Raw genomic sequence first — 57671 nt, forward strand, 5'->3', positions numbered from 1 at the left:
TATTTAACCTATGGATCTCAACCTCGAAATTTTCAGCCCCGTTCATCAAATCAAAAACCAACTTTTTGATGAAAAGGGCTTGGAGGTATCTCTAAAGCGCGATGATCTCATCCACCCTATCATTTCAGGTAATAAATGGCGTAAACTAAAGTACGTTTTACAGCGCGCACAGACCGAAAATAAAAATCACCTGGTAACATTTGGCGGCGCGTACTCCAACCACTTACTCGCAACTGCGGCGGCAGCTGCAAAGTTTGGTTTTAAGTCCACCGGGATTGTACGGGGCGAGGAAGTAACTAACGACACCCTTTTTCTTTGCCGCTTGCATGGAATGCAGTTAATTTTTGTTGATAGAGAAGCTTATCGTAATAAACCAGAGTTATTTGTGCAATATTTTGGTGCTGATCCTACCTCGTTTTTTATAGATGAAGGCGGCGCATCACGTGAGGGTGCAAAAGGATGCAGTGAATTGATCGATGAATTAACCGAAACCTACGATCACATTTTTTGTGCCTGCGGAACCGGGACAACCGCTGCGGGCATTATCAATGGTATTCAAAAAAATGAACTGCCAACTCAATTTAATGCGGTACCGGTGCTAAAAAACGGGGAGTTTTTAAAGGAAGAGATAAACCAGTTTTTATCCGGACCTGTCGATTATAATTTACATACGGCATATCACTTCGGCGGCTATGGGAAAACCGATGACCGGCTTATATCCTTTATCAAACAATTTGTGGCAGAAACAGGCATATTAATAGAACCTGTTTATACTGGCAAAATGCTTTATGCCATTTATGACCTTGCCGCTAAGGATTATTTTAAACCCGGAAGCCGCATCCTCGCCATTCATAGCGGCGGCATCTGGGGGTTATTGGGTATGAAGGATAAATTTCAACTATAGATCTTTAACCAGCGTTTATCAATCATAAGTTGACGTTTAAGTCTTTAGTTCAAAGACAAAATTTGACTCAAGGCTTGCGACTAAAGGCTATTGACTTGACATCAGCACTTTACCATCTTTTTCTTTTTGCCGAGAGTTCCCTTATCCACGGCTTTGTTGATATAGGCCCCGGCATCGGGTGTTTTGCAGGCGGTACCGTTCATATCAACAGTAACGGCACCAATCTTTTTTGCGGCGTCCAGCGCGTCCTGGTTTAATGCTGTAACGTATGAACCTACGCAAATAATGAAGTTATTCATTGTTACTTTAACCCTGTTAGGTGAAGAATGAATATTTTCAATGACCCTTTGCATAAGGTTTTTTAGCGCCGGAATATCAAGCTCACTGTCCGACTTAAGCGATACCCAATTGCCCAACGTGGACCAACCTGCCGCTGCAATGTAATCTACAGGTGAATCTATCCACTCCAAAGCCAATTCAAAACCATGTTTACCACCGGTAGCCACCCACGGCACCGTGTATTCGCTTATATTATTGGAGACAGCTTGTTTAGCCCAGGTTTGCAGGTCAGCTTTGCTCATTTGTTCATCGTCCGCAATAAGGCCGGCAAGGTACATGGCATCAGCATTACCCGTGGCGTAAAGATCCTTTGCCAATTGGTAATCCTTTTTAACCTGTTTTTGAATAGTTTTAAGATATTCCACTTTTACGCCAAAAAACGGCTCTTTGATACCGTGTTTTACTAATATCTTTTTGATGCTCTCGCTGCCATTGGCTTGCAGGTAGGTCATTATTTCAGGTACGGTCATAGCGATAATCTATATTTAAAGCGGTAAATAAAATTACAAAAAAGCGTTGGCTTTCAAATAAATTTATCATTTGCTGTCCAATTTGATAACTTTAAACCGTCACAACTTAATCACCTTATGAAAAAATATATCCTCGTTCCTTTCCTGTCATTGGCTATATCTGCTGTGTTTGCACAAGCTAAACCAGACAGCGTTTCCTTTTTCCTTCATAAATTTGAGCAAAACATCGGTAAGGAAATCTATCGCATTAGCAAAACAGCAACTGAAATTACCTACACGGTTAATTTTAAATTCACCGATCGTGGTTCACCTGTACCATTAAAGGCGGAATTAAAATTAACGCCCGCATTTGAACCCCTGGGATTGAAGATAAAAGGCAACACCGCGCGTTCAGCAACCATAAACGATACAATCTCGATCACGGGTAACCAGGCCCGGATAAAGGTCGACGATTCCATCTATCATAAGAAAATAACAGCCTTAACCTTCCCTGTCGCCAGCTATGCACCCGGAACTGTTCAGCAGGTACTGCTACAGTATTGGAAAAACCATAAACAACCTGCATCAATCACTACGCTTCCGTTCGGATCGGTACAAATCAAAAAGGATGGCGAGGATGCGATCAGTTTCAATGGCAAAACATTACAGCTTGAGCGCTTCACGGTTGGCGGCTTAATTTGGGGTCATGAAATTTTATGGGCTGATAAATCGGGCCAGCTGATCTGCCTGATCACAAATGACGCAGAGGCTGATAAACTGGAAATGATGCTGGAGACTTACGAATCGTTATTGCCAACGTTCATCGCAAAGGCTGCTACTTACGGCATGGAGATGTTCGCGAAATCTACCCCAAAAACTGCGGCTGTTGAGAAACTGATCGCCATAACCGGAGGAACTGTAATTGACGTTGTTAATTCAACGCCTATACCAAACGCAGTTGTGATAATAGAAAACGGTATTATAAAAAAGGTTGGCAAGGCCGGTGAGGTAACAATTCCTGCAGGCGCTAAAATTATTGATGCTAAAGGAAAAACCATATTACCGGGTCTTTGGGATATGCATGCTCACTTCGAACAGGTTGATTGGGGGCCGGCCTATTTAGCTGCGGGTGTTACCACCGTTCGCGATTGCGGTAACGAGTTTGGCTTTATTAACTCGGTCCAAAGTGCAATTGATGGTGGCAAGGGGATCGGACCGAAGATCTTAAAGGCTGGTATTATTGACGGCAAGGGACCAATGGCGCTAGGAATAATCCAGGCCGATACCAAAGAAGAAGCCATAAAAGCAGTTGACCGTTATAAGGCAAATGGTTTTGTACAGATTAAAATTTACAGCTCGGCAAAGCCTGCAATTGTTAAGGCCATTTGCGAAGAGGCACATAAGGTTGGGCTCACGGTTACCGGGCATATCCCTAACGGGATGACATTACAGGCTGGCGTTGATTCTGGAATGGATATGGTTAACCATGTTCAGTATGTTTATTCCGTTATGAAACGCAATAAGGATCGTTCCATAAATTTTGAGGACTCATTAAGTATAGCAGCTCTAAAATTCATCAAGCAACATAATGTTGTTATCGATCCTACGCTGGGCGTTTTCGAGATGGTTTTCCGGTCCACTAAAGATAATATTACAGTTATGGAGCCGGCTTTTTATACGCTTCCGCTTCCATTACAGGCCATCTTTAAAAACACGGGAATGGATTCGGCAACTTCTCTTAAATTAAAACCCATTTGGGACAGTTTTCAAAAAACGGTAAAAGTACTTTATGATAATGGCGTAACCATAGTTGCCGGTACCGACCAGGGCTTCCCCGGCTACAGCCTCGACCGTGAGTTAGAGTTATATGTTCAAGCAGGCCTTACCCCTATCCAGGCCATCCGCACAGCAACCATCACGCCTGCAGCAGTAATGAAAATGGATAAGGAAACAGGATCGATAGATATTGGTAAAAGTGCCGATATTGTTATTATTGATGGCGATCCGTTAACTACTATCAGGGATATTCGTAAAGTAACCATTGTAATAAAGGCGGGGCGAATTTATGATCCTGTAGCTTTGCATAAAATGGTGGAGTTTGGGAAGTAACTATTTGAACCATGATTAAAGGATTTACTGATTATCAGGATGCTTATCGCGTTCAAAAAAAATCAGGAAATCCTTTAATCAAATGAATCATGGTTCAAAAAAAGAACAAAATCACTGTTAATCAATCCATTTCAAGCTAATTCTCCCCCTAAATATTAATGCAATTTAATGACATTGTTAATTCCAAGTTTTAACATTTAAATTTTAACTTTGCCGCTCATTAGTAATCATGAGCGACTCGATTAAACATGAGTGCGGTGTGGCATTTATCCGCCTGTTAAAACCGCTTTCTTTTTATCAAAAAAAATACGGCACGGCCCTTTACGGCCTAAACAAACTTTACCTTTTAATGGAAAAACAACATAACCGCGGCCAGGATGGCGCGGGCGTTGCTACCATTAAACTCGACATTGAGCCCGGTAAACGCTACATAAGCCGACATCGATCAATGGCTTCGAATGCGGTTGCTGATATCTTCGAATATATCCAGAAGAAATTTGCCGACATTCAAAAGGAGATGCCTGAAAAAATGGCGGATGCAGAATGGCTCAAAGAGCACGTAAGCTTTACCGGCGAAGTGTTATTGGGCCATTTGCGTTATGGTACCCATGGCAAAAACAGCATCGAGAACTGTCACCCTTTTTTAAGGCAGAACAACTGGATGACGCGTAACCTGGTTATTGCAGGAAACTTCAACATGACGAATGTTGATGAACTACTACAGCAACTATACGACCTTGGCCAACATCCGAAGGAAAAAGCCGATACCATTACCGTTCTTGAAAAAATAGGCCACTTTATAGATACCGAAAACCAGGGCCTGTTTGACCAGTATAAACGCGAAGGATTGGACGACAATATCGAAATCAGCAAGCTGATAGCTAATGATATGGATGTTGCCAAGATCCTGCGTAAATCAGCAAAAAACTGGGATGGTGGTTATACGATAGCAGGTATTTTAGGTCATGGTGATGCATTTGTAATGCGTGATCCTGCGGGCATTCGTCCGGCTTATTATTACTATAATGATGAGATTGTTGTTGCAGCGTCTGAAAGACCCGCCCTCCAAACGGCCTTTAATATCCCGATGGAGGATATCAAGGAAATCCAGCCCGGTCATGCTTTGATCGTTAAAAAGAATGGTAAAATCACAGAGGACAGGATAAGTGAGCCGGCTGAGAAAAAAGCGTGTTCTTTTGAACGCATTTATTTCTCCCGCGGCAGCGATGCTTCTATTTACCGTGAACGTAAGCAATTGGGTCGTTTACTTTGTGAGCAGATCTTAAATTTTGTAGATCACGATGTAAAAAACACCGTATTCTCCTATATACCTAACACTGCCGAGGTTGCTTTTTACGGCATGGTAGAGGGTGTACATAAATATATTAAAAAATACCAGCGCGACAGGTTACTGAACCGCGAGGATAAGATAAGTGAAGAGGAATTAACCGAAGTGCTTTCGATGGCGCCAAGGGTCGAAAAGATAGCGATTAAGGACGTTAAGCTGCGCACCTTTATTACGCAGGATGCAGACCGCAGCGAAATGGTAGCTCACGTTTATGATACTACTTATGGCCTGATTAAAAAAGGTGCTGATACTTTGGTTGTTTTGGATGACTCGATCGTTCGCGGAACAACGCTTAAACAAAGTATCCTGAAGATCCTTGACAGGCTTGGCCCTAAAAAAATTGTAGTTGTTTCATCTGCACCGCAGATCCGTTTCCCGGATTGCTATGGCATCGATATGTCGCGCATGGGCGAGTTTGTTGCTTTTGAAGCAGCGATCAGTTTGCTTAAAGATGCAGGCAGAGACGATGTGATATTAAAAGTGTACCAACAATGTAAGGACAGTGCAAAACTTCCCAAGGAAGAGGTTGAAAATTACGTAAAAGCCATTTATGAGCCGTTTACCGACCAGGAGATCTCAGATCGCATTGCTAAAATCATCACCCCTAAAGAAATAAAAGCAGAAGTAAAGGTAATTTATCAAACGCTTGATAACCTGCATACAGCTTGTCCCGATCATTTGGGCGACTGGTATTTCTCAGGCAATTATCCAACCCCGGGTGGAAACAAGGTTGTTAACAGAGCGTTTGCCAACTGGATGGAAGGAAAGAATACAAGAGGGTATAATTAAGTCTTAAGTCGAGAGTCAGAAGTCTTAAGTCAATAATAAAAAAAGTCCGAACCATTAACTGGATTCGGACTTTTGCTTTTGTACTAAAATGACTCAAGACTTGGAACTCAAGACTAAGAACTCCTTTACCCTCTCAACCTTTTCAAATTAACAGCCACCAGGTAATTATAATTTTCAGCCAAAATTGCTTTAGCATCGGGTAGCATACCTTCATTGGTGTATGATTGCTTTAACGCCGATTTCGCCGAATTAAATACCTGCAACAAAATTTCAGGAAGTATTTTCACGGCAATAACCGGGTAATAATCCTTCTGCAATTTTGATCTTCCGCTTTCGGTGACCATGTTTAGTTCCCAGGTGTCGTCTGATTTAAAACCATGCTCTTTGGCAGCATTCATTAAATCATAAAGGTACATCCGGGTTTCTGTTTCTACTGTTTTGTCGCTCATGTTTATTTCTTAACGCCTGAATCTGATTTTGAGCCTTTTTCGTTTTGATATGACGACACTTTTTTATTTGCGTTTACAGTAGGTGCTTTTTTAACCTCTTTTACTGTTTTTCTGTCTTTGCTCATTGTATTGTTTATTGGGTTTGATGATAATTTAACGCAGATACCGGGGTATTATTAGCCAAAGGATAAATATTGTTTAAAGGAAATTAAACAATGCGTACGCGCAGGCCACTGCATTGGGATGGATTTTTCTAAAGATAAGATTTATATTGAGAATTAGAAGGGTTTTGAAAAACTTATATTACTTTGTAGTGAGCCGCCCCATCTACTCTTCAACAATCGCCATCCTACCAATGACTAATGCCCGATGACAACTGACTATTAACCCCCGGGAGCGGAGAATACAAAATGAGTAACAAGCTTGTCAAGCAACACAAACGACGCAATAATAAGGGCGATCCCGGCAACCTCATTAAGCCGGTGAACAAATTTAACCGAGATCCTGTCGCGAAGTTTATCGGCATAAAAAGCTTTTGTGGTGTCAAGGCCGAACTGAACAATAAGTATAGTCAAGAACATGATGGCTATTTTTACGGAGCGGTTGGGCACCCCTTCGTGGTAAACAGTACTCGCTGCACCTATAACTATTGTCCAATGAAAAAGTATGGTTGGATTGAATATACACATCACAAAGCCCTTTAAAAAATAGCCGGCGCGATGCAGTGTAGTAGGTATAGTATTTTTATAGTTGATCTCTGATTTTTTGAACATGTAGTAAATACCTATCGCAAATAAAATGGTGCTGCCAAATATGCCTGCGTAGGTTTTATCATGTGCCGTGATATCAAAATATTGAGATCCGAAGAGGATGGCGCCAACAAAAACCATATCGCTGCAGACTACTCCCAAAGCCAAAGCAACCCCGGCATGAAAGCCTTTTTCTATACTGGTTTTTATTAAAGCAAAGAAAACCGGGCCGGTCAAAAACGTCAACACTAATCCAAACCCTATACCCGAAATAATAGCTTCTATCATTAATTTAGGCTTATATGCCGCTCGATTTTAAAAAAGACAGCACGAATATGCAATTTTATATGTTAAACAACCAAACTTAAATTTGTGATTTTATTAATTAAAAATACAGCAGAATTCTAAAAAATACCTATGTTTAGTGTTTTAATTACACCCTTGGTACAAACCTAATTAAACAATGGAACAAAAAAATTCAAAAAATTACGGCACTGCGCTATACACCATTATTACTGTATTTTTCTTTTGGGGCTTTCTTGCTGCATCAAACGGGGTATTTATCCCATTTTGCAAAGTTCACTTTCATTTAACGCAGTTCGAGTCTCAGCTTATAGATTTTACATTTTATGGTGGATATTTTATTGGTTCACTTATCCTTTACTTCGCATCACAAGCCAGTAAGGTTGATATTATGAACAAATTAGGTTACAAAAACGGCATAATTTTAGGGTTGGTTATATCGGCAATAGGAGCACTGGGCATGATCCCGGCTGTTGCTTCAGGCTCATTCGGATTTATACTTGCAGTTTTCTTTATTATAGCTATTGGGTTTTCACTGCAACAAACCGCAGCAAATCCATTTGTGGTTGCTTTAGGTGCGCCTGAAACAGGTTCAAACCGTTTAAATTTTGCCGGTAGTATCAATAATATTGGGGGTTTATTAGGCCCTGTGGTTGTAGGCTTTATTTTGTTCGGATCAGCAACTGCTAAAATTGCTGCAAAAGATGTTCAGATCTCATCTGTAAACAACCTTTATTATATGCTCGCAGGCTTATTTATAGCAGTGGCTCTTTTCTTCTGGTTTTCAAACCTACCAAAGGTAACCAGCGATGAAAAGCTGGAAACAAGTAAGAAGGCAAATACGCCGCTTTTAATTATGTTTTTGGCGTTCCTGCTTATTTTGGCAGCCGACCCATTGAGTGCCTATCTTAATAAGCTGCTATCTTCAGATCACGTAAAAAGTCAGTATTTTGTTTACGCATCCTTGGCTATTATTGTATTAACACTGGTTGGTACCATATTGGCCGCAAAAAAAAGCAAAGAGGGATGGGGTGCAATGCAATACCCGCAGCTAATATTAGGCATGCTGGCCATATTTACTTACGTAGGTACAGAGGTTACCATTCAAAGTAATATGGGCTCATTATTAAAAACACCAGAGTTTGGTTCATTCCAGGAATCGGACATAGCACCTTATATCTCTTTATACTGGGGTAGCCTTATGATCGGTCGTTTTGCCGGTGCCATTGGCGCCTTCAATCTATCTAAAGTAACAAAATACATTTTATACATAATTATCCCTTTTGTTGCATTCGGTATTGTATTGCTTGTTAATGCTGTTACAGGGGTTAATGTAAGTAAGCTTTACGTTTATGCAATTTGTGTAGCCGTGCTTATTGTCGCGTTCTTTATCGGCAAGCAAAAACCAACTCGTACTTTATCAGTTTTAGGTATCCTTGGCGTTATTTTTATGCTGATCGGTTTATTTACAACCGGCCGGGTAGCTACTTTTTCATTCATAAGTGGTGGCCTGTGTTGTTCAATTATGTGGCCATCTATTTTCTCATTATCTATTACAGGCTTAGGGAAATACACAAGCCAGGGTTCGGCCTTTTTAATTATGATGATTTTAGGCGGATCGATTATCCCGCCATTACAGGGTAAGGTTGCCGATGGCAGTAATAACCTGATTGCAGGAATGAGTGGAATTCATTTCTCCTACATTGTTCCGGTCCTGGGTTTCGCATATCTAACCTATTTTGCGTGGAAGGTAAGCCGCGAATTGTTAAAACAAGGGTTTGACCTTGATCACGTTCAAGCCTCAGGCGGACATTAATTTTTAAGTTATTAGAGATCAGAGCCTGGAGATTAGTTAATTTCCTATCCTCTGGTCTCTAGTCTCTAATCACCAACAAATGACCAAATTATCCTTCGACCATATTTTCATGAACCTGGCAACCGATCTGTCTAAACGCTCGCATTGCGTTAAGGCTCATGTTGGTGCCGTTTTGGCTAAGGACACTCGTATTATATCCATAGGCTACAATGGCCCCCCGGCAGGCACTCACAACTGCGACGAGGAGTGGCCCGAAACCGGTTGTGCCCGTGATTCAAAGGGGAGTTGTTCCCTAGCCCTGCACGCCGAAGAAAATGCGATACTTTATGCTGTGAAAAATGGCGCTAACTTAGAAGGTGCAACTTTGTACACCACCCTGTCGCCATGCCTGCCATGTGCCCGCCTGATATTTTCGGCGGGGGTTAAAAAGGTATTTTACGATAAATCATATGCTGCCTATAAAGGCATAGGCAGTGATGAAGGGGTTGATTTCCTAAATCGTTTTGGGGTAAGTGCTGTTAAATTTGAAGAGTAACACAACTGCGTTCGTTGCTCCCTTAAGTCAAACAAATTGCCGTTTATAGAAATGGCTCTATTGCGCTTAACGCAAATAGCAATTGTTCGGCTGGAGTTAAGTCTGTATTATCCAGGATAATTGCGTCTTCAGCACGAACCAGCGGGCTTTCCTTCCGGGTGGTATCCTGGTAATCACGATGAGCCAGGTTTTCAAATACATCCTCTAAGGTAATATCAGGATTTTTAGGCAGTAATTCCTTGTATCGCCTTTCTGCACGAATTTTAGGATCAGCGGTCATAAAAAATTTAACCGGTGCATCAGGGAACACGGCTGTGCCAATGTCTCGGCCATCCATCACAATATTTTTAGATTTACCCATGCGCTGCTGCTGCTTCACCATTTCGTGTCTCACTTCGCGAATAGTAGCTACTGTACTCACCTTTTCAGAAACAGGCATTTGCCTTATCTCTTCCGATACCTCTTCATCATTAAGGGTAATGTGCGTTTCATAATCTCGCGAGTGGAAGTTTAGGTGGATATTTTTTAAAGCCTCCGCAATCTGTTTATGATTATCCAAATCAATATTATTCCTTAAAAAATATAGTGCAACTGCGCGGTACATGGCGCCGCTGTCAACATAAATAAAGTGAAGTCTTTTTGCTAATGCCTTTGCCAGGGTGCTTTTCCCGCACGATGAATAGCCATCAATGGCAACTACGATATTATTACTCATGGGTAGCTAAAATAGGAAAAAGTTGGCAGTTGGCAGTAAAGAGTTGGCAGTTTGTTATGAAAATAAGTTAACGATTGTTGTAATCTTTTGGCATCTAAGGCAATCCGTTAATTGCATGCTGCCAACTTTCTTTAAATTTGCGGTATGAACTTTACTAAAGCCGATCTACAAAAAGAGATCACTTACAAAACATCACGCAGCGGCGGAAAAGGCGGGCAAAACGTTAACAAAGTATCCAGCAAGGTTGAATTATTATTTTCTGTAGATAATTCTCTTTTGTTTACAGAAGAGGAAAAGGTGCTATTAAATGAGAAGATCCAGGCGCGTTTAAATAAAGATGGCCTGGTGCAAATAGTATGCGACGAAGAACGAAGCCAATACCTTAACAAGGAAAAAGCAGTAGAACGGCTAACAGTGCTTTTAATAAAGGCACTTCAAAAACCCAAGATACGTAAACCAACAAAAGTTAGTAAAGCTTCCAAAGCTGCCCGCCTCGATTCAAAAAAGATAAATTCAGTCAAAAAGGAAAATCGAAGGAAAAGTTTTAAAGATGGGGATTAGTAGTCACAAACTACCTTTTTCCTAATCTCTAATCTCCGGTCTCTAATCTCTCTATTTAAACCTGTACAAGGCAGTAACGCTTCCCCACTGATGCGACTGCACCATTTCCTTTACGTCCTTGGTATGAAAGATAGCGGCGGCATCAATCACAAAACGACTTGTGCTTATTGCAACACCAAGTTGGTTGCTAAAGATAAATGGCTCTTTATTCCGTGTAATTTCCAGGCTGTTGGGATCGTCATGTTTGTCAAATAAACCACCCTGGATAGTAGCGTCATACGCAACATAGTTAAACATGGGTTTATAATAGAAAAACAGTTCGTGCTCATGTAGTGGTGTCGCGGTTTGATTCTTTATTGCTGAACTTTGTGTACTCACTGAGTTAAAGAGTTGGTTAAACGAGCCTACACGCACCAAGGGGCCAACCCCCAGGCCGCTAAAACCATTTCCTAAATTGGCATAGCCGGAAAAGGTCAGATCAATCCATGATCCCCTTGTCAGTAGTTTATTATATTCTGCCGAAAGATTAAGTTCCGCCTCATTTTTTATTTGGTATTCCCATCCGCTTGGGTGATAAAAACCAAAATTATCGTGTACATAATCCTGCACCTCCTTGCCCAGCGCGGCAGGGCCCACAACGCCTATTTGCGCACCCAGCTTTAAATTGCTTTCGTCTTTATACAATAAATTTAATGTGGCCCCTGCATATAAATACCCGGCGAACGGCCTATCCACCAGATACTCCTGGTCAGCGCCCTTATAAAAAATGCTGCCGCTTTGAGGGTTAAATATTTTTTGGCCAAACTCGAAGCCCAGCACCTTATTGGCCAGGTTTGTTTCATTGTCCTTAACTTTTAAGGCGTGCCTGAAATAAATAAAAATACCGTCGGTATAATACCTGTCCGATCCCTGCAACAGGTAGGAATCATTATCTGTTTGGAGTCCAATTTCATTACTGTGTGATTGTGCAAAAACATTAGCGGCACAAAAAAAGCCGAGCAGCAAGGCCAATAGTTTAATTCTCATTAGGATCTTTAGGATTAACCGTCTAAAATAGTAAAAGCCCGGATAAATCCGGGCTTTTACTATTTATATTTTATTTGTGAATTTAAAAAGTGTAGCCTACACTTAATCCGCCCTCAGCTATTACGCCGTCGTCATATAGTATTGGTACAAAGGCAATCCTGAAATTTATACCGCCATTTTCCTGTTGGTAGCGATAACCTATAGTAGCGGTACCGATAAACCCGGTTATGTTGTCGAATTGAAAAGTGACACCATTAGTGGTACCGTGCGAACGTACAAACGTTGTTCCGGCGCCAAATTCGGCAAAACTGCTGCCGCCTTGTTTTGCCAATCCATATAAATAGTTTATTTGCAGGGGAACGGATGCCACCCAGTTTGCACCAGTATTGTAATACCCGGCACCAACCCTGTAACCCCATTTGTCACGGGCATCGGCAAAACGTGTATCGTAATTAAACGTAAGGGCAAGGCCGGGGCCGCCAAGTTCCAGGAAAACCGTTTTCGGTTTAATAAACGATTCAACAGTAGTGTCTCTTTTTACCGTGTTCTCTTCAAGGTTTTGGGCTTTCAAATAAAGGGATGATGTGATAAGCAGCAACAAAAAAACAGCTTTTAATGTAAAAGTTTTCTTCACTTTTTTAGATTTTGGATGTAATTAACTGTAACCATAATTACTTTATAATTATGATAGTGCGTATTACGCTGATATTCCAAAAAAGGTTGCAGTGTGATTAAGGCTGTTTTAGGGAAAAACATTTCCGGCCGAAAGCCAAAAACAGGCGATCAACCGGAAAAATCAATTAATATCTTATATTAAAGCGGGTTTTGCTTCTTCCTTCACCGTTAGATCAAGTGCATTGATTACGGTTTCATTTAGAAGTGCAAGGTCAATTACCTCGCGCATCTCGGTAACATAATTAAATTTAAGGTCCTTTATATAGTCTTCCTTAATTTCCATGATGTCCTTTTTATTCGAGGAGCACAAAATTATTTCCTTTATGTTGGCTCGTTTAGCGGCAAGGATCTTTTCCTTTATGCCGCCCACAGGAAGCACACGACCACGCAGGGTTATTTCCCCGGTCATGGCAAGGTGCGGTTTAATTTTACGTTGGGTAAATGCCGAAGTTAGGGCAGTCAGCATAGTAACACCGGCAGATGGACCGTCCTTAGGTGTTGCGCCTGCCGGAACGTGTACGTGGATGTCCCAAAGATCAAACAACCTCGGATCGATATTAAAGTACGAAGCGTGCGCACGTAAATATGCAAGCGCTATGGTTACCGACTCCTTCATCACATCACCCAGGCTACCGGTTAAAGTTAACCTGCCCTTACCGGGGCTTAAGCTTGCTTCAATAAACAATATGTCGCCGCCAACCGATGTCCAGGCAAGCCCGGTAACAACACCAGCAACGTCATTACCCTCGTAAAGATCTTTATCATATATCGGTGCGCCAAGTATCTTCTCAACGTCCTTTTTGCTTACGGTAGGATTGTATGGCTCCTCCATGGCAATATTCTTTGCCACGCCACGCACCAGCGAACCTATCTTTTTCTCCAAAGCACGCACACCCGACTCGCGGGTATAATCAACAATAAGCTTTTCTATAATTTCCGGCTTTATAACAACATCCTTGGTTTTTAAGCCGTGTGCCTCACGCTGTTTTGGAACCAAATGCTGTTTGGAAATCTCCACCTTTTCTTCTATAGTGTACCCATTCACTTCTATGATCTCCATACGATCAAGCAAAGCAGGCTGTATGGTGCTCAGTGAGTTTGCTGTCGCGATAAACATTACGTTCGACAGGTCGAAATCCATCTCCACGTAATGATCATAGAAAGTGCTGTTTTGTTCAGGATCCAATACTTCAAGCAATGCCGATGATGGATCGCCCCTGAAATCATTACCCACCTTATCTATCTCATCCAAAATAAACACAGGATTTGCCGCGCCGGCCTTTTTAACCGACTGAATAATGCGGCCCGGCATTGCGCCGATATACGTTTTACGGTGTCCTCTTATTTCAGCTTCGTCACGAATGCCCCCTAAAGCCATCCTGACATATTTACGTCCCAGCGCTTTGGCAATAGACTTACCTAACGATGTTTTACCAACCCCCGGAGGGCCAACCAAACAAAGGATAGGCGCCTTCATATCATGCTTTAATTTAAGCACAGCCAGGTACTCAATAATGCGTTGCTTTACTTTATCAAGACCGAAGTGATCTTTATCCAGTACCTTTTGGGCACGCTTTAAATCAAAGTTATCCTTGGTGAACTCATTCCATGGCAGATCGAGTAACAGCTCCAGGTAATTTATTTGTACTGAGTAATCAGCCGCGGCAGGATTGGTACGAACAAGTTTTTCAAGCTCTTTGTTAAAATGATCCTTAACATCCTTCCCCCATTTCTTTTTTGCGGCCCGAAGCTTTAGGCTGTCGATCTCCAGGTCGGGCGACGATCCGCCAAGCTCTTCCTGGATAGTTTTTAATTGCTGATTTAAAAAGTAATCGCGCTGCTGTTTGTCCAGGTCTACCCGTACTTTGCTCTGGATCTGGTTTTTCAGCTCCAGCATTTGCAAATCGAGTGTTAAATGCTCCAGTACCAGGTTCGCCCTGTTTCTAAGGTTTGGTTCCTCCAGCAACTGTTGTTTTGCCAGCATATCGGCATTCATGTTTGACGATATGAAATTTATCAAAAATGAAGTGCTTTCAATGTTGCGAATGGCTATTCCGGCCTCGCTTGGAATGTTTGGCGAAAGCTGGATAATATTCATGGCCATATCCTTGATGGATGAAACCATGGCCTTAAACTCTTTATCCTCCTTGTGCTTTACCTCCTTAAAGGCCTCAATCGTAGCTTTAATGTAAGGGATGCTTTGCACTTCATCCTTTAAAACAAAACGCTTTTTACCCTGTAAAATCACCGTGGTGTTACCGTCAGGCATTTGAAGCATTTTTACAATGAGGGCAATGGTTCCAATTTTGTTTAACTGTGAAAAAGAGGGGTCCTCTATCGCCACATCCTGTTGAGAAACCACCCCAATCATCCGGTTACCCTTATTGGCGTCGCGAATCAGTTTAATTGACTTATCCCGGCCAACGGTAATAGGAATTACCACCCCGGGGAACAAAACGGTGTTACGTAATGGCAGTATGGATAAAATATCTGGCAACAACTCATTATTCATTTCCTCCTCGTCCTCGGTTGACATGAGCGGAAAAAATTCAGAATCTTCGTTTATTACCGGTAAAGCACTTTTAAAATCAAATGGATCAAAATTCATCAACTACCTTTTATGTCTTATTAAAAAACGTCATATTGTCAGCCTATAAAGATACAGGCAATTTTGCAAAGGATAAATTGCATTATCCTAGCAGGTAATACTATGTTTCAAGAGATGTGCCAAGATAAGGTAATATTCTATCACAATTTAGTTTATGTCATAAACAATTGATTATTTGTTAATTACAAATAATCACCTTACTATCTGAAAAAATAAAAATCTTGATAAAGATGAAAAAAAGTCATATTATCGCATTTTGTTTGATAGATTATTGAAATATTCGGTACAAAAATGTTTTGCTGGCATAATATTTTCCTGCAATAACAGTTTATAATATACTGTTTGGGTAAACACTATTAATCCTCAATGAAGATCTCGGTAATAATATCTTTCCTGATCATTTCTTCTCTCGAAAATGCTTCTGCTCAAAATTCCTATATAAAATTGGGACAGCAGGCGTTGGTAGATGGGGATTTTAAAGTTGCTGTAGCTCAGCTTGAGAAGGCGTGCCTTATCGATTCAACTAATTCTACCGCTTTACTGATGCTTGGTTATTCCTATTACCACAGCGAGAACTATAAAAAATCAATTGCGGCATATACAAAGGAGATAGCTATTAACCCTACCGATGCAACTGCATATTATTACAGGGCCCGTGCAAAGGGGTATTTAGGCAAGGACAACCAGCTTTCCGCCGCTGATAAGGAAAAGTATTTATTAGGTGCAATATTTGACCTTACCAAGGCAATAGCAATTGACCCTGATATTGCAAACAACAAATATTACCAGGTAAGAGGCATTGCTTATCGCGAATATGGTGTATTTAAACTACAGGCTGCTGTTCATCCCGGAGATAAGGTGCGTGGTATTAATGCACTGAAAGCGTCTATTATCGACCTTGAAAAGGTTTTAGCCGATAATCCATCAAGAACCGATATTTCCGCATTGATTGATCTTTCAAAGCAGAAACTTGACGAAGCTATAACACACAGGTAGCCGGGTTAACCAAAATGCAAATTTCGTTTTGACTTTATAATCGGTTGCATGATTTATTCTATGCACATCCACTATGAAGTTAGCATATCGATAATCAAAAGAGCACCACAACGGAGCCATTCTATTTATTTATTTTCTCAACTACCCACACAAATCTATTCCAGGGTTCATTTTTTGATTTTATTTTAGTTTTAATTTTGAAATCAAAAAATGCTGCGTTATTTTTACTCTCCTAAGCCGGGTTGTGATGCCAAACTTTTTCTCCAAACTTCTTGAACAAAAAGCTAACAGACCCGAAACTAATATGATACCGGGAAATTGCTGCATGTTGAAATCCCGTGAACGACACTAAGAAAATGGAAATAGAAAGGTATGTCGCCTATCTAAGGCGGTTAAGTATCAGCGATGCATTTAACGCATGTCCATCACAGGTAATTGAATAAATGAATTAAGTGCTTCATTAAATTTAAACAGAAATGAAAAAGCCACAATTAAACGCGCTGCAACCCGAAACAAGGGTAGCACTCACAAGGGAGCAAATGAAAAACGTGCGGGGTGGGTATATCATGCCCCCTACCGGCGATGATGATGCTGCCCATTATAATATGTGTTGTTGGGACGATGAGCCATCGAGCTGTAGTTATTGTGCCGTAGGAACTGTGTGTCAGCCAAAGTCCCATTTAGTTGCATGTTCTAGTTATTAATTGTTTATACAACGTGAAAAAGCGGTTAATGATCCTGAAGAACTTATTTCAGCTTTAAACAAAGAAGCATTAAGGTAAGAAGTGTATATTTCCTACAACGCCCTTCGAAATTACTTCAAATAACCATTTCAGCGCTCAATTACCCCTTGGATTATATAATGATTATTGCCCATTAGCTTTATATGCTGATCCTTTTGAATTAAGTATAGCGAATCAGGAAAATAGCTGAGCCTTTCGGTGGTTTTATATAAAATATTCTGCGTGCGGGTAAATATCAGCATCCATTTTACCTTTTGCTTATCCAGCTTGATCATTACTTCACGCACCTTTAAGTCTTCATCCTTCGCTTTGTAAAGCAGCACGTTATCACTGTTAAATACGGTGTAGCTGTTCTTCCAGGCCGGTTTGTTAATATCGGCGCCAATAAACATATCCAGTTCCTGCCCCCAGTTGGCAATCTTAACCTTTTTAGTTTCGGTAACGCCATTATGCGTTACCGTTTTGGTAACCAGTTTATTTAGCTTTTTAAGTCTTAAAGTATCAGCGGTAAAATATCCTTTTATATCAAAATATTTGTTACCTGTATCCTTAACGTCAGGCCGGCAGGCTATGCCGCCCAACATTACCCCGCCGATAAAAGCAATAGTGGTAAACAGCCTTAGTTTACACCAATACATTACCGCTCATTTTTTCGGGGATCGCTACGCCTAAAATTTTCAAAATAGTTGGCGCTATATCACCAAGCTTACCATCCTTAACCTCCTTTACATCGTCATCAATAATTATACACGGCACAAGGTTGGTGGTGTGTGCTGTATTTGGCGAACCGTCATCATTTATCATATAATCGGCATTGCCATGATCAGCGATGATAATGAATGAATAACCATTAGCCAAACCTGCTTCAACAACATCCTTAGTACAGCTATCAGCCGTTTCGGCTGCCTTAACCACCGCGCTGAACACACCTGTGTGCCCAACCATATCTGTATTGGCAAAGTTTAAAATAACAACGTCGGGCCATCCGCTTTTCAATTCCGGGATGATAGCATCACGGATACCCGCGGCGCTCATCTCCGGCTGCAAGTCATAAGTCGCCACCTTGGGCGATTGTACCAATAAACGTTTCTCATTAGTAAACTCTTTTTCCCGTCCTCCCGAAAAAAAGAAGGTAACGTGTGGATACTTTTCAGTTTCAGCTATCCTTATCTGGTTCTTTCCCGCATTTTGCAAAACCTCCCCTAAAGTCTCGGTCAAATCATCCTTATTAAACACAACCTTTACATTTTTAAAGGTTTCGTCGTAAGGTGTCATGGTGATATAATGCAGACCCAGCGGGTGCATATTATATTCAGGGAATGCTCGCTGGGTTAAGGCTACCGTAATTTCACGCCCTCTATCGGTCCTGAAATTAAAGCAGATCACTACATCGCCCTCCTTAATAACTGCCACCGGCTGCCCGGCTTCGTTAACCTTTACAATAGGTTTAATAAATTCATCGGTAACATCTTGCAGGTATGATTCCTTTATCGACTGAACAATATCATTCGTATGCGTACCCGTTCCGTTAACCATCAGGTCATAAGCCAGTTTAACACGCTCCCAGCGATTGTCCCGGTCCATGGCATAATACCTGCCTATGGCCGAAGCTATTTGTACGCTGGTGCCGGCAATGTAATTTTCAAGATCAGTAATAAACCCTTCTCCTGATTTTGGATCAGTATCCCTCCCATCCAGAAAAGCATGGATGAATACCTTATCCAGATTATAAACTGCCGCCGCATCGCAAAGGCCCTTTACATGTTTTATATGTGAGTGCACGCCCCCATCAGACACAAGTCCGATAAAATGTACATCCTTATTATTTTGTTTGGCATATTCAAAGGCCTCCTTTAAAACCGGGTTTTCGGGAAGCTCGTTGTCTTCAACAGCTTTATGAATGCGGCCCAATTCCTGGTAAACAACCCTACCGGCGCCAAGGTTCATGTGCCCTACTTCTGAATTGCCCATTTGCCCTGCAGGGAGCCCAACGGCCATTCCCGAGGCTTCAAGCTTTGAATTCGGATACTTTGCCAGCATCGAATCAAAAAAGGGAGTTTTAGCTGCAACTATGGCGTTCGAAGCATCATTACGGCCGTAACCCCAGCCGTCAAGGATAATTAATGCGATTTTTTTTTGTTTTTCCACAATGCAAATATAAAGGCAACGTTGTTAGTTGTATAAGATAATTTTCAATTGTTGATTTGTTGGCTATATTTAAATACCCCGCTAAATATAGCCAGCCCGTCAAATTCCCGATATATGGGAATCAACCAAATAAACAAAAACTGTAACGTTCATTTTTAATATTCGTCTAATAGCTATCATGAAGTTGCTTTACCTCCCTTTGTTTATACTTTATATGGTTCCGGCAGTAGTCGTTGATCCAATTGACAATGTTGCGGCCCTTATACGCCAGGGAGACACTAACCAGCTTTCAAAAATATTTGCTGCAACTGTTGAAATAACTATTCTGGACGAGGAGAATGTTTATTCAAAGGTGCAGGCTAAGCTTATCCTGGATAAGTTTTTTAGTCAGAACAAGCCGTTATCCATAAAGATGCTGCATAAAGTAAATTCAAACACCAACTATCTTTTTGGCGTACTCACCCTTACTACTGCTGGCGGGCCTTATCGTATAGCTTATACTTTAAAGAAAGCCGAAGGTGGTCTTGCACTCATTGAACTCCGCATAGAGACTGAAAAGATAAAGTGAGTTTATTGATGGTTAAAGTTAAACCAGGTTTAACTCGTTATTTTAACCTGCAAACCTACTCCGCCACCCTTTTCCTTTTTCCTCTAACTGCGAACCCTCAACTATGAACTTTTTACTACTTTTGGGTTTCAAAAAAACAACCCGTTTTGGACAAATTACTTATTGATCAATTTATACTAAACGCCCTTAAAGAAGATGTGGGCGATGGCGACCATACCTCGCTGGCAACTATCCCTGCAGGTACACAAGGCAAGGCAAAGCTTTTAATAAAAGACGAAGGTATTTTAGCAGGCGTAGAGCTTGCCCTTGAGATCTTTCATGTTGTTGATGCCGGGCTTAAGGTAAACGTATTTTTAAACGACGGGGCAAAGGTAAAGTTTAAGGATGTGGCATTTGAAGTTGAGGGTGATGCCCAAAGTATATTAAAAGCAGAACGACTGGTACTTAACTGCATGCAGCGGATGAGCGGAATAGCCACAAAAACCCGCGAAATTGTAGACCTTTTGGAAGGAACCAATACCAAGGTTCTGGATACCCGTAAAACGACACCGGGATTACGGTACCTGGAAAAATGGGCGGTAAGAATTGGCGGCGGCGTTAATCACCGTTTTGGTTTGTATGATATGATTTTAATAAAGGATAATCACGTGGATTATTCCGGTGGTATTAGACAGGCTATTGAAAATACGCAACAATATCTCGTTAATCAAAACAAAAAGCTTGCAATTGAGATTGAAGTAAGAAACCTTGACGAATTGCAGCAAGTGTTGGAAACAGGCGGAGTAAATCGTATATTGCTTGATAACTTTAACTATAATGATCTGCGCGACGCAGTAAATATCATTAATGGAAGATTTATTACCGAGGCTTCCGGCGGTATAACTATCGACACCATAAGAGAGTATGCATCCTGCGGAGTTGACTATATTTCTGTTGGTGCTTTAACGCACTCGGTCAAAAGCCTGGATCTGAGCTTAAAAGCGGTAAATTAGTGATTAGTTGAATAGCCGGTAAACAACCGGAGGAACTAAGAAAACGATGCTAAAAACGAATAAAAGATTGTATACACTTCCGGACTTTCGGACTTTCCCGACTTTCGGACTTAATTTATTAATATTGCGGTGAAATGATAACTGTCTACTCTGTTTCAGCGCTTATTCTGGCTTATTTCTGCGGCTCTATCCCCACAGCAGTTTGGATAGGACAGGCGTTCTATGGCGTTGACGTTCGTGAGTATGGTAGCGGAAACGCAGGAGCCACCAACACCTTCAGGGTACTTGGGAAGAAGGCAGGAATTCCTGTTATGCTTATCGATATACTAAAGGGGTGGACGGCAACCAGCCTTGCCACTTTCATCGGGGTTTCAACCACAGGCGGGCCGCATTCTAATTTAGTAAGTTACCAGTTGGCTTTAGGCATTGCTGCTGTTATGGGCCATCTATTCCCGGTATTTGCTGGTTTTAGGGGCGGCAAAGGTATAGCAACCTTATTTGGAATGGTTTTGGCAGTTAACCTGGATGCCGCACTGCTTTGTGTATCCGTGTTTATTGTCGTGCTTTTCATTACCAGGTACGTATCGCTTAGCTCAATCACAGCCGGCTTTGCCTATTTAATAGGCGTAACATTTTTTTATAATAAGTACACAAATAATCTTGTTGTTATTTTTGGAATGCTGATTTGCCTTTTGATAATGGTTACACACCAAAAAAATATCGAACGGCTGCTTAAAGGAAAGGAATCAAAGGTAAACCTGTTTAAGAAAAAAACCAGCGTCCCCACCAGCACCGACTCCGAACCCGCTTAATTTAATCGCATTTTATGGGAAAACGAAAATTTCTGCAGGCACAATGGAATGACCTGTTAATGCTGAATTATGAAGTTGATCCTGAGATCTTAAAACCGTATTTGCCCCCGGCAACAGAGCTCGATCTTTGGCAAGGGAAGGCGCTGGTAAGCATGGTAGGATTTATGTTCCGCGAAACAAAAGTGCTTGGCGTTAAATGGCCTTTCCACGTTAACTTTGAAGAAGTTAACCTGCGCTTTTATGTAAGGCATTTTGATGGTAAGGAATGGAAGCGGGGTGCTGTGTTTATCAGCGAGATTGTACCAAAAAGTATCATTGCATTTATCGCAAACAATCTTTATAAAGAACATTACCGGGCCTTGCCCATGCGGCATTCACAAATCCCCGCATACGAAAATCAAACTGAATTTGCATACGAATGGAAGTTGAAGGGCCGCTGGAACAGGCTGGCAGCCAAGGTAAGTGATCATTTTGAAGATATTAAGCCCGGCAGCCCCGAAGAATTTATTTTTGAGCATTACTGGGGATACAACAAGCTTACCGATCTTAAAACCATGCAATACCAGGTAGAGCATATCTCATGGCAGGTAGCAAAAGTTAGCGAATGCATTTTTGATGCGGATGTAGCCGAATTGTATGGAGAAGAATTTATTCCATTTTTGAGTAAGAAACCATATTCCGCTTTTTTTGCGAATGGATCGGAAATTAGTGTGAGGATTGGAGAGAAGATAATTATTGACCCAACACCTCCAAAATAGCCTGCGCCTTAAGTAAACACTCCTCATACTCTTTTTCAGCATCAGCGTGATAGGTAATAGCGCTACCTGCATGGAATGACAAATAGTTGTTCTTGCTATTATAAAGCAATGTCCTGATCACTACATTAAAATCAAAATCACCATCAGGACTGAAATAACCCAACGCACCGGAATATACCCCTCTCCTGCTGCGCTCATATTTCTCCATAAGTTGCATGGCGCTTATTTTGGGTGCGCCTGTCATGCTGCCCATAGGAAAGGTATTTTTGATAGCCTGTACAGCGCTTATGTCGCCCCTAAGTTCACATACTACGGTTGAGATCATTTGATGCACGTGCTGAAAGCTGTAAACGCCAAAAAGCTCCTCCGTTTTAACAGTTCCCGGCTTTGCTGAATGAGTGAGATCGTTCCTGACCAGGTCGACTATCATTACGTTTTCCTGCAACTCCTTAGCGTGGTTTCTTAATTCACGGATGATCTCTTGATCTTCCTCCTCGGTTATGCCGCGTTTTGCCGTCCCCTTAATTGGTTGCGATATTAATTTATCACCACGCTTTGCCAGGAATCGCTCGGGCGTTGCGCACAGAACGTAGTTATCATTCAATTTAAAAAAAGAAGCAAAAGGATTTGGCGACACTTCATTCAACTTTGAAAACACGGCCTTTGGATCTATTACTGCATTTTCCGCGAAAAATTCCTGGCAAAAATTGGTAACGTAAATATCGCCACGGTTGATGTGTTCCTGTATTTTTTCGACTGCCGCTATATATTCCTGCCTGGTAAAACGGGTTTGAATATCTGCTACTGGAATTTGCTCATCCGCGTAAATTTCCTGTCGCTCAATATCTTCAAAATCACGCTGTGCGTCATCAGCTAATATTTCAACTTCACTGCCTTTTATGATGATTAAATACTCCGGAACAAAAAAATACAAGCCTGGAAAATTCAGGTGATCAGGATTTTCAGATGTTAAATTTTCAACTTCATTCTTTAAATCGTAGGTGAGAAATCCGGCCATCCATCCCGGATGCTGGTTCCGAAATTGTTCCAGTTGATCAAAAGCAGTGCCCGCTCCGGCTAGAATATCAGCCTTAACACCGGCTGCAATTAAAGTATCAAATTTAGAATATGGATCGGAGAAATTGTTTGAATCAAGATAACAGCAAACATCAAAGCCCGATGCCCATTGCAAGGCTTTCCTTTTAAATTCTTTCGGGTCGGCAACCTGTTTAATCACTGAACAAAAATAGATATAAAAATTAAAGGCTCCGTTTTGGGGAGCCTTCGTTATAAAAATGAATAATTTCCTCGCTTAGTGCAGCACCAACGTCTGCTTCCTATCTGGCCCTACTGATAAATATTTGATTGGCACTTCTAATTCCTTCTCCAAATAGTCAATATACGATTGAAGTTTAGCCGGTATTTCGGAAAGTTCAGTTATGCCAGTCAGATCCTCGTTCCAGCCGTCAATTTCCTTCAACACAGGAACAGCTTCAACACAGCAGATATCATATGGCATGTAATCTATCTTTTCGCCCAAATAGTTATAGTGTGTACAAGCGTAGATCTTATCAAAGCCGCTCAATACATCTGCCTTGGTCATTACCATCTGGGTAACGCCATTAAGCATTATGGCATATTTTAATGCAGGCAAATCTATCCAACCTGTACGGCGTGGCCTACCTGTAGTAGCGCCAAATTCGTGACCTATCCTGCGTAATTCTTCACCAGTTTCGTCGTTAAGTTCTGTTGGGAACGGACCGCCGCCTACACGTGTGCAGTAAGCTTTGAAGATTCCTATCACTTCTCCTATTTTGTTTGGAGCAATCCCAAGGCCGGTACAAGCACCCGCGGTAGTGGTGTTTGACGAAGTTACAAATGGATACGATCCAAAATCGATGTCAAGCATTGTGCCTTGAGCTCCTTCTGCCAAAACCCTTTTACCTTGCTTTAAGTAGCTATTCACCAAATGCTCCGAATCAACCAATTGGAATTTATTGATCAGTTCAACAGCTTCAAAAAATGCTTGCTCGCGTTCCGAGAAATCAGCAACCTCGCCGTATAATGATGTAAGCATTGATACATGCTTGTCAACCAACTTCTGGTAACGCTCCTTAAAATCGGGCAATGTGGTATCACCAACACGTAAACCATTTCTACCGGTTTTGTCCATATAGGTCGGACCAATGCCTTTTAGTGTCGATCCAATTTTACCCTCGCCCATCCTCTTTTCAGAAGCAGCATCAAGCAATTGATGAGTAGGCAATATCAGGTGAGCCTTTTTTGCTATCATTAAATTGCCTTTGGCCAACAGGTCATGACCGGCATCCTTCAATTTATCTATTTCCTTTTTCAGGGTAATAGGATCTATAACAACACCATTACCTATCAGGTTCATGGTATTCTCAAAAAATATACCCGATGGGATGGTATTCAGTACAAACTTTTTACCATCAAACTCAAGCGTATGGCCTGCATTCGGCCCGCCCTGGAAACGCGCGATCAGGTCGTAACCTGCGCTCAGTACATCAACAATTTTTCCTTTGCCTTCATCGCCCCACTGGAGGCCTAATAATACGTCAACAGCCATTAATTTCTTTATATCGTTTTAATAATCGTCAAATACTTAGTAAAATAATAATTTATTAAACACCACAAAGGTATCATCATAAGTATATTATCATTGTAAAATCAAAAAAGATTTTTTGTTATTGGGCTTTTCTATCGCAAAAACCTGCACGCAGTTTTTCGCAGTTACCATACAGGTTTAATGAGTGGTGTTTTATCTCAAACTTCAGCAATGTACCCATCATACTCTGAATCTGCTGAATGCGCGGATCGCAAAACTCAACTACCTTTCCGCAGTCGATGCAAATAATGTGGTCATGCTGTTTATAGCCGTATGATTTTTCGAACTGGGCCATGTTTTTGCCGAACTGGTGTTTGGTCACCAAATCGCACGATACCAGCAGCTCTAAAGTATTGTAAACCGTAGCCCGGCTAACACGGTATTTTTTATTTTTCATGTGGATGTATAATGATTCCACATCAAAGTGATCGCTCCGGGAGTATATTTCTTCAAGTATCGCAAAACGCTCAGGAGTTTTCCTAAGGTTTTTATTTTCAAGATAAGCCTCGAAAATCTTTTTAACCATCTCTATGGTTTCCTGTTGAGACATGTTTGTTTATTAAAGGGCAAAGTTAAGAATTTAGTTTGGAGTTGATTAAGTTTATTAGGTTGATTGAGTTGTAAAAAATCAAAACCTTTATAATTGATAATTTCGCCAGTGCTGTTCATTCCCAACCACTCACTTAATCAACATAATAAACTCAATCAACTATCTTCAGGACGCCTTCTCAATTAATGAATCAAACCGTGTAACGGCTGTTATGCCCTTTACCGTTTTTAGCTTCCTTACCAGGTTTTCCAAATGATCAGTATCGTTTACATATACCATTATTGATCCTTCAAAAATTCCATTGTCGCTATCAACTGTAATAGAGCGGATATTCACCTTAAAATCGTTGGATATTACGGTGGTTAATTGATTTATTAATCCGACCTCATCAATGCCGGTAATTCTTAGCCCGGTTAAAAATGCAAGTTCTTGTTGGTTTGTCCATTTTGCCTTTACTATCCGGTAACCGTAGTTGGCCATCAATTTAGCTGCGTTAGGGCAGTTTGTTCTATGAATTTTTATGCCATCGCTTACCGTAACAAAGCCAAAAACATCATCGCCAGGGATAGGATTACAGCAATTGGCCAGCTTGTAATCTATCTTTTGCATATCCTCACCTATCAGCAGCATATCGCTGTCTTTGGCTTTTATGCTCCGCATCAGGCTCTGCAGCTGTTCAGTTTCTATCTTATCCTGCGGCTTGTTTTCAATTACCTTTTCCGATGCCTGGTATTCCTTCAGGTCCTTCATATCAATAGTACCTTTGGCAATATTGTAGAATAAGTCCTGGGTAGAGGGTAGCTTAAAGAAATAGCTAAGTTTATGGATATTCTCCGAGTTGTAAGTGATCTTTAACGACTTCATCTTACGCTCCAATATCTCCTTGCCGTCTTCAGCTATCTTGCGTTTCTCTTCCTTTAAGGCTGATTTTATCTTCGCTTTAGCCTTGGCGGTAACAACAATATTCAGCCAGTCTTCTTTCGGCGTTTGCTTGCTTGATGTGATAACCTCTACCTGGTCGCCATTTTGCAGTTTGTGGCTTAAAGGAACCAACTTGTGGTTCACCTTAGCGCCAATACAGCTGGCACCCACATCGGTATGAATCTCAAACGCAAAATCAAGTGCGCTCGCGCCAAGCGGCAACTGGATCAAGGCGCCCTTTGGCGTAAAAATAAAGATCTCATCAGAGAACAGGTTCATTTTGAAATCATCCAAAAAGTCGAGCGCGTTGGAATCAGGGTTTTTAAGCATGTCCCTAACCTTTTGTACCCAAAGATCAAGTCCGCTATCGGTTGATGATTCTTTGTATTTCCAGTGTGCGGCAAAACCCTTTTCGGCAATTTCATTCATCCGCTTGGTTCTTATCTGCACCTCAACCCATTGTCCGCGCGGTCCCATTACTGTCGTATGCAATGATTCATAACCGTTAGCCTTGGGCGATGAGATCCAGTCGCGCAGCCTGTCAGGGTTAGGCCGATAAAGATCGGTAACTATGGAATATGCCTTCCAGCAATCCGCCTTTTCGTTTTCCGGCGTGCTGTCTAAAATTATCCTGATAGCAAAAAGATCATATACCTCTTCAAAGGGTATAGCCTTTTTCTTCATCTTGTTCCAGATGGAGTGAATTGATTTTGGCCGGCCAAACAAATCTCCGTGCAGGTCCTGTCCTTCCAAAACTTTTTTTACCGGCTCAATAAAATCCCTGATGAATTTTTCGCGCTCTGCCTTTTTTTCGTTCAGCTTATTTTTAATAAACTGGTAGGTTTCCCTTTCCATGTACTTCATAGAAAGATCTTCGAGTTCCGATTTTATAGCATATAAGCCCAGGCGGTGTGCAAGCGGAGCATACAGGTAAACAGTTTCTGAAGAAAGCTTAAGCTGTTTATCGCGCGGCATAAACTCCATGGTGCGCATATTGTGCAGGCGGTCGGCCAGCTTTATCAATATCACCCTTACATCGTCGGCAAGGGTAAGCAGCATTTTACGAAAGTTTTCAGCCTGAAGCGAACTATTGGTATCAAATACGCCCGAGATCTTTGTCAGACCATCAATGATCATAGCCACCTTCTTGCCAAATTCCCTTTCAATATCATCCAGGGTCATGTTGGTGTCCTCCACAACATCATGCAGCAAGGCACATACTATGGACGTTGTACCCAACCCAATTTCCTCGGCAGCTATTTGTGCAACAGCAATGGGATGATAGATATAAGGTTCGCCCGATTTTCGGCGCATATCCTTATGGCTTTCAAGCGCCATCTCAAATGCCTTACGAATCATGCGCTTATCGCCCTTTTGTAAGGTGGATTTTGACGCACGCAGCAAAGCACGATATCTTTTTAAGATCTCATTCTTTTCGGCTTCCAGGTCTATCACTATGTCCTTCATTCTATCATCCTATCCTTATCTTGTTAAAAATCATTACCTTGCAATAAAAATTATAATTGCAGGTTATAATAATTACCAAAATAAATTACGTTATTTTTGTACTACGTAAAATTATGAAATTTATTGGCTTATTGTTGCTGTTTTGTTGCTTATTGGGCTCCGTAAAGGCTCAAACAGACAAACCCGCACCATTAATTCTAGGCAAAAATGATACCATCCGTACTTACCTCACTGTTGACAGTGGAAAGTTACTGCCATGGATAGTAATGCATGAGGTCAGAATCAATGATACCCGCATCTTCAAAAGCCAGGCCGACTTAGACAATTACCGCCGCTTACGATATAATGTGATGAAGGTATTACCCTATGCGCGTTTTGCGGCACAAAGATATAACAAACTACAGCGCGACCTTGCTTTAACCGGCGACAGGCATCAGCAAAAAGCACTCATAAACAACTGCGAAACTGAGATAAAGGCTTTGTTCAATAAAGAGATCAAAGACCTGACAATAAGTCAGGGGGAGGTTTTAATTAAGTTGATCGACCGTGAAACCGGCAACACCAGTTACGCCATGGTGAAAGATTTAAAGGGCGGATTCAAGGCTTTCCTGCTACAATCGGCAGCCCGCATTTTCGGTCACGACTTGAAGGAAACCTATAATCCTGACGAGCAAAAAGATATCGAAGCCATCCTGAATCAAGCGGGATACGTTTCATCTAACAATTAATAATGGTTGATAAAAGCATTTACCAGTTTGACATACAGCAGTTAAACGGTGAGAAAATTAGCTTATCTGAATATAAAGATAAAGTCCTCCTGATAGTTAACACCGCCTCCCAATGCGGTTTTACGCCACAACTTAAGGAACTTGCACAATTAAAAAAGGATTTTCCCGGCGGTAATTTTGAAATCCTCGCCTTTCCATCAAATGATTTCGGGGGCCAGGAACCCCTGGAGGGAAAAGCTATTGAAGAATTTTGTGAGATCCAGGAAGTAAATTACCCTGTTTTTGAAAAGATTCGCGTAAGAGGCCCATATGCCGATCCGCTTTACCAGTTTTTTGCAGACAAAAAGCAGAATGGCAAGTTGGGTTCGGTACCCCGCTGGAACTTTCATAAATTTTTAATTAATAAATCGGGGCTGGTTACCGATTTCTTTTATCCCTTTACCAAGCCAACGTCTTCAAAAATAAGGAAGCAGATTGCACGCTTACTGGCGCCCGGTAAATAATCGATTTTTTTATGCTTAAATTAGATATTTTAGTTTTATCAGTTCATCCTGACGACGCCGAACTTGGCTGTGGGGGCACTATTTTAAAACATATAGCAAAAGGTAAAACCGTTGGTATTGTTGATCTTACCCGAGGTGAGCTTGGCACCCGGGGCTCGGCCGAAATTCGCGATAAGGAGGCTGCTGAGGCTGGCCGGATTCTTGGCCTTGCAGTAAGAGAGAATTTAGCCATCCCTGATGGTTTCTTTGAGAACACCCGGGAATATCAGCTTAAAGTAATTGCCGCTATCCGTAAATATCAACCCGAAATTATAATAACCAATGCCTACCACGACAGGCACCCTGACCATGGGCGCGCCAACAAGCTGGTTGAAGAATCTTCGTTTTTATCAGGGTTGAGAAAAATTGAAACCACTGACAGCGGCAAGATACAGGAAGCATGGCGACCCAAACAAGTTTTGCACTTTATACAGGATAATTATATCAAACCGGATATCCTGGTAGATGTAACGGATTATTGGAATACAAAGGTTGAAAGCATCATGGCTTACGGTTCACAGTTCTATAATCCTGAATGGGACGATGAACCACAGACCTATATATCGTCGCCGGAGTTTATCCGGGTAGTTGAAGCCCGCGCACGCGAGTTCGGCAAAAGCATTAACGTAAAATTTGCTGAAGGATTTACTTCGCGAAAGATTTTAGGTGTGGATAGTCTTTTTGATTTAAAGTAGTCCGAAAGTCCGGAAAGTCGGAAAAGTCCGAAAGATGCTAGTCTAGTCAATTAGCGTCTTTCGGACTTTTATTTTTTCTTCCGGACTTCCGGACTTTACCGACTTTCGGACTAAATATCAAACCCTCACGTACTCAAACCTATTATTCTCATTGCTCCGCTCTCTTCTCAACTTGCCCTCATTTGCGAGTTTTAAAAGTATGCCTGATAGTTCAGAAGTTTTAAAATCTGAGTCGAAGTTTTCTTTGCAGAAATCTGCGATGGAAGATATGGAATGACGGGTATCAAAAAAATTGGTCGATAACAGCTGATTCAACACTTTTGTTGCCCCAGGCTTTTTAGCGCCACGCGCAGGCGAATAACCTTCGCCATTTTCCCGTGGCCTATAAACTTTTTTGCTAAATATTTCTGCAGTCTCGCTGTCTCCCTTTTCAATCTCAATCATCACATCTAACAAACGATCAACTACTCTTACCTGCACGGCCTCTGACCGGAACGAATTAACAACTTCAGAAATTTCTACCAGTTGTTTTTTTAACTTTTCAATGTGCTTACTCATGTTACCAATACCCTGTTAAATATTAACTGTGCAACTATTAGTTCCCCATGGCATAATACTCGAAAAATAGCCGATATTGGTGAAAAAATAGCAAATGTTAGCCGGTTAATATTTAACTAACGTGGCTGGAACATTTTATTGCAGAAACAATGGAAATATGCTCAATTTCCATTAGAAATGGGTTTTTGTATCAATTGTTTTACATTGAGGTTACAGAGAAGCACATACTTTCTGAAGTATTTCCATTCCGCTGTCAATATGTTTTTGCTCAATAATAAGTGCCGGCCTGAAGCGGATACTTTGGTCGCCACAGCCCAAAAACATAACATTGTACTCCATGCCTTTTGCAATAAATTTATCGCGGATGGTTTTGTCAGGAAAATCAAATGCTGTGAGTAATCCTTTGCCCCTTACATTGCTTATGATATCATATTTTTCGGAGATACTCACCAGGCAATTTTGCAGGTAGTCACCCATAGTAGCTGCATTATCACAAAGGTTATCTTCCTCAATAATATCCATTATTTTTGATGAGCGTACCATATCTACCAAACTACCACCCCAGGTTGAGTTTATCCGCGATGAAACGTTAAAAACATTGGTTTCAATTTCATCGACCTTCCGGCCTGCAAGAATCCCGCATACCTGCATCTTTTTACCAAATGCCAGTATATCCGGGCGGGCATTTTCACCGAAATGCTCATGACTCCAAAATTTACCGGTAAGGCCTACACCGGTCTGCACTTCATCGTAAATTAACATGGCTTCATTTTCGTCAGCAAGCATACGCAGCTTTTCTAAAAACTCCCTGCGTACATGATTATCGCCGCCCTCTGATTGTATCGGCTCAATTATAATGGCACATACATCATCCTTATTCTCTTCAAAGGCCTTTTTTATCTGGGCGATAGACAATTCCTCGCGCCTTAGCAAGTCCTCGTGATTAGCATCACTATAAGGAAAATTCATTTTCGGAAGCGAAACACGCGGCCAATCGAATTTGGCAAACCACTTTGTTTTTACAGGCTGGGTGTTGGTCAGGCTCAGTGTATACCCTGAACGGCCATGAAACGCATTCTCAAAATGGATCACCTTAAAGCCAAGTTCCTTTGTATAGCCCTTTGCGAAATTCTTTTGCACCTTCCAGTCCATCGCTACCTTAAGCGCATTCTCGATAGCCAGTGATCCACCTGCTATGAAAAAAGCGTGGGGCAGGTATTCCGGAATGCCAACTCTTGCAAATGTCTCAACAAACTCGGCATATTGAGTGGTATATATATCTGAATTCGATGGGTTGGTTAAGGCCGCCAGCATCAGGTTCTTTTTAAATACTTCGTCGTTCACCATTTTAGGGTGATTATATCCTAATGGTACCGACGCAAAGCAGGTAAAAAAGTCAAGCAGGGTACGGTCATACTTAGCATCGTAAATATAAACACCCTTACTTTTTTCCATATCAAAAGTCAGGTCGAAGCCATCGGCTAATACATGCTTCTGTAACGAAGCCTGTACATTTTTCGGAGAAACAAGCAGGTTGTACATACAATTGGATTTGTACAAATTTACTCAAAAACCCCTCAGAAACAAAAATTAAGCGGTTTTTGAACCGATACGCCAAAAAGTAACTTTAAACAATTTAAAGTTACTTTTTGTACCGAAGTCTATTTTGGTCAGCTACAAATTATTTCGAAACCAGTATATTTAAACAATATTTTTCTTAAAAAAATGCGCAGAATGGCGCTTTTTTCTCCTCCAGGTCTATGAAAATAATAACATGGAATTGCAATATGGCATTCAGAAAAAAGGCCGGGTTGATAATGACTCATAAGCCTGATATTTTAATTATCCAGGAATGTGAAAGCCTTGAGAAGCTGAAATTAGGCGCTGATTTTCCTAAACCAACCAATGCGCTTTGGTTTGGAAATAATCAGCATAAGGGAATCGGGATATTTTCGTTTGGGAAGTTAAAGCTTAGGGTGCTTGATGAACATAATACCGCCTTACAGTTAATAATCCCGGTTGCTGTCACCAATGGCAAAGTTGATTTTAACCTGTTTGCAATATGGGCACATAATCCCTCGGACCCGGACGGACGGTATGTTGAGCAAATTTGGAAAGCTATTCATCATTATGAAGGTTTGCTATCACAAGGAAACAGTATTCTAATCGGAGATTTCAACAGCAATACCATTTGGGACAAAAAACGACGGGCAGGCAACCATTCAAACGTTGTTAAATTTCTTGAGGGAAAAGGAATCTTAAGTACCTATCATTCGTTTTTCAAACAAACACAGGGGAAGGAACTACATCCAACATTTTATCTATATAAGCACATTGACAAACCTTACCATCTTGATTACTGCTTTGCATCTGGTAGTCTTGCTTCGCGAGTAAAGACCGTCGAAATCGGAGAGCATAACTACTGGAGCAAATACAGTGACCATGTTCCGTTAATGGTGAAATTTAATCTACGCAAGGTGATTTAGCATTCTTACAGCCTTTCACCATGCTGACTAATATCAAGCCCAATCTCTTCCTCTTCGGCAGATACGCGCAGCGGAGAGATCATATCAGTGATCTTCAATAAAAGCAGTGAGCCAAAAAACGCGAATACGGATACTCCCACCAACGCTATTAACTGCACGAAAAATAAATGTGTGTGCCCAAAGAATAAACCATCGCCGGTTGTGTTTGCCGCGTTAACCTTTTGGCTGGCAAATACGCCGGTAAGCAGCATTCCAACCATGCCGCCTACGCCGTGGCAGGGAAATACGTCAAGTGTGTCGTCAATAGTTGTACGGGTACGCCATTCAACCACCAGGTTGCTGATCAATGCAGATATAATCCCTATCGCCAGTGAATGCGGAATACTCACATAGCCTGCCGCAGGTGTAATAGCTACAAGCCCAACCACTGCACCGATACAAGTTCCCATTGCCGATGGCTTTTTGCCGCGCAGCATATCGAAAAAGATCCAGGTTATCCCGCCTGCAGCTGATGCAGTTGTACTTGTTGCAAGGGCTATTACGGCTAAATGATTAGCGCCGAATGCTGAACCAGCGTTAAACCCAAACCACCCGAACCATAATAAGCCCGTACCTATCATTACGTAGGTAATTCGTGCTGGCGAATGGTTTGCTTCGTTCCTGCGCTTAAGGTACAGGGCCGACGCTAAAGCAGCCCAGCCCGCCGACATGTGCACTACAGTTCCGCCGGCGAAATCAAGCACGCCAAGTTTGTTAAGAATACCGTCAGGATGCCAGGTAACGTGGGCCAGCGGCGAGAAAATAAATATGGTAAACAACACCAAAAATATAATGTACGAGTTGAAACGGATCCGTTCGGCAAATGCCCCGGTGATGAGCGCAGGGGTAATGATGGCAAACTTAAGCTGGTACATGGCAAACAATAGCAAAGGGATAGTAGGCGCCGACTTCCATGTTGCATTACCCAGCATCCCCTTCATCATAAAAAAGGTGGAGGGATTGCCAATGATGCCGCCGATGCTATCGCCAAAGGCGAGGCTAAAGCCAAATATGCCCCACATTACCGTTATGATAACCATACATACAATACTTTGCAACATGGTAGAGATCACGTTCTTTTTGTTTACCATGCCGCCGTAAAAGAAGGCTAAGCCGGGTGTCATGATCAAAACCAGGGCTGTCGACATTAGCATCCAGGCAATATCGCCCGTGTTGAAATGCGGATCAGGCCCTTTTTTGAATTCTACAGAAGGAAATAAAAAGGTTAAAAGTAAAACGCCAAGAATAAGCGCGAATGGAAAATATCTTTTCATGCAATGATGTTATCGATAAAATAAGCTCGTTGAAAGCAGGTTTATAACAGCGGTAAAAATGACAAAAAAATCAAATACTCAATGAATCTATAAAAAAATTAACAAAATAAAATAATCAAAGAGCTTTATTTAACAAATCCATAATCAAATACTATTAAATCCAACCCATAATAGCAGAATGATAATTTTAATCACAAAATAAAGATGACACCTTTTATAATCTTCACGGATTGACGTCCTTTCTCAAGCTATCACAGTTTAAGCACGGGCTCTTAATAAAAAAGAGAGCCCGGTTATTGGAACCGGGCTCATCACAATATAGGTCTAGAAAGGATATTTTGCTTTTTTATTTTACAACTTCATCATTCCTGGTTCGAAACAGGCTCCAATGAAAAAGTTGCTGAAAGTAGGAATAATTTAAACAAAAACAAATAAAAAATGAGATTTTTATTCAATAAAGATTAATAAATGGACTTTTTAAAAGATTTTAAATAGTGTATCGGGCCATATACCCAGTAAAACTACTAAAACCGATATAATTATGCCAAAAACCACAATATTTTGAGATTTATTAAGTGTATTTTTAACAATTTCAGTTCTTTTCAGAAATAAATTTAGAGGAATCTTAATGTAGTAGAACAGGGAAACTACAGTTGTTAACGCCCCTGTTATCATCAGCAGCAACATCCAGATATTGTGATCATGCTGGTAAACGCCATAAACAGCGGAAAACACCAGGACCTTCCCGGTAAAGCCCGCTGTAACAGGTAAACCCGTTAACGAGATAAGTACGATCACAAAACAAATTGAAGCAGCAGGGTATTTTAAACCCAGGCCCTTGTAGCTCTTCATATCATCAGCCTCGAGCACATTGGCAAAATAAGTAGCCAATGCTAAAGCACCAATATTAGCGAGGGCATAAACAGCAAGATAAAATGTGAGCGCCGAAATACCGGAAGTGTTATAGGTAACAATTGCCATCAGGGCAAAACCGGTATGCCCTATGCTGGAATAGGCCAGCATTCTTTTAACGTTACGCTGCAGCACTGCGGCAAAATTTCCGGCAATCATGGTTATTATGCCAATTACGCTCAATACCAGCTTAAAATCAAATGCAGTCCATTTAACAAAATAGACAAAAGGCCTTAAGAAATTTATAAGCAATGCAAATGCGGCTATTTTAGGCAGCGTTGATAGCCATGCAGTAATGGGGGTTGATGCACCCTCGTACACATCAGGCACCCAAAAATGCACCGGAACAAATGACAGTTTAAACCCAATCCCTATCAATACCAATCCCAGCGCTAATGAAACGGCAACCGGATTCGCCTGCATTAGCCCCGGTAATAAATTACCGGAGAATAATCCGAGCGATCCTGTAAATCCATACAATAGCGAAATGCCATAAAGCATTATAGCCGATGCCGCCGCTCCAAACAGTACATATTTTAAACCTGCTTCGTTACTAAATGCATTTTCTGTGCGGTAGGCTACCATCAGGTAAGAGGCTATAGAAACCATTTCGACGGCTAGATAAATGGATAACAGGTTTACTGCCATGGTCATTAAATGCAAACCAAGTACCGAGCCGATAACAATGGTATACAGATCAGAAAGGCCCTTGCGATGCGCCTTCAAGCGGTTATCCCATTCAAAATAAAGCAGCAGTATAAATGCCAGCGCATCGATAATAAATTTAAAGTTGATGGCTACCCGATTAAGCAGCAACATTTCATTAAATAAAAACCTGCCATTAACCTGCCCACTTTCAAACAAAAGTTTGATTTGCTGGAAATCCCTTGGGATTACCAGCAAAATTCCGGCACAGGCAACTATCCTGCAAAGCTTTTCAGAGGTCCGGCCAAATAACAGATCGGTTACCAATACCAGCACGAACAATACCGTTAAATAAATCTCGGGCAAAAAAAAGGGAATGCTTTCTAAAACATGCGAAACATTGCCCGGAATAAATGGTATCAGATCGTGCATTATTGTTATTGAACTATTACTGACTGGCTTTTCGGATACTTAACCATATATCTTAATTGTACCTTTTTATCTTCCTGCGAATTTAGCAGGAAATTCCATGAAACCTTACCTGTTAATAAATCAGGTTTCACACCCGATGTTTCCTGCGCCTCTACCTCGATAGATGAATTTTGCGATACCGGCACCTGGTCCTCAACCAGCAGGTTTACCTTTTGATTTTTACGGTTCTTAACCTCTATCAACCAGCTTTTAGTTTCCTTTTTGTTTGAACCGAAAGTTTGCCTTTCACTCAGATCCTTTTGCAGGGTTCGGGTAACTACGATGTTCTTATCCGTTCCCAATGAAAGGTTCAGCGTGTCTGTCGCGTTGTGTGTATCAATTAACGATTTGCCAATGTAGGTTCCCTCAAAATAAAGGTTAGCCTCGCCCGATAAAAAGTTATATTTATTCCAGTCGGTAAGTTGGGCGGTTAAAAACACATCGGTATTTATTTTTGGTGCAACAAAATATTGATAACCTGCCTTTACCTCCACATCATTTATTGCTACCAAATATTGCTTGCCATCACTTGGGATGGAATACGGGTTATCAATAATAAATTCTACATTGGTTTGGTTCTCTACCTGGTTCACGCCAACCGGAATGGTGTTTACCTGCACACCAGCAACTTTTCCCGTCAATGTCCGGCTTACATTGTAACCATCGTCATCATCTTTATCACGAACCGAGCCATATCCTACAACCACCACTTCGTTCAATTGCCTTGCATCTGCATTAAGGCCAAAGCTCATAAAGCTGCCGCTAACGGGCATTTCCTGCGTTTGATAGCCTATAAATGAAACGGTCACCGTTTGCGGGCCCGGTGGCACCTGTAGCGAAAAGTTTCCATTCATGTCGGTAACAGCGCCTATTGTAGTTCCTTTTATCTTTACCGTTGCGCCCGGTACAGCCTGCCTGTCGCCGTTATCAAACACGCGCCCTGTAACACGGGTAATTGAGCCGGCTGGTGCGGTATAATACATTCCCAAACTGAGGTAGTAAGGTGTAAGATCGGGCTTGCTGCCGCTTACAGTTGGGTTTCCTGTTGATAATGTCAGCTTTATATTTTTCCACTCCTCCCCGCTTTGCTGAGCAACGTTCGCCTTATATGAGATACTTACCGGGCTGTTCACATTTTTCGCCCTGATATCATACGTTGGGTACCAGCTTGCGTTTTTAACCACGTAGCTTATAGTAAACAATGATTGCAGCGCCGCCTTTGAGGATACCGTCACCAGTATATTACTGGTCGCGGTACTTTTACCGCGGCTGATTTCGCCAATCTGCTTGTCGTACTTTGCAAGTTGCAAATTAAGGGCGGCTATTTGATTGGTGATGGATTGCTGCTTCTGCTTCAATTCAGTAAGCCGTTCGGTTTGAAAATCGAGCGCTTGTTTTAGCTTGAGCACATCCAGCGTTAAATTGTCGGCCTTTACCAGTTGGTTCTTTCCAAGCATCACTTCTTCCTGCTGGTAAATGGCAAGCAGGCTGTTCTGCAGATCAACCTTATCTCTTATTGCTTTTTGCTGCGCGATAAGGTCTTCCACTTGTTTGGCTTTTACCTCTTCGCCAAGGTAGTTCATTTCGTGCTTAACAGAAAGTATGGTGAACTCGCCATTGGCATGTACCTGGATACTCTGCACATCAATCCCCGGCGAAATTTCGCCGAAAACCAATTGTGTTGTACCTGCGCTTACATTTACCATTGCTGTGCGTGTTACCTGTGCTCCTTTTAAAAACACCACTACCTTTTCAACTTTTGATGCTATCTTCTGGCCATCTTCGGCCCTGGCTCCAATCGCAATAAAAAATGCGAACGCAGCAAATAATAATTTTTTAAACATGATTTTTTAGGTTAAATAAATACTTCCTGTTAATTCAATCCCATGTATTGGTTTTGTACTTACAGGATGCAGCTGCCCGAATGTTTCCACAAGGCAGATGCAAATATTTATTTGAAGCCTAAAAACTGTATGAATGTAACTACCGATTCATTGATCTTATCAAACACCAGCGATGGCATCACCCCTAAAATTAAAACGATAAGCGCCAGAGGCAGTAAAGTTAGCTTCTCGCGGAGATTAAGGTCTACCAGGGCTGTTTTCCATACCGAGCCACCCTTTAAATTCACCGTACCGAAGAACATGCGCTGCAATGTCCATAAAAAATAAGCGGCGCCTAATAGAATGCCAAGCGATGCACAGGCCGCCATCCAATATGGCAGTAAACCATTTGTTGAATGAGACTTAAACGCCCCGGTAAGCGAGAATGCCTCACCAATAAAGGCCGAAAAACCCGGCAGTCCCAGCGATGCAAAAAATGCAACAACAACAAAGGCGGTATATTTCGGCATAATGCTGGCAAGTCCGCGGAAATGATTAATGCCCCTGTCATGTACCCTGTTATAAACAACCCCGGCCAAAAAGAACAGCATGGTTGATAAAAACCCGTGACTAACCATCTGCATAACCGCGCCGCTTAAACCCTCGGTAGTTAAGGAAGCTATCCCCAGCAAAACAAAACCCATATGCGATACAGACGAGTATGCGATCATCCGTTTCAGATCCTGCTGCGCTAAAGCGTTTAATGCGCCATAAATAATGGAGATCACACCAAGTAAGCCAAGCCAGTAAGCATCGGCGTGCGCTATTTCCGGGAAAATACCCACGCAGATGCGGATAATGCCGTAGCCCCCAACTTTTAAAAGGATCCCCGCCAGGATAATTGACACCGGTGTAGGCGCCTCTACGTGTGCGTCAGGCAGCCAGGTATGCAGCGGCACCACAGGAACCTTTATGGCAAATGCGATAAATAATATTACAAAGCCAACAGCCCGCGCCGGCAGGCCTAATATGGTTTGATGGCTTAGTACCGAGAATACCGAACCTGCATCGTAATTGGCTGGGTTCATCATCTGGATAATATTGAACGTATGATTGCCCGTGGCCGGATCCTTAACCGACAAATAAAGCCCGATCATGATCAGCAACATAAACACCGATCCAAACAGCGTGTAGAGAAAGAATTTTATAGCTGCATACTCACGCCTTGCGCCACCCCACATTCCTATTAAAAAGTACAGCGGCAGCAACATCAGTTCGTAAAAAATATAGAACAGGAAGAAATCAAGCGAACAGAAAACGCCCATTACGGCCATGTCCAATATCAGGAATAATACAAAAAAACCTTTAAGGTTGCTCTTTATTTCCCACGATGCAAGTGCAGCAACAACCAGCACAAAGGATGTCATTACCAGCAATGCTATGGAAAGCCCGTCGATTCCCACAAAATAGTCTATTTGCATTTTACCCAGGCTGCCAAGGTCGAGGTTGATCCAGGGCAGCTTTTGCATAAACTGGAACTGATCCTCGTGGTTAACGCCGGCAAACGAAGCGCCGGTTTTAAAATCGCAATAGATCCAGATACTTAAGCCCAGTTGTACCAGCGTAGCCAGTAGTGTAATAAATTTAAAGCTGCTGCGCCATTCCGAAGGCAGCAGTGCAACAATAAATCCGAAAAGGACAGGGGTAAGTATGAGGAGTGTAAGGACGTTCATCGGGCAAAAGAATTAAGAGCCAGGAAGCAAGAATCAAGAGTCAAGACAGAAAAAACAACGCAATTAGCTTTCGCGTAATATGTTATCCCTTCACCTTTTACCTTTAACCTTTTACCTATTCTCATATCAATGTTTTCAAAATAAACAAAGCCAGTATAATTACCAGCATACTATATAAATAATATTGCACTTTACCCCCCTGGAACCTGCGCGCAAAGTTACCCACGGATTGCACCACATTTACCACTAAATGCAAAAAGCCATCTATTATGTGCTGGTCCGCCCAGGCGGTAAGTTTTGACAACGCCATGGCTGTTTTTGCCAGGGTATGGATGAAGCCATCTATAACTCTTCTATCCCACCAGAAAACCGACCGGCTCAGGACCATCACCGGTTTTACAATATACTTTTTATAAAAATGATCGAAATACCATTCGTTAAATGACAACCTCCACAAGGCGTTGGTTTGCGAAAAAGGACTTATCTTCCGCTTTGCATAAATCACATAAGCGCCGTATACCACCAACAAGCTAAAAATATTTACCGCTACCGGAACTAGTATATGATAAACCCCTTCGCCCGCTACATTGTGCCCTATTGTAACTCCTTTAAACAACCACGATTGCTCGTATGAAAAGGGATTGATCGAGAACAACGGAAATAAACTGCCGATGGCTAATATAAACAGCGGTAAAACATACCGCCAGCCGCCATCTGCGATATGCAGTTTGATGGATGGATATTTTTCCAACAATCTCAAATCGCCAAAAAACACTTTAACGATTAGCCTGATAACATAAAACGCGGTTAGCCATGTGGTAAGCACCGCAAATACCGGGATCAGTATGTAAATGAAACTTTTACCTTCCGACCATTGAAAGGCCTGGATGAGTATGCCATCCTTTGATAAGTAGCCCGACGTAAACGGCAAGCCGATAAGTGCAAGCGCCCCAATTAAAGCAGCGATGAAGGTAAGCGGCATCTTTTTTCGGAGGCCGCCCATATTTAAAATATTTTGCGGGTCTATCTCCAGCTTGTTATCATCCCTGATGTGCGACATTTGGTGGATCACTATGCCTGCCACTAAAAACAACAAACATTTAAAAAAGGCATGTGTAACCAAATGAAACAACGACGATGAATAAGCGCCGATTCCCATGGCCATGATCATATAACCCAACTGTGATATGGTGGAATAGGCAAGGATGCGTTTGAAGTCGTTTTGCGTTAGGGCGATGGTTGCCGCCATAAAAGCAGTAAAGCAACCGATAATGGCGAGGATGGTTAGTTCCGTTTCATTAAACACCGGGTAAACCCGGCCTAACAAAAACACACCGGCAGCAACCATAGTAGCCGCGTGGATGAGTGCCGACACCGATGTTGGGCCCTCCATAGCATCAGGCAGCCAGGTATGCAATGGGAACTGAGCAGATTTTGCGGCTACAGCCAGGAAGATCCCGGCGAAGGCAACATATTGCCATATAATAGGAAGTGGAACCGCTCCGCCTTTAACCCATATAGAACCAACTTGACTGGGCAAATCAGTATTGAATACCCAAAAATCGTGCACGCTGGCAAACTTTGCGATATCAATCGAGCCGAAAAGGAAATCAATATCAAAAGTATGGTACTGTGTAAACAGGATGATGATAGCCGTTAACAATCCTATGTCCCCTATCCGGTTCATGATGAAGGCCTTTTTATTAGCCTGTACTGCCTTATGCCGGGTAAACCAAAAACCGATAAGCAGGTATGATGAAAAGCCAACTAGCTCCCAGAAAATATAGAACAGCACCAGGTTATCCACCACCACCAAAGCCAGCATGCTGAAACAAAACAGGCTTAAAAAAGCGAAGTAACGGTTATAACCGTCGTCATTCTTCATGTAAGCAGTAGAGTAAATATGCACCGGCAGGGCTATCACATTTACCAGCACCAGCATTAGCACCGAAAGGTTATTCAACAAAACACCGGCGTAAACCTTAGTATCGCCAATGGTAAACCATAAAACCTGCTGGTGGACCAGGTGATCAGTGTTCCAAACTTTTGAAAATACAGATACCGATAACACGCAGCTAATTAATATTGCCCCGGTGGAGATCCAGCCAGCCACCTTATTATTTTTACCAGGGAGAGCCAGGTTAATTATAAAGGCAAGCAGGGGCAGCAACACTGCTGCGAGTGCAAATTTTATGGTAAGGGTGTCTATCGCTTGTAAAAAGTTATCCAATTTACTGTTTTGTTCTTATTTCAATCATTGTTGTATTTGGCACTGCCTGTAAACTAAAATACACGCTCTCTATCTTTTCTGCTGGTATGTTGTACAATTCGTCAATTATGTCTGCACGTCCACCTGATAGTGTCTTCGCATTTATCGTATAGAAAAAATTGCCATCCCTATGCTGATGCACTTCCAAATAATCCGCATACGCCTTCGAAAAAGCGCCAAACTTCTTTTGATAGGCCGCGATCTTTTCGGTAGCTGTGGTTAAATAAACTACGTTCCTGGTTTTTAACTTGGTTCCACTTAATACCGAGATCTTTGTGATTGCAAACGGATCGATGGCATTTACTACCCGCTTTGATACCGAATCGTTCAATACTTTTCCGTCGACCACATAAGTAGGATTATCATACTTTGCATTATACTTTTCCCATGTGCTGGTTTTTACAGCATTCCAGTTAGCAGGCGGCGGCGGTTGCGCAATTGCACCTGTAAAGAAACAAGTAAGTAAAGTAATGTATAGTAGCAGTTTCATGAGAGATATTCCGGTATTATTTCCTGGTTGTGATGTTTAAGTTCGTTATTTTATCCCTGGTGCTCAGCGTAATTTTCGCTATATTTTCTTTAGGCAACTTGTATAGTTTTTCAAGACTTGCATCGCCTTTGTTATAAATATCTCCGTCAACCACATAGTTCAATCCGGAATCATCATTATTATGGTTATCTAAGTACTTTTTATAAGGAGCCGACAAACTGCTTAATTTCGTTTGATAGCTTCTAACCGCCCCAGCCCTGGTTACCACTATTACCATATCATGCGATACGTCAGATTCCATCGACTCGGTTCCTTTATTTTTCTTCAGGATATCAATACTTAATATGCCCTTGGGATCAATCCCGTCTAATTTCTTATCTGATATTTCTCCGTCAATAACATACATGGCGCTATCAGGAAGTTCAGGATGATAGGCGCCGCTTGCTTTTTGATTATAAATATTCTGGTGACCTTTTGTGGTTACAAAGATTACTCCATTTTCGCCCCGTTTACCGTACATCTTTATAGCGGCCACATCTTTTACCACATTGATCTCCGAAATGCTATTCGGATCAAGTTTGTTCAGGTTACCTTTATACACGGTTCCATCAATTAAAATCAGCGGGTTATTATCAATTAGAGGGTGATCACCCGGCCCTCCAATACGTTTTGCAGTATCTTTATAAACAGTATCCCTGCTTTGAGCCAAAGCGCCAACAGACAAAACCAAAAAGACAATAAAAGCATATAATTTTCCCATCATTTCAATCTCTTAGTTTATTAATTTCACCCGGATCAATTGTTTTATATTGCTTGTATACATTTAAAATAATGGCAAGCGCCACGGCAGTTGTTGCAGCAGCCAGCACAATTGCAAACAAGGCAAACATCTGGCCGCCATTATTAAAACGATCATACTTGCTAAAGGCTACCAGGTTCAATATGGCAGCATTTAGCATCAGCTCAATTCCTATCAATACCTGTATGGCGTTTTGTTTGGATACGATCATGTACAAGCCTACGCAAAACAAAACTGCGCTTACTATCAAAAAGTCGGTTAACGAGATCATGCTCCCTTCCCCTTTCTTGATAAATGTGCCGACCCAATCAGCGCTATCATCAGCAAAACAGAAATAGCTTCAAAAGGCAGCAAATATTGGGTCATCAGGTTAATGCCGATACCCTCGGTCATCGATGAGTTGGGCAAGATCATGTTATTTCGAACGATTGATTTCTTCACCCATTCCAAATTGTTGGCATCCACTTTAAGGATCATATTCACCAGAACAATCAAAAACAAACCAGCCAGCAGCATTGCAGGCAGCTTATTTATATTGATGAACTTGCTTTTTTGCTCACCTATCGCATTCAGCGTTTCCTTGCCCGAGAGCATAAAGGCAAATAATATCAGTACCAAAATACCACCGACGTAGATCACTATTTGCGTGATTGCAACAAAATCAGCCAACGCGAGCACATACAAGCCTGCTAAAGCAAAAAGTGTGATAAAAAACATAAAGATTGAGCGCACCAGGTTTTTAGTCCCCGCCACAAATACAGCAGAACCAATAGCGATAAACGCCATCAGGTAAAACAAAATCTGTGCTAAGCTCATAAGCCGCCCTCCTCTTTCTTCTGCATAGCTGCTAATTTAGCGGCCTGTTTTTCGGCCTGTTGCTTATCAAACTCGGCACGCTTTTCAGCAGCCATTTCCGGCGACATGTCCGAAAACTGGTAGGTAAGGTCGCTCAGCTGGAAAACTGTTTTATCATATTGGTTAGTCATCACAATACACTCCGTAGGACAAACTATAGTACATAAGCCGCAATACATACACTTCGCCATATCAATATCAAACTTAGCGGCATAAAGTCTTTTCGTAGTGCCGTCAGAAGTTTGACCAATTGCCTCCGTTGCCTTTATCGACTCAATATCGATACAATTAACCGGGCACACCTTGGCGCAAAGGTCACACACAATACAATCATCCATCTCCACATCAAGTTGGTAACGCCCCACTTCCGGGATCGGCAGCTTTTGATGCGGATATTGTATGGTATTGGTACCCTCCAACTGCTTAAAGTAATTACTATCACTTGCAGGCAGCAGTTCCCGCTTCTTATGCGAAGCAAAAAGGTGCCTTAAGGTGATGGATAATCCCTTTAGTGTTGAAGTAATACCTTTTATTATTTGTGTCATTAGTTTATTAGTTCATTAGTTCATTGGTAATTGCCGGTTACTTAGCTAACTGGCATTGCAAACTTTGCACCAATGAACTAATGAACCAGTGAACCAATAAACTACATCAGCCACAGCCTCCATATCCCCGATATCAGCATACAGGCAAAAGCAAGCGGTGTAAGCACCTTCCAGCACAAGGTCATCAGCTGATCTACCCTAAAACGGGGCAGCGTCCACCTGATCCACATTTGTATGCCAACCAGGGTTAGCGTTTTAATTGTTACCCATACTATTCCCCATACTGCGTTTGTTGTCCAGTTTGCCAAATGGACCGGCCCTATGTTTGGTAACGGTGTGTTCCATGCGCCTAAAAACAGGATCACGGCTACCATCGATACCAGGAACATCATAGAGTACTCGGCTAAAAATACCAATGCGAACCTTAAGCCCGTGTACTCGGTATGAAAGCCTGCCACCAGCTCCGATTCAGCTTCCGGAATATCAAATGGAGCCCGGTTACTTTCTGCCAGTGAAGCTATAAAGTAAATCACAAAAACTATCAGTAAATGTGGCGCCCTGAATACGTTCCAGGCAAAAAAGCCGCCTATATGGGTTACATCCCAAAAACCGGAAAACTTAACTACTTCTGTTGATAGAATACCTTGTTGTGCGGATATGGTTTGCAGGTTTAATGTTTGCGCTATCATCACTACGGATATTATTGCAAACCCCGCAGGAATCTCATAGGATATGATTTGGGCGGCAGAACGCATAGCACCCAATATGGAATATTTATTATTTGAGCCCCAGCCGGCCATTAAAATGCCAAGAGTTTCAATAGAGATGATCGCGAAGATATAGTAGAGTCCCAAATTCAGGTTAGCAGGTACAAGTCCCGGGCCCCATGGCAGGGCAGCAAAACCCAGATAAACGGCTACGAAAATAATACCGGGAGCTAAAATGAATAGTATCTTATCTGCAGCTGCCGGTGTTATCAGTTCCTTTTGCAGCATTTTCAAAATGTCGGCAAAGGTTTGCAGCGAACCGTATTTACCTGTTTCTGTCGGACCAAGCCTGTCCTGGATAAAGGCGGATACCTTGCGCTCGGCGTATACACCAAAAAGCGCAAACAAAGCCGAAAAACCAAACAGTCCTATCGCAATAATAAAATATGTGATATAAAAATTCAACCTTTTTGCTTTAGCTGCAAACTTAGTAAATTTGGTTGATTAAGTTAGATTGTGTTGAATAGTTGATAAAGTTGGTAGAATTAGTTGGAGAAGCTAATTTCAAAATAAATTACCTGTCTTGTTCATTAGCAATTGTTAATATCTGCATAGGATGATTTTACGGCCGCCGAAAAGAACAATTCCGCATAATGGTCAAAATCTGCGGTATCATCGGTAGTAGTAAAAAATTGCTGCGTTTTGTTCCTGCTAATACTAGTCTCCATTTCTGGATGGCGCTGCAGGTAATCAGCCAGGCTCTTAGCCACAATATCGCCTTGCGACACAACTTGTATATTCTTTGGCAGATATTCCATTATCTTTTGCTGGATCAGGGGATAGTGGGTACAAGCCAGCAACAATGTATCGATGTTTGTAGATTGTGCCAGTACCTGATCTAAATACTGCTTCACAAAATAGTTGGCGCCGGGTTTATCATATTCGCCATTTTCAATTAAGGGTACCCAAAGCGGGCAGGCCTGCTGAAATACCTTCACGCCTGGAAAGAAATTCCCGATCTCTATTTTGTACGATTCTGATTGTACCGTACCTTTTGTACCAAGCACACCTATTTCCTGTGTTTGGGTATAGTTGCCAATTACCTGGGCAGTTGGCCTGATAACTCCCAGCACACGTTTTGCCGGGTCTTCATTTTTCAGGTCTATTTGTTGGATGTTCCTTAGAGCCTTTGCAGATGCTGTATTGCAGGCCAAAATTACCAATGGACAACCCTGCTTAAAAAGCCATTGCACACATTCCCAGGTATATTGATGAATGGTTTGAAATGACCTATTACCGTACGGCGCCCTTGCTGTATCGCCGATATACACGTAATCATAATCGGGAAGTTCCTTAAATATTGAACGAAAAACGGTAAGGCCGCCATAACCTGAATCAAAAATGCCAATCGGCTTATTATCTGCCATCAATACAAAAATAAAAAAAGCGCCCCGTATTCACGAGGCGCTTTATAAATGTTTACTAAGCCTTGATTATTTAATGCCTAATTTAGCTTTAACAGCTTCCATCATATCATCACCCGGAGGCGCAACAACCAATGCAGTTTGTCCAGAGTCTAAAACATAAGTGTAACCTTTTTCTTTAGCTACAGCTTCAACAGCTGTGTGTGCTTTGTCTGATAAAGGCTTAATCAGCTCATTTGATTTTTCATCAAATTTTTGCTGTGCAGTTGTGTTATAATCCTGCATGCGTTTTTGAATATCCTGCAATTCAGCTTGCTTAGCCGAACGTGTTGCCTCATTCATTGTAGCCTGTGTTTTCTGAAATTCAGTTCCTTTAGTCTGTAGTTCAGTTTGCATGGCAGCAAGCTGGTCTGTAAACTGCTTTGAGTAAATGTCAAGCTGAGATTTTACAGTTTTAGCTTCAGGCATAAGGCCAATCAGGGCATTTAAATTAATATAGCCAATTTTAGTTTGTGCTTTGGCAAAGTTGCCTACCGATAACAAGCATACCGCAACTAAAGCAACTTTAAATAGTTTTTTCATTTTGTTGTTCTGTGTTTAAAATTAATGGGATTAATATAATTGTAAATTTATTTTGCATTTGTTGTTGACTTCAAGCCGAGCTTTGTTAAAACATCCGCGCTTTTATCGTAACGCGGGTTGGCATATAACATTATTACCTCGCTGTTTTTGTCAAATATCATATCCAGGTTATCACTTTCGGCAACTGCTTGTATAGCTTTTGACATTTTATCCTGGATAGGTTTAATTATTGAATTACTTTTTTGAGCAAGATCACCATCAGGTCCAAATTTTTGACGCTGAAAGTCCTTTGCTGTTTTTTCCTTGTCGGCAATTTCTGCTTCACGCCGCTTTTTCATCTCCGCAGTCATCAACACCTGGTCGGCCTGGTAGGCTTTATATAAACGGTCAATTTCCTGGTACCGCTGATCAACCTCCTTTTGCCATTGTACAGACAATGCCTCAATCTGTTTTTGGGCCGACGCATATTCAGGCATATGTTTTAATATAAATTCCGAATCTACGTAAGCAAAGCGCTGGGCAAACGCACCAGTGAGCGTTACTAACGTAAAAACCAATACTAAAATTGCCCTCTTCATTACAATTGCTGCGCAAATTAATTAAATCCGCCGTTTAAGCTCTGGGAAATTGAAAAGTGGAACTGGCCCTTGTTAGCATCCGGTATTCCCGGAATTTTATCAAACCCATATCCATAATCCAACCCAAGCAGGCCAAAAATAGGTAAAAATATTCTTGCTCCAACACCTACCGAGCGTTTTACGTTAAAGGGGTCAAATTTATCAAAAGAATTCCAAACATTTCCACCTTCAGCAAAGGTTAATAAAAATATCGTTGCTGATTGTCCCTGTATAACAGGGTAGCGCACTTCCATGGTGTACTTGTTGTATATAGTGCTACCCGGGTTAGTATCTGCAGTGTAATTTGTACCCTGAGGAATTATCGAGAAGTTTTGATAACCCCTTAAACCGACAATTTCACTACCCTGTAAAAACTGGTAACTCTGCATACCGTCACCACCCAATTTAAACCTTTCGAACGGCGATGGACCAACTTCGCTGTTGTATTGACCAAGGAAGCCAAACCTCACTTGCGACATCAATACCAGCTTACCTGTTAACTTGGTAAACCATTGCGCATCGTATTTAAATTTGTAATACTCAACAAAGTGGTAACGTTGTTCAGGCGTTGCAATTTTGTAATTGATATTGTTGAACAACGAATATGGTGGCGTAGCCTGCACAGTAAACCTGATGTTTGAGCCTGAAGTAGGGTAAATAGGCTGATCAACCGAGTTGCGGCTTAATTCCTGGGTTAGCTTAATGTTAAAGGATGTTCCGTTTGAAAATAAGTAACCGGTGTAGTTATCAAGGTTATAGTGGTCAACGTTTAATGAGTAGTTTAACTGGAAGTAGTCATCCGGCCAGTGTAATTTTTTACCCAAAGTAACACCAATACCATTTATGCGTAATTTGTTATACAAAGGGTTTGATTTTGCATAGTAATCACCTGTTGAACTCAATTGTGTATAAGCAGACAATGCAAAATAAATTGGTTTCTTACCACCAAGCCAAGGCTCGGAGAAGGTGAACGAGAAGTTTTGATAAGTGTGACCGCTTGACTGGCCTCTTAAGCTTAACTTCTGCCCATCACCCTTCGGCAATGGCTTATAAGCCTTAAGATGGAAAATATTACGAAGCGAGAAGTTATTAAAGGTAAGCCCTAATGTACCCACCAACTGCCCGCCGCCGAAGCCGCCTGAAAGCTCTATCTGATCCGATGGTTTTTCAACCACGTTGTAAATAATATCTACTGTACCATCCTGCGGATTAACGTTGGTTGGCTTTGGTTCAGTTTTTTGTTCGTCGAAGTTACCCAACTGCCCGATTTCACGGGTACTGCGGATCAATAGATCCTTATTAAACTTCTGCCCCGGTTTGGTACGGATCTCGCGCATAACCACCTTATCGTTGGTTACATCATTACCCTTTAAAATAACGCGGCTAATGGTGTACTGTGGGCCTTCATAAACCCTAAGGTCCATGTCTACCGTATCATGATAGATCCTGGTTTGAACCGGATCAGCCTGGTAAGTTAAATAACCGTCGTTCAAATAAAACGATGAAACATCGTCATTTTCAGGATTTGGGCCAACTAGCCTTTTATTCAATTCCTCTTCACTGAAAACATCACCCTTTTTAATTTTCAGGATCTTGTTCAAAATTTCAGATGAATATTTTGCATTGCCCGACCATTTGATGTTACCGAAGTAATATTTATGCCCTTCGTATACTTTAATGTTTACGCCAACTGTGTTTGGCCCTGTTTTAAACACTGTATCCTTTACAATCTCTGCATCCCTGTAACCGCGGGCCTGCATCTTCGTTACCAGGTTTTCCTTATCCTCATCATATTTATCCTGCTTAAATTTCTTAGAACCAAAAATATTATAGAATTTACGCTTACGGGTCTTGCTCAGGTATTTTCTTAGTTTCTTTTCCGAGAAATCCTTGTTACCCTCAAACGTAACATCAGATATCATCACCTTTTTATGCTTATCAATTTTTACATCCAGGATAATACTATTAGCATCTCCCGGATCCTTCCTTTGCTTAACTGTTACAGTGGTATTTAAAAATCCTTTTTCACCGAAGTGCTTTTTAATTATCGCTGTTGAGGTTTTTATAAGGTTCTCATCAACTATTTTATATGCCTTATCTGCCAGTTTTTTCTGAACATCATCTATTTCACCCTTCCGAATTCCCGTTAGGTGTAAACGCGACAAACGTGGCAACTCGGTAACTGCGATTTCAAGATAGATGGTATCCAAAACTATTTTTGTGACATTTAGCTGTACATCCTCAAATAAATGCTGGTCGTACAAATTTTTAATCACATTAGCGTTAGCCTCACCAGGTAAGTTAATACGGTCACCCTTATTCAATTTTGATATAGTAAGCAATACATCCTTATCAAGTGATTTTGTACCGGTAATGGTAACACCACCAATAATGTAATCCTTAGGATCAAGGTAACTTAAACTATCAACCGGTAAAGATGATTTTGGCAGCGAATATTTAGGCTGACCCCCGATTTGAGCGAAGGCAGCAGTGCTTATTACAGTGAAAAGAATAGCAAAAAGAAATTTATTCATTCGAATATTTTAGTGGGCTAAAAATAATTTATACAGTTGTTAAAAAGTGTTAAAGTTAAAAATTTAGTTGACCTGCTCGCTTGTCATACCAAAACGGCGTTCGCGTTTCTGGTAATCAAGTATAGCTTCGTACAGATCTTCCTTCCGGAAATCGGGCCATAATTTGTTTGTGAAGTACAGTTCGGCATATGCAATTTGCCACAGCAGGTAATTACTTATGCGATGTTCGCCGCTGGTTCTGATCAGTAGTTCCGGATTCGGCATACCATTGGTATACAGGTTGTTTTCAAACGTTTCCTCGTTAATATCATCAACATCCATCTCTCCTTTTTGCACCTTAATCGCTATGTTCTTAGCAGCCTGCACAATTTCACGGCGGGAACTATAACTTAAAGCAAGTGTTAACACCAGGCCGGTATTACCGCTGGTTTGCTCCATAGCGTTAGTTAACTCGCGATACGCCCTTTCAGGGAGCATATTTAAATCGCCGATGGTAGCCAACCGGACATTTTTCTCCATAAAGTTTCTTATTTCCTTATGAATGGTACTTACCATTAGCTCCATAATGGCCATTACTTCAAGTTTTGGCCTGTTCCAATTTTCAGATGAGAATGTATAAAGCGTAAGATATTTTAAATTAAGCAGCGTAGCACCCTCAACCACATCCCTCACTGAAAGCACACCATTATGATGCCCGAAGATCCGAAGTTTGCCTTTTTCTTTTGCCCAGCGACCATTGCCATCCATAATAATGGCTATGTGCTCCGGCAATCTTAACAAATCAATCTGATCCTTATATCCCATTATATTTAGTTTATTAAAAGCCATAATATGGCCTTAAAAAAAGCATTTCTATAAAAAAACACTTTATAATGCCAGCTTCATGCTAACCTGTTACTATCAAATTAGCTTGTTTTAGCCCCACTTTTAACAACTTATGCTGTTTTTTTCAGGGGACAAAGGTAAAAACTTAATTGTAGTTTTTTTATTATGAGGCTGGAAAAGAAAAGTTATTAGTCCGAAAGTCAGAAAAGTCCGGAAGTCCGGAAGAGAATTCAGTATAATCACAAATAAAAAAGCCCCAAAGCAGTTATAGCTTTCGGACTTGGGTAATATTCTCCATCTTTCGGACTTCCGGACTTTTCCGACTTCCGGACTCCTAATAAACTCCCTTTTCTTTTAAAAAGGCTATGTCACTGGCGGTAATTTTGCCAATAGAGTATGAGGTAACTTTATTGAGATTTGCTTCATCCAATACATTAACCAAATTTTCGTAGACAGAATGTTCAGCCGGTTTAATTATCAGCGCCATCGCCTTTCCTGTTTTTTTAAACACCTGGTTAGTCATGTCAACTATTGCAGTGCGAATATCTTTGCCATCACTAATAAGCTTCGGTTGGGTTAATGGTTTTTCCGGCATACCCAGGTAATAGACCAGTTTGTTTTTGGCACCAATGCAGATACTCATCGTCGTGTTCTCAGCATACGGCTGCGGTGGTGCGTCTGCAGGCATATTAACTTCCATTTTTCGCGGTTTTTGCAACGACGTGGTCAGCATAAAAAAGGTGATCAGCAAAAATGCAAGATCAACCATTGCGGTAAGGTCAACGCGAACGGGCATTCGCTTCAAGTTTCTGCCTCCTGATTTTCCGGTGGATTGATTCAACTCGGCCATGATGTTAAAGATTAAGGTTAAATAATTGGTTAGCAACAACAAACAGATGCTGTTGATTTATCATTTAACGATGCCGGTTAAATATTATTGCAACAATGATGCATTTAAAACTAAGATTTTTAAGATGGATGGATTTTAAGATAAAAGACTTGCAAGAAGGAAATTATGTAGCGACGGGCGCTAAAGATAAAACGATGTATTTTTATCCTTAAATCATTTAACTCCTATAAATCTTAGTCCTTATTGGAAGTAACACTTTTGCGTAACAAAAGTATAGGATAGGGTAATCTGGGTAAAGAAATAAGTATCGTGTGGCCTAAGGTCACCCCTTTGTGTACCCGGAGTACCTATGTATATACCTGTTTTTTCGCCGGAACGATCGGCTAATGCCTTTGAAACTGTTGGAGCATTTCCTTTATCTACATAGTTTCCGCTAACGTCATCAAGGTAATCTGTATTGGTATTACGGTAACCCATTTCAGCACCAAGCGTAAACTTACCCGCTATATTATATTTAACGCCCGCCCCATATATAGGTGAGATTGTGGTAGTTGAATAATTGGTTTTTTCGCCTTCTGTCCGGGCTCCACGCAGGCTGTAGTTTTTACCTTTATAGGTTGCGTATGGAAAATAACTGGCTGCGGCCGCTCCTAAAAAAATAAAAGGCGTAAACTTGTTTCTGCCTGCCTCGGGGATATAGTGCATAAAATTAAATTCCCCGGTCAAACTCAGTTCCTGTAATGTGGTGGTAAAGCTCAGGTTTCTTTCACGAAACTGCGCGCTGCTGGAATTGCTGTCGGCAGCACTTATTTTCCCAAGCGTTAAACTTCCCCTAATTGAAAGATACCCGTTAAAATTTCGTTTTATAAAGCCGCCCAATGCGTAGCCGCTTATCTTTACCGGGTTGTTCGGATTCAAATCACCCATATAACCCGAGCCACCGGCTGAAGTACCGATCTCCCAGGTTTGTGCCTTTAAAGTAACCGATAAAGCGATCAAAAATATAATTAGTACAAATTTGGGCATCCGGTAAATTTAGTAGTTACGCACATCTAGTCCCCACAACAGCTTGTTTCTTAACGTTGATAAGTAGCTTTCATTATTCAGGCGGATCAAATTTAAACTGAATCCGGCTTTGCTAACTTCGAAGCGCATCGTTTTATCAATTATTGCAGTCCTTGAGTCGCAAGATATTAAATAATTATTGCTCCTGCATTCCACGTCAAAAGCAAGTACGCTGCTGTCAGGCAATACTATTGGCCTTACATTTAAATTATGCGGAGCATTCGGCGTTAAAACAATACTGTTTGATTCCGGGAAAATAATTGGCCCTCCGCAGCTTAATGAATAGGCGGTTGAGCCCGTTGACGTAGATATAATGATACCATCCCCCCAGTACGAATTCAAAAATTCCTTATTCAAAAAAACGTGGGTAGTAATCATCGCCGCATCATCACGTTTATGAATGGTGATATCATTCAGCGCAAAATTATCCTTACCGAAAATGTCCTGTTCCGAGTCAATACACAGCAGTTCGCGGCTATCGAGGCTAAACTGCTTATTTACCACTGCATAAATTGCAGCATCGATATCATTTTTGTTGATGCTGGCCAAAAATCCCAGTCGGCCAAAATTTATGCCGATAACGGGGATTCCTGAATCATTAATAACAGCCACCATATCCAACAAAGTACCATCGCCACCAAGCGTCAGAAACAGGTCGATAAAGCCTTTTAAATTGTCTGTATTTTCGAGAACCGTATACTTGTCTGTCTTAATATTCTCCTGTAGAAAACCATACAATTGCGGATGAACATAGATCTCAACACCGTGCTGCACCAAATTATCAAATACCTGCTGGATATAGGGGATAACTACCGGATCATTAAATTGCCTGCCGTAAACTGCTATTTTCATTTAGTTCATAGTTGATGGTTCATGGTTCATGGCCGGAAAGAAGTTGCAGCTTATAGTTAATAGCTTGTGGTTCATAGGCAAATACAGATTTTAATTAAAAAGAGTTTTTTAGTGCTGTTATCATTTTCACTAAAACTTCATATTCGCTGTAAAGGTCGTTAAAAAGTTCGTTACTTATATAATCCCGTCTTTTTGCGATAAATAAACAACTCACTACTTCGATAGCTGACCTTAATGAATAGCCTAAAAAAACTTTGAAAACAGCTTTACTTTGCCCTGTCGATCCTTCAGCTATATTTAATATCACTGAATCAGCGGCTCTTTTCATTTGAGAAGTTAAAATGAATAATTCGTCTTTGGGAAAGGTTTTTGTTAGCTGATTGATTTGTTCATTTAAATCCATGGCTTTCTGCCATACTTGTAAATCCTCAAATCGAAATGCCATTATACTTTTTATAATATACTAACAACTATTCCCTTTTTTACCATGAACCATGATCTACGAACCATGAACTAATTACAAATTCAAATAATTCATCAATGAGTTATATCTATCCCTCGAATTATCATTCTCATCGCTATGGTTAAAGGTAGCTTTTATATCGTATTCGTATCTCAGGAAGGTAGCTACAATGGTTGATATGTCCTGCTTGTTCACTTTAAGTGTAACTTCCATACGGGTGGAATCAGGAAAAGTACGTACGTATGAGCTAAGGATCTGTGCATTATCCGACTCTACAATCTGCGACATGTGAGCCAATGAATTGTTTTTATTACTAATCTCCAGTACAATTATCGCGCCTGGTTGTTCAACAGAGGTAAGCCCGGCAAAATATTCAGTAAGTGCATTAATTGTTATGAGGCCCGAATAGTTTTTCGCAGCATCAAGCACCGGAACCACTGTAAGCTGCCGTTCATAGAACAGGCGGATAACGTCATAAATATGCTGATCTTCCAGCACATAAGGATTAACTAGTGAAAGCGCCAGGGCGCCTACAGGTGTCTGCAGATCGCTTTCGCCTGCAAAGTCGTTTTCTGACAGCAGACCCAAAAATTGTTCTTCGTTTACAATTGGTAAATGACGGATGCGGAACTCTACCATGCGATCAACCGCCTTCTGAATTGGGTCAGAGGTGTGCACCGGTAAAATGGCATCAGCTATCAGTTCAATTGCAAGCATTTTTTATTTGGATTTTATCTTATCTAAAAACACCTTTAAATATTTATTAAACTCCTGCGGCTGCTCCATCATCGGCGCGTGCCCGCATTTATCTATCCAATGCAGTTCTGAGTCGGGCAGCAATTGATTAAACTCAATTGCAACCTCGGGCGGGGTAATCTTATCATCCCTACCCCATATTAACGACACAGGGATCTTTATCTTGTGCAGGTCCTTATTCATATTATGCCGAATGGCAGATTTTGCCATCGCCAGGATCCTGATCACCTTATGCCTGTCGTTTATAGTAGCATATACGTCATCAATCAGTTCTTTGGTTGCCGTTGCAGGGTCATAAAATGTATATTCTACCTTTTCCTTAACAAAATCATAACTTTCGCGCCTCGGGAATGATCCTCCGAAGGCATTTTCATACAAACCGGAACTCCCGGTTAGCACTAGTGCCTTAACAAGGCTTTGGTGCGACAATACGTATATCAAGCCAACATGCCCCCCCAACGAATTACCAAGCAACGTAATATCTGTAAGCTTTTTAAACTTTACAAACTTGTGTACATATTTGGCCATACTTTTTACCCCTGTGGTTAATAGCGGTAAATCATATATCGGCAGTATGGGGATAATTACCCGGTACTGCCCGCTAAATTCCTTTATTACATCCTCCCAGTTGCTTAAAGCGCCCATTAACCCATGCAGCAGCAATAAAACCTCGCCTTCGCCCTCATCGATATAACTAAAATCTTGTTCCTCTTTAAGCACGAAACTCATAAAATTTGTAAAGTTTAAATTCCTAATGGCCGACTATAAAAATTGCCGGCTGTAACGTCAAATATTTCTGCTATAAAAATAGCTTATTGCTTGTTAGATGCAAGTTTTAATAAAATTAATTAGTTGATTGGGTTGGATTGAGTTGATTAAGTTAGATTAAGTTCAACCTAATCAACCACTCACTTAATCAACTTAATCAACCTAAAAGTTGCTTCACCACTTCACTTATCGTTCTGCCATCTGCCTGGCCTGCCAGCTCTTTGTTGGCAATACCCATCACCTTACCCATATCACTAACAGATGTTGCACCCACACGGCTTATAACTTCCTGCAGGTAACCTTCAATTTCAAAACGCGTCATCTGTGTAGGCAAATACGGTTCAATAACCTTCATCTCATCAATTTCTATCTGGTAAAGATCTTCCCTATTCTGTGTTTTATAAATCTCGGCCGATTCTTTGCGCTGTTTAACCAGCTTTTGCAACACCTTGATCTCGGCTTCGGGAGTTAGGTCTTCAGCAGCACCTTTTTCGGTACGTGCTAATAACAGGGCCGATTTTATCGCCCGCAGGCCCCTTAACCGGTCTGCCTGTTTAGCCAGCATAGCTTGTTTAATATCCTGGTCTATTTGATTGATGAGTGACATGTTATAATTGGTGAATTACTGATTTAGTGAATTATTGATTTATTTCGAATTTCAGATGTTCGATTTCGAATTTATTTAACTTATAAGGTTTTTTCTGATCTCTAGCCTCTAATCTCCACCTACCCCCTAAAGATCGTAACTGCATTTGCCTGTGCAGTTGGCATTACAACCATATCATTTATATTAACGTGTGCCGGGCGGGATACAACGAACCATATCGTTTCGGCTATATCATCGGCTACCAAAGGATCAAAGCCATCGTAAACTTTTTTCGCCCGCTCCTTATCGCCCTTAAACCGCACCTCAGAAAATTCTGTCTCGACTGCACCCGGATGTATGGCCGAAACCTTTATACCGTGCGACACCAGGTCAAGCCGCATTCCCTTATTTAAGGCATCAACTGCGTGCTTGCTTGCGCAATATACGTTACCGTTTGGATATACTTCCTTTCCGGCAATTGATCCTATGTTTATTATATGGCCCGCTTTGTTGCTGATCATCCAGTTTGCCACAATTTTACTAACATAAAGCAAACCCTTTACATTGGTGTCAATCATGGTGTCCCAATCATCAAGGTTACCATTTTGTATGGGGTCCAGCCCCTGGCTAAGCCCGGCGTTGTTTATCAGCACGTTTACCTTTTTCCATTTGGCCGGCAGCGCTTCTAAATTTTCTGTTACTTCTTCCCTGTTTCGCACATCAAATTGTGAGACGGCAACTTCAACATTATATTTGGTATTCAGCTTTTTTGCCAGCTTCTCCAAACGATCGACCCTTCGGCCGGTTAATATCAGGTTA

At 41.4% G+C, this 57671-nt stretch carries 56 protein-coding genes (1 of these 56 only partly in view); 16 read left to right on the forward strand and 40 right to left on the reverse strand.

The annotated features are described in order from the left end of the window. Nucleotides 1-10 precede the first annotated feature (10 nt). On the forward strand, nt 11-904 hold the full coding sequence (locus tag KXD93_RS11025; protein ID WP_258137148.1) for a 1-aminocyclopropane-1-carboxylate deaminase/D-cysteine desulfhydrase: 894 nt from the start codon (nt 11-13) through the stop codon (nt 902-904). A 101-nt stretch (nt 905-1005) separates the two neighbouring features. Here the strand turns inward: KXD93_RS11025 and KXD93_RS11030 are convergent, their stop codons facing one another. Next, the gene (locus KXD93_RS11030) at nt 1006-1713 is read right to left on the reverse strand and encodes a DNA alkylation repair protein (protein ID WP_258137149.1); all 708 of its coding nucleotides are present in this window, start codon (nt 1711-1713) and stop codon (nt 1006-1008) included. 117 nt (nt 1714-1830) lie between these two features. Here KXD93_RS11030 and KXD93_RS11035 point away from each other — a divergent pair, with 117 nt between their 5' ends. Then, nucleotides 1831-3801 (forward strand): amidohydrolase family protein, encoded by a 1971-nt coding sequence (locus tag KXD93_RS11035; RefSeq protein ID WP_258137150.1) that lies wholly within the window; start codon nt 1831-1833, stop codon nt 3799-3801. Between the two features lie 229 nt (nt 3802-4030). Then, nucleotides 4031-5938 (forward strand): amidophosphoribosyltransferase, encoded by a 1908-nt coding sequence (locus tag KXD93_RS11040; RefSeq protein ID WP_258137151.1) that lies wholly within the window; start codon nt 4031-4033, stop codon nt 5936-5938. 125 nt (nt 5939-6063) lie between these two features. On the opposite strand, the gene KXD93_RS11045 is transcribed toward KXD93_RS11040, so the two are convergent. The 3 genes from KXD93_RS11045 to KXD93_RS11055 form a co-directional block, all read right to left on the reverse strand. Beyond that, nucleotides 6064-6387, reverse strand: coding sequence for a hypothetical protein (locus tag KXD93_RS11045; protein ID WP_258137152.1), 324 nt, complete (start codon nt 6385-6387; stop codon nt 6064-6066). Between the two features lie 2 nt (nt 6388-6389). Next, entirely contained in the window at nt 6390-6512 is a 123-nt protein-coding gene (locus KXD93_RS11050; RefSeq protein ID WP_258137153.1) for a hypothetical protein, read from the reverse strand. A 258-nt stretch (nt 6513-6770) separates the two neighbouring features. Next, the gene (locus tag KXD93_RS11055; RefSeq protein WP_258137154.1) at nt 6771-7424 is read right to left on the reverse strand and encodes a LysE family translocator; all 654 of its coding nucleotides are present in this window, start codon (nt 7422-7424) and stop codon (nt 6771-6773) included. Between the two features lie 175 nt (nt 7425-7599). Here KXD93_RS11055 and KXD93_RS11060 point away from each other — a divergent pair, with 175 nt between their 5' ends. Then, nucleotides 7600-9255 (forward strand): MFS transporter, encoded by a 1656-nt coding sequence (locus KXD93_RS11060; protein WP_258137155.1) that lies wholly within the window; start codon nt 7600-7602, stop codon nt 9253-9255. 79 nt (nt 9256-9334) lie between these two features. Then, a complete protein-coding gene (locus KXD93_RS11065) occupies nt 9335-9790 on the forward strand; it encodes a deoxycytidylate deaminase (RefSeq protein ID WP_258137156.1) in 456 nt (151 codons plus the stop codon). A gap of 43 nt (nt 9791-9833) precedes the next feature. Here KXD93_RS11065 and cmk read toward each other — a convergent pair whose 3' ends face one another. Then, a complete protein-coding gene (gene cmk / locus KXD93_RS11070; protein ID WP_258137157.1) occupies nt 9834-10505 on the reverse strand; it encodes a (d)CMP kinase in 672 nt (223 codons plus the stop codon). A 144-nt stretch (nt 10506-10649) separates the two neighbouring features. On the opposite strand from cmk, the gene arfB reads away from it, so the two are divergent. Then, complete coding sequence (gene arfB, locus KXD93_RS11075) at nt 10650-11066, forward strand: alternative ribosome rescue aminoacyl-tRNA hydrolase ArfB (protein ID WP_258137158.1); 417 nt, start codon at nt 10650-10652, stop codon at nt 11064-11066. Nucleotides 11067-11117: 51 nt separating this feature from the next. On the opposite strand, the gene KXD93_RS11080 is transcribed toward arfB, so the two are convergent. From KXD93_RS11080 to lon, 3 genes are all read right to left on the reverse strand, one after another. Next, the gene (locus KXD93_RS11080) at nt 11118-12092 is read right to left on the reverse strand and encodes a lipid A deacylase LpxR family protein (protein ID WP_258137159.1); all 975 of its coding nucleotides are present in this window, start codon (nt 12090-12092) and stop codon (nt 11118-11120) included. A gap of 82 nt (nt 12093-12174) precedes the next feature. Beyond that, nucleotides 12175-12726, reverse strand: coding sequence for a hypothetical protein (locus KXD93_RS11085; protein WP_258137160.1), 552 nt, complete (start codon nt 12724-12726; stop codon nt 12175-12177). 174 nt (nt 12727-12900) lie between these two features. Continuing rightward, a complete protein-coding gene (gene lon, locus KXD93_RS11090; RefSeq protein WP_258137161.1) occupies nt 12901-15375 on the reverse strand; it encodes an endopeptidase La in 2475 nt (824 codons plus the stop codon). A gap of 366 nt (nt 15376-15741) precedes the next feature. Between lon and KXD93_RS11095 the strand changes: the two genes are divergently transcribed. Beyond that, nucleotides 15742-16371: a tetratricopeptide repeat protein gene (locus KXD93_RS11095; RefSeq protein WP_258137162.1), complete on the forward strand. Its 630-nt coding sequence runs from the start codon at nt 15742-15744 to the stop codon at nt 16369-16371. Between the two features lie 476 nt (nt 16372-16847). Continuing rightward, the gene (locus tag KXD93_RS11100; protein ID WP_258137163.1) at nt 16848-17075 is read left to right on the forward strand and encodes a hypothetical protein; all 228 of its coding nucleotides are present in this window, start codon (nt 16848-16850) and stop codon (nt 17073-17075) included. Nucleotides 17076-17203: 128 nt separating this feature from the next. Here KXD93_RS11100 and KXD93_RS11105 read toward each other — a convergent pair whose 3' ends face one another. Both KXD93_RS11105 and gpmI read right to left on the reverse strand, forming a co-directional pair. Next, nucleotides 17204-17752 (reverse strand): hypothetical protein, encoded by a 549-nt coding sequence (locus KXD93_RS11105; RefSeq protein ID WP_258137164.1) that lies wholly within the window; start codon nt 17750-17752, stop codon nt 17204-17206. Beyond that, nucleotides 17739-19262 carry a 2,3-bisphosphoglycerate-independent phosphoglycerate mutase gene (gene gpmI / locus KXD93_RS11110; RefSeq protein WP_258137165.1) on the reverse strand — a complete coding sequence of 508 codons (1524 nt, stop codon included), beginning with the start codon at nt 19260-19262 and terminating at the stop codon, nt 17739-17741. Before gpmI ends, KXD93_RS11105 begins: the two co-directional genes overlap by 14 nt. A 178-nt stretch (nt 19263-19440) precedes the next feature. On the opposite strand from gpmI, the gene KXD93_RS11115 reads away from it, so the two are divergent. The 4 genes from KXD93_RS11115 (at nt 19441) to KXD93_RS11130 (ending at nt 22392) form a co-directional block, all read left to right on the forward strand. Further along, complete coding sequence (locus tag KXD93_RS11115) at nt 19441-19830, forward strand: DUF4783 domain-containing protein (protein WP_258137166.1); 390 nt, start codon at nt 19441-19443, stop codon at nt 19828-19830. 146 nt (nt 19831-19976) lie between these two features. Continuing rightward, entirely contained in the window at nt 19977-20822 is an 846-nt protein-coding gene (gene nadC, locus KXD93_RS11120; protein WP_258137167.1) for a carboxylating nicotinate-nucleotide diphosphorylase, read from the forward strand. Nucleotides 20823-20956: 134 nt separating this feature from the next. Further along, nucleotides 20957-21634 (forward strand): glycerol-3-phosphate 1-O-acyltransferase PlsY, encoded by a 678-nt coding sequence (plsY, locus tag KXD93_RS11125; RefSeq protein ID WP_258137168.1) that lies wholly within the window; start codon nt 20957-20959, stop codon nt 21632-21634. Nucleotides 21635-21648: 14 nt separating this feature from the next. Further along, complete coding sequence (locus tag KXD93_RS11130) at nt 21649-22392, forward strand: YqjF family protein (RefSeq protein WP_258137169.1); 744 nt, start codon at nt 21649-21651, stop codon at nt 22390-22392. Here KXD93_RS11130 and KXD93_RS11135 read toward each other — a convergent pair. From KXD93_RS11135 to KXD93_RS11150, 4 genes are all read right to left on the reverse strand, one after another. Further along, the gene (locus KXD93_RS11135) at nt 22367-23629 is read right to left on the reverse strand and encodes an anthranilate synthase component I family protein (protein WP_258137170.1); all 1263 of its coding nucleotides are present in this window, start codon (nt 23627-23629) and stop codon (nt 22367-22369) included. The genes KXD93_RS11130 and KXD93_RS11135 overlap by 26 nt on opposite strands. A 75-nt stretch (nt 23630-23704) precedes the next feature. Beyond that, on the reverse strand, nt 23705-24982 hold the full coding sequence (locus tag KXD93_RS11140) for an adenylosuccinate synthase (RefSeq protein WP_258137171.1): 1278 nt from the start codon (nt 24980-24982) through the stop codon (nt 23705-23707). A gap of 118 nt (nt 24983-25100) precedes the next feature. Continuing rightward, nucleotides 25101-25571 (reverse strand): Fur family transcriptional regulator, encoded by a 471-nt coding sequence (locus KXD93_RS11145; protein WP_258137172.1) that lies wholly within the window; start codon nt 25569-25571, stop codon nt 25101-25103. A 165-nt stretch (nt 25572-25736) separates the two neighbouring features. Further along, a complete protein-coding gene (locus tag KXD93_RS11150) occupies nt 25737-27959 on the reverse strand; it encodes a RelA/SpoT family protein (protein ID WP_258137173.1) in 2223 nt (740 codons plus the stop codon). Nucleotides 27960-28072: 113 nt separating this feature from the next. Here KXD93_RS11150 and KXD93_RS11155 point away from each other — a divergent pair, with 113 nt between their 5' ends. The 3 genes from KXD93_RS11155 to bshB1 are packed head-to-tail and all read left to right on the forward strand — an operon-like array spanning nt 28073 to nt 29924. Next, nucleotides 28073-28687, forward strand: coding sequence for a DUF4294 domain-containing protein (locus KXD93_RS11155; protein ID WP_258137174.1), 615 nt, complete (start codon nt 28073-28075; stop codon nt 28685-28687). Between the two features lie 2 nt (nt 28688-28689). Continuing rightward, entirely contained in the window at nt 28690-29190 is a 501-nt protein-coding gene (locus KXD93_RS11160; RefSeq protein WP_258137175.1) for a glutathione peroxidase, read from the forward strand. Nucleotides 29191-29201: 11 nt separating this feature from the next. Beyond that, complete coding sequence (gene bshB1, locus KXD93_RS11165) at nt 29202-29924, forward strand: bacillithiol biosynthesis deacetylase BshB1 (RefSeq protein ID WP_258137176.1); 723 nt, start codon at nt 29202-29204, stop codon at nt 29922-29924. A gap of 117 nt (nt 29925-30041) precedes the next feature. Here the strand turns inward: bshB1 and KXD93_RS11170 are convergent, their stop codons facing one another. After that, a complete protein-coding gene (locus KXD93_RS11170) occupies nt 30042-30482 on the reverse strand; it encodes a hypothetical protein (RefSeq protein ID WP_258137177.1) in 441 nt (146 codons plus the stop codon). Between the two features lie 210 nt (nt 30483-30692). Further along, complete coding sequence (gene lat / locus KXD93_RS11175) at nt 30693-32024, reverse strand: L-lysine 6-transaminase (RefSeq protein WP_258137178.1); 1332 nt, start codon at nt 32022-32024, stop codon at nt 30693-30695. Nucleotides 32025-32242: 218 nt separating this feature from the next. On the opposite strand from lat, the gene KXD93_RS11180 reads away from it, so the two are divergent. Further along, the gene (locus KXD93_RS11180) at nt 32243-32968 is read left to right on the forward strand and encodes an endonuclease/exonuclease/phosphatase family protein (protein ID WP_373417355.1); all 726 of its coding nucleotides are present in this window, start codon (nt 32243-32245) and stop codon (nt 32966-32968) included. A 5-nt stretch (nt 32969-32973) separates the two neighbouring features. On the opposite strand, the gene KXD93_RS11185 is transcribed toward KXD93_RS11180, so the two are convergent. The 24 genes from KXD93_RS11185 to KXD93_RS11300 form a co-directional block, all read right to left on the reverse strand. Continuing rightward, nucleotides 32974-34281: an ammonium transporter gene (locus KXD93_RS11185; protein WP_258137180.1), complete on the reverse strand. Its 1308-nt coding sequence runs from the start codon at nt 34279-34281 to the stop codon at nt 32974-32976. A 477-nt stretch (nt 34282-34758) separates the two neighbouring features. Then, a complete protein-coding gene (locus KXD93_RS11190; RefSeq protein WP_258137181.1) occupies nt 34759-36270 on the reverse strand; it encodes an NADH-quinone oxidoreductase subunit N in 1512 nt (503 codons plus the stop codon). 5 nt (nt 36271-36275) lie between these two features. Then, the gene (locus KXD93_RS11195; RefSeq protein WP_258137182.1) at nt 36276-38153 is read right to left on the reverse strand and encodes a mucoidy inhibitor MuiA family protein; all 1878 of its coding nucleotides are present in this window, start codon (nt 38151-38153) and stop codon (nt 36276-36278) included. 107 nt (nt 38154-38260) lie between these two features. After that, on the reverse strand, nt 38261-39865 hold the full coding sequence (locus KXD93_RS11200) for a complex I subunit 4 family protein (protein WP_258137183.1): 1605 nt from the start codon (nt 39863-39865) through the stop codon (nt 38261-38263). Nucleotides 39866-39986: 121 nt separating this feature from the next. Next, nucleotides 39987-42095 (reverse strand): NADH-quinone oxidoreductase subunit L, encoded by a 2109-nt coding sequence (nuoL, locus tag KXD93_RS11205; RefSeq protein WP_258137184.1) that lies wholly within the window; start codon nt 42093-42095, stop codon nt 39987-39989. Nucleotide 42096: 1 nt separating this feature from the next. Then, entirely contained in the window at nt 42097-42624 is a 528-nt protein-coding gene (locus KXD93_RS11210) for a hypothetical protein (protein WP_258137185.1), read from the reverse strand. A gap of 16 nt (nt 42625-42640) precedes the next feature. Further along, nucleotides 42641-43387: a hypothetical protein gene (locus KXD93_RS11215; protein ID WP_258137186.1), complete on the reverse strand. Its 747-nt coding sequence runs from the start codon at nt 43385-43387 to the stop codon at nt 42641-42643. Nucleotide 43388: 1 nt separating this feature from the next. Then, nucleotides 43389-43694, reverse strand: a complete 306-nt coding sequence (gene nuoK, locus KXD93_RS11220) for an NADH-quinone oxidoreductase subunit NuoK (RefSeq protein ID WP_258137187.1) — start codon at nt 43692-43694, stop codon at nt 43389-43391. Beyond that, nucleotides 43691-44239, reverse strand: coding sequence for an NADH-quinone oxidoreductase subunit J family protein (locus KXD93_RS11225; protein WP_258137188.1), 549 nt, complete (start codon nt 44237-44239; stop codon nt 43691-43693). Before KXD93_RS11225 ends, nuoK begins: the two co-directional genes overlap by 4 nt. After that, nucleotides 44236-44823 carry a NuoI/complex I 23 kDa subunit family protein gene (locus KXD93_RS11230; RefSeq protein WP_258137189.1) on the reverse strand — a complete coding sequence of 196 codons (588 nt, stop codon included), beginning with the start codon at nt 44821-44823 and terminating at the stop codon, nt 44236-44238. The genes KXD93_RS11225 and KXD93_RS11230 overlap by 4 nt, the downstream gene beginning before the upstream one ends. 101 nt (nt 44824-44924) lie before the next feature. After that, complete coding sequence (gene nuoH / locus KXD93_RS11235; RefSeq protein ID WP_258137190.1) at nt 44925-45995, reverse strand: NADH-quinone oxidoreductase subunit NuoH; 1071 nt, start codon at nt 45993-45995, stop codon at nt 44925-44927. A gap of 125 nt (nt 45996-46120) precedes the next feature. After that, entirely contained in the window at nt 46121-46957 is an 837-nt protein-coding gene (gene murI / locus KXD93_RS11240; protein ID WP_258137191.1) for a glutamate racemase, read from the reverse strand. 66 nt (nt 46958-47023) lie between these two features. Then, a complete protein-coding gene (locus tag KXD93_RS11245; protein WP_258137192.1) occupies nt 47024-47536 on the reverse strand; it encodes an OmpH/Skp family outer membrane protein in 513 nt (170 codons plus the stop codon). A gap of 47 nt (nt 47537-47583) precedes the next feature. Next, nucleotides 47584-48114, reverse strand: a complete 531-nt coding sequence (locus tag KXD93_RS11250) for an OmpH/Skp family outer membrane protein (RefSeq protein WP_258137193.1) — start codon at nt 48112-48114, stop codon at nt 47584-47586. 17 nt (nt 48115-48131) lie between these two features. Then, nucleotides 48132-50687 (reverse strand): outer membrane protein assembly factor BamA, encoded by a 2556-nt coding sequence (gene bamA / locus KXD93_RS11255; protein ID WP_258137194.1) that lies wholly within the window; start codon nt 50685-50687, stop codon nt 48132-48134. 63 nt (nt 50688-50750) lie between these two features. Continuing rightward, the gene (gene uppS, locus KXD93_RS11260; RefSeq protein ID WP_258137195.1) at nt 50751-51491 is read right to left on the reverse strand and encodes an undecaprenyl pyrophosphate synthase; all 741 of its coding nucleotides are present in this window, start codon (nt 51489-51491) and stop codon (nt 50751-50753) included. 355 nt (nt 51492-51846) lie between these two features. Continuing rightward, complete coding sequence (locus KXD93_RS11265; protein ID WP_258137196.1) at nt 51847-52362, reverse strand: ExbD/TolR family protein; 516 nt, start codon at nt 52360-52362, stop codon at nt 51847-51849. A 240-nt stretch (nt 52363-52602) separates the two neighbouring features. Next, nucleotides 52603-53388: a type IX secretion system protein PorG gene (gene porG / locus KXD93_RS11270; RefSeq protein ID WP_258137197.1), complete on the reverse strand. Its 786-nt coding sequence runs from the start codon at nt 53386-53388 to the stop codon at nt 52603-52605. Between the two features lie 9 nt (nt 53389-53397). Next, on the reverse strand, nt 53398-54279 hold the full coding sequence (locus KXD93_RS11275) for an NAD kinase (protein ID WP_258137198.1): 882 nt from the start codon (nt 54277-54279) through the stop codon (nt 53398-53400). Nucleotides 54280-54373: 94 nt separating this feature from the next. Further along, nucleotides 54374-54724: a four helix bundle protein gene (locus tag KXD93_RS11280; RefSeq protein WP_258137199.1), complete on the reverse strand. Its 351-nt coding sequence runs from the start codon at nt 54722-54724 to the stop codon at nt 54374-54376. Nucleotides 54725-54796: 72 nt separating this feature from the next. After that, on the reverse strand, nt 54797-55459 hold the full coding sequence (locus KXD93_RS11285) for a CBS domain-containing protein (protein ID WP_258137200.1): 663 nt from the start codon (nt 55457-55459) through the stop codon (nt 54797-54799). A gap of 3 nt (nt 55460-55462) precedes the next feature. Continuing rightward, a complete protein-coding gene (locus KXD93_RS11290; protein ID WP_258137201.1) occupies nt 55463-56227 on the reverse strand; it encodes an alpha/beta fold hydrolase in 765 nt (254 codons plus the stop codon). A gap of 196 nt (nt 56228-56423) precedes the next feature. Next, nucleotides 56424-56873, reverse strand: coding sequence for a GatB/YqeY domain-containing protein (locus KXD93_RS11295; RefSeq protein WP_258137202.1), 450 nt, complete (start codon nt 56871-56873; stop codon nt 56424-56426). Nucleotides 56874-56992: 119 nt separating this feature from the next. Further along, nucleotides 56993-57671: the 3' portion of an SDR family oxidoreductase gene (locus KXD93_RS11300; protein ID WP_258137203.1), read on the reverse strand. The gene runs 80 nt beyond the window's last position; only the last 679 of its 759 coding nucleotides appear in the window; its start codon lies beyond the right edge, outside the window; it ends in the stop codon at nt 56993-56995.

It is taken from the genome of Mucilaginibacter phenanthrenivorans (assembly GCF_024721155.1).
GTDB classification, from domain to species: domain Bacteria; phylum Bacteroidota; class Bacteroidia; order Sphingobacteriales; family Sphingobacteriaceae; genus Mucilaginibacter; species Mucilaginibacter phenanthrenivorans.

Coding starts and splice junctions, on each gene's coding strand:
- lat (WP_258137178.1), bottom strand. CDS start 32,024: ATGTACAACCTGCTTGTTTCTCCGAAAAATGTACAGGCTTCGTTACAG.
- KXD93_RS11215 (WP_258137186.1), bottom strand. CDS start 43,387: ATGATGGGAAAATTATATGCTTTTATTGTCTTTTTGGTTTTGTCTGTT.
- KXD93_RS11040 (WP_258137151.1), top strand. CDS start 4,031: ATGAGCGACTCGATTAAACATGAGTGCGGTGTGGCATTTATCCGCCTG.
- KXD93_RS11150 (WP_258137173.1), bottom strand. CDS start 27,959: ATGAAGGACATAGTGATAGACCTGGAAGCCGAAAAGAATGAGATCTTA.
- KXD93_RS11060 (WP_258137155.1), top strand. CDS start 7,600: ATGGAACAAAAAAATTCAAAAAATTACGGCACTGCGCTATACACCATT.
- KXD93_RS11080 (WP_258137159.1), bottom strand. CDS start 12,092: ATGAGAATTAAACTATTGGCCTTGCTGCTCGGCTTTTTTTGTGCCGCT.
- KXD93_RS11050 (WP_258137153.1), bottom strand. CDS start 6,512: ATGAGCAAAGACAGAAAAACAGTAAAAGAGGTTAAAAAAGCACCTACT.
- KXD93_RS11225 (WP_258137188.1), bottom strand. CDS start 44,239: ATGAGCTTAGCACAGATTTTGTTTTACCTGATGGCGTTTATCGCTATT.
- KXD93_RS11095 (WP_258137162.1), top strand. CDS start 15,742: ATGAAGATCTCGGTAATAATATCTTTCCTGATCATTTCTTCTCTCGAA.
- KXD93_RS11265 (WP_258137196.1), bottom strand. CDS start 52,362: ATGGCCGAGTTGAATCAATCCACCGGAAAATCAGGAGGCAGAAACTTG.
- KXD93_RS11275 (WP_258137198.1), bottom strand. CDS start 54,279: ATGAAAATAGCAGTTTACGGCAGGCAATTTAATGATCCGGTAGTTATC.
- KXD93_RS11295 (WP_258137202.1), bottom strand. CDS start 56,873: ATGTCACTCATCAATCAAATAGACCAGGATATTAAACAAGCTATGCTG.
- KXD93_RS11115 (WP_258137166.1), top strand. CDS start 19,441: ATGAAGTTGCTTTACCTCCCTTTGTTTATACTTTATATGGTTCCGGCA.
- KXD93_RS11025 (WP_258137148.1), top strand. CDS start 11: ATGGATCTCAACCTCGAAATTTTCAGCCCCGTTCATCAAATCAAAAAC.
- KXD93_RS11285 (WP_258137200.1), bottom strand. CDS start 55,459: ATGCTTGCAATTGAACTGATAGCTGATGCCATTTTACCGGTGCACACC.
- KXD93_RS11045 (WP_258137152.1), bottom strand. CDS start 6,387: ATGAGCGACAAAACAGTAGAAACAGAAACCCGGATGTACCTTTATGAT.
- nuoK (WP_258137187.1), bottom strand. CDS start 43,694: ATGATCTCGTTAACCGACTTTTTGATAGTAAGCGCAGTTTTGTTTTGC.
- KXD93_RS11140 (WP_258137171.1), bottom strand. CDS start 24,982: ATGGCTGTTGACGTATTATTAGGCCTCCAGTGGGGCGATGAAGGCAAA.
- KXD93_RS11055 (WP_258137154.1), bottom strand. CDS start 7,424: ATGATAGAAGCTATTATTTCGGGTATAGGGTTTGGATTAGTGTTGACG.
- KXD93_RS11250 (WP_258137193.1), bottom strand. CDS start 48,114: ATGAAGAGGGCAATTTTAGTATTGGTTTTTACGTTAGTAACGCTCACT.
- KXD93_RS11200 (WP_258137183.1), bottom strand. CDS start 39,865: ATGAACGTCCTTACACTCCTCATACTTACCCCTGTCCTTTTCGGATTT.
- KXD93_RS11290 (WP_258137201.1), bottom strand. CDS start 56,227: ATGAGTTTCGTGCTTAAAGAGGAACAAGATTTTAGTTATATCGATGAG.
- KXD93_RS11210 (WP_258137185.1), bottom strand. CDS start 42,624: ATGAAACTGCTACTATACATTACTTTACTTACTTGTTTCTTTACAGGT.
- KXD93_RS11130 (WP_258137169.1), top strand. CDS start 21,649: ATGGGAAAACGAAAATTTCTGCAGGCACAATGGAATGACCTGTTAATG.
- KXD93_RS11065 (WP_258137156.1), top strand. CDS start 9,335: ATGACCAAATTATCCTTCGACCATATTTTCATGAACCTGGCAACCGAT.
- KXD93_RS11170 (WP_258137177.1), bottom strand. CDS start 30,482: ATGAGTAAGCACATTGAAAAGTTAAAAAAACAACTGGTAGAAATTTCT.
- KXD93_RS11280 (WP_258137199.1), bottom strand. CDS start 54,724: ATGGCATTTCGATTTGAGGATTTACAAGTATGGCAGAAAGCCATGGAT.
- KXD93_RS11195 (WP_258137182.1), bottom strand. CDS start 38,153: ATGTTTAAAAAATTATTATTTGCTGCGTTCGCATTTTTTATTGCGATT.
- cmk (WP_258137157.1), bottom strand. CDS start 10,505: ATGAGTAATAATATCGTAGTTGCCATTGATGGCTATTCATCGTGCGGG.
- plsY (WP_258137168.1), top strand. CDS start 20,957: ATGATAACTGTCTACTCTGTTTCAGCGCTTATTCTGGCTTATTTCTGC.
- KXD93_RS11030 (WP_258137149.1), bottom strand. CDS start 1,713: ATGACCGTACCTGAAATAATGACCTACCTGCAAGCCAATGGCAGCGAG.
- KXD93_RS11035 (WP_258137150.1), top strand. CDS start 1,831: ATGAAAAAATATATCCTCGTTCCTTTCCTGTCATTGGCTATATCTGCT.
- uppS (WP_258137195.1), bottom strand. CDS start 51,491: ATGGGATATAAGGATCAGATTGATTTGTTAAGATTGCCGGAGCACATA.
- KXD93_RS11160 (WP_258137175.1), top strand. CDS start 28,690: ATGGTTGATAAAAGCATTTACCAGTTTGACATACAGCAGTTAAACGGT.
- KXD93_RS11230 (WP_258137189.1), bottom strand. CDS start 44,823: ATGACACAAATAATAAAAGGTATTACTTCAACACTAAAGGGATTATCC.
- KXD93_RS11185 (WP_258137180.1), bottom strand. CDS start 34,281: ATGAAAAGATATTTTCCATTCGCGCTTATTCTTGGCGTTTTACTTTTA.
- arfB (WP_258137158.1), top strand. CDS start 10,650: ATGAACTTTACTAAAGCCGATCTACAAAAAGAGATCACTTACAAAACA.
- KXD93_RS11180 (WP_373417355.1), top strand. CDS start 32,243: ATGAAAATAATAACATGGAATTGCAATATGGCATTCAGAAAAAAGGCC.
- KXD93_RS11190 (WP_258137181.1), bottom strand. CDS start 36,270: ATGCACGATCTGATACCATTTATTCCGGGCAATGTTTCGCATGTTTTA.
- KXD93_RS11105 (WP_258137164.1), bottom strand. CDS start 17,752: ATGTATTGGTGTAAACTAAGGCTGTTTACCACTATTGCTTTTATCGGC.
- bamA (WP_258137194.1), bottom strand. CDS start 50,687: ATGAATAAATTTCTTTTTGCTATTCTTTTCACTGTAATAAGCACTGCT.
- KXD93_RS11155 (WP_258137174.1), top strand. CDS start 28,073: ATGAAATTTATTGGCTTATTGTTGCTGTTTTGTTGCTTATTGGGCTCC.
- bshB1 (WP_258137176.1), top strand. CDS start 29,202: ATGCTTAAATTAGATATTTTAGTTTTATCAGTTCATCCTGACGACGCC.
- lon (WP_258137161.1), bottom strand. CDS start 15,375: ATGAATTTTGATCCATTTGATTTTAAAAGTGCTTTACCGGTAATAAAC.
- KXD93_RS11145 (WP_258137172.1), bottom strand. CDS start 25,571: ATGTCTCAACAGGAAACCATAGAGATGGTTAAAAAGATTTTCGAGGCT.
- murI (WP_258137191.1), bottom strand. CDS start 46,957: ATGGCAGATAATAAGCCGATTGGCATTTTTGATTCAGGTTATGGCGGC.
- KXD93_RS11245 (WP_258137192.1), bottom strand. CDS start 47,536: ATGAAAAAACTATTTAAAGTTGCTTTAGTTGCGGTATGCTTGTTATCG.
- KXD93_RS11100 (WP_258137163.1), top strand. CDS start 16,848: ATGAAAAAGCCACAATTAAACGCGCTGCAACCCGAAACAAGGGTAGCA.
- porG (WP_258137197.1), bottom strand. CDS start 53,388: ATGCCCAAATTTGTACTAATTATATTTTTGATCGCTTTATCGGTTACT.